Source organism: Sedimenticola selenatireducens, assembly GCF_007625115.1.
Taxonomy (GTDB): domain Bacteria; phylum Pseudomonadota; class Gammaproteobacteria; order Chromatiales; family Chromatiaceae; genus Sedimenticola; species Sedimenticola selenatireducens_A.
On the sequence record NZ_VMNH01000007.1, the window covers coordinates 173015 to 230261 of the forward strand.

Sequence of the window (57247 nt, forward strand, 5' to 3'; positions counted from 1 at the left end):
GAACAGACTGATTACAAAATGTTGCGGGAATTGTGAGTGTTATCACCACGAAAGAGACAAAAATAGTCTAAAAATCAACTATCAGCCCCTGATTACTTGCCTTTAACTTTAATTCAGTTAATACTCATACGGCTATCTAAGAATGTAATGATACCAAGCAGGCGTAAAGGGGCGGTGATCTCTGAGTCTTGTTTGCGTTTCGGTATTCCGGGTCACAAGTAATGGATCAGAGAGTTCAAGTGGCCGACATGAGGGGGCGTATGTCAACGGACTGGCAGTCACCGCGTATTAATATAAACGGGGAAAGGGTTCGATGCACAATATAATGGTGCTCAACGCAAAAGGCGGTTGTGGAAAGACCACTATTTCTACTACATTGGCGTGCTATTTTGCAGGGCAGGGCTACAAAACTGCTCTGATGGACTACGATCCTCAGAATTCCAGTCATCATTGGCTGGAAATGCGTGACCCCACTCAACCCCAAATCCGTTCCATTGATGCTGCGCGTTCGCGTACAGGTATGACCCGCACCTGGCAGCTGCATACCGGTGTAGAGACAGAAGTTGTAATTATAGATACACCTGCTGGCGTTACCGGCGGGCAACTTATCGATCTTTTCAATAAGGCCGACACCATACTGGTACCGGTCATGCCCAATGTGATTGATTTACATGCGGTAGAAGGTTTTGTCGGTGAGTTGATGCGTTTTGCCAAGAACCGGTTACATGGCAAACGAATTGCCATGGTCATTAATCGAGTGCGATTTAAGACAGCCACGTATCAAAAGATCGAAGAGCTGGCTGAAAAGATGGGTATTCCACTGATTGGATCACTGCGAGATACTCAGAACTATGCCATTGCCATGGAATCTGGTCTGGGTATCTGTGAAATGAAGCAGAGTATCTCATCCAAAGACAGAAAACAGTGGCAACCCATCATCAACTGGCTTCACGAGGCTATCCCTGGAAAGGAGACGGCCAAGTCTTCAGCTTATCCAGATATGATGGGGTGGCAGCCAGAAGCCAAGAGCGTGGCTATCTCCTGATTCACCCCACTCTGCGTCATTGAACTCAATAATTTCCCTTTTAAATCAAGGCAGTATTTTTTTACTGCCCATATAAATATAAATTTGGGATAACCCACACTTCCATGTGGTAGGGTATGCCCAGAATTTAAACTGCACGGGATATCTGTCTGTTACCGCTCAGTCTATTTAGAGTTGTGTATCTTCTGCATATCTACGGCTATTATTCTGCTAAAAAATTATAACTACTTGATTACTAAGATTAAATAGTAAGCGGGTAAAAATTTTCTGATAAATGTTCTTTTGTTCTAAGGAGATCTTGAGACATGATTAAGCCTGTCGGATCCGATACCCTTCAGCCGCTATTTGTCTATGACACTGATAAACACCATGCACTGATGCATGAGGCTGAGTCTTTACCTTCGGTCATCATCAGTTCCCAGGCTGCAGGCAATGCAGTCATGCTGGGCGCTGGTTATTTCAATCCCCTGAAAGGTTTTATGACCGTAGGGGATGCCATGGGTTGTGCCGAAAACATGAAAATGTCAGATGGCAGTTTCTTCCCCGTGCCTGTGCTCTGCCTGCTAGAGAGCGTTGATGCCATTCAAGGCGCGAAACGCATCGCGTTACGCGATCCTAATGTGGAAGGCAATCCTGTTCTTGCTGTCATGGATATTACGGCTACTGAGCAAGTGACGGATGAGCAGATGGCCGTTATGACCAGTAAGGTGTATGGCACCTCTGATCCAGAGCATCCTGGAGTGGCTGCGTTTAATAGCCAGGGTCGCATTGCTATTTCAGGACCCATTCAGGTCCTCAGCTTCAGCTATTTCCAGAGCGATTTCCCTGATACGTTCCGTACTGCGGTGGAGATTCGTAACGAGATCCAGGAGCGTGGTTGGAAAACCATCGTAGCCTTCCAGACACGTAATCCAATGCATCGTGCTCATGAAGAGTTGTGCAAAATGGCAATGGATGCAGTCGACGCTGACGGCGTGGTAATTCATATGTTGTTGGGCAAGCTTAAGCCTGGTGATATTCCTGCCCCTGTTCGTGATGCCGCGATTCGTAAGATGGCCGAGCTCTATTTCCCACCCAATACCGTCTCTATCACAGGGTACGGTTTTGACATGCTCTATGCCGGTCCCCGTGAAGCCGTTCTGCACGCCTATTTCCGTCAGAACATGGGTGCTACCCATTTCATTATCGGTCGTGATCATGCAGGTGTTGGTGATTACTATGGTGCATTTGATGCACAGACGATCTTCGATAATGAGGTGCCAGTAGACGCACTCGATATTGAGATCTTCAAGGCTGACCATACTGCCTATTCCAAGAAGCTTAACCGCGTTGTGATGATGCGTGATGCGCCTGATCACAGCAAAGAAGACTTTGTTCTGCTTTCTGGCACCAAGGTGCGTGAGATGCTGGGGCAGGGCATGGCGCCTCCCCCTGAGTTCTCCCGACCTGAAGTGGCTGAAATACTGATGGCCTACTATCAGTCATTGAACTGATCGTTGAAACCCCTCTGAGGCCTCGGCATCAGAGGGGTTCATATCCCCGCTTATACAGGTATTCTGCGTGATTCCTACCGTTTTTTCCGGGTAGATCCCACAGCATGCAGTGATGCTAAACGACCCTAATGGACGTTGACCTTTAGTACCCCCTCTGTGCATCTATCACAATAGTCTAACTTACTGAATGTTAAGTAATAGATGATCATTCAGGACTATCCTGTATTAACCTTCTAGGTATTCGACAGGGAGTCGTTCCAACAGGTAAGATGCCCTACGCTTTCGCTATATTGCTTATACCCGAAAAAATAACCGGAGGAGTTGATAAATGAAGATCGAAACAGTGGCTATACATGGCGGTTATGAGCCGGATCCGACAACCAAAGCGGTTGCCGTTCCTATCTATCAAACCACCTCGTATGCCTTTGATGACACTCAGCATGGCGCAGATCTGTTCGATCTGAAGGTCCAGGGCAATATCTATACCCGGATCATGAACCCAACGACCGATGTACTTGAGAAGCGCGTTGCGGCGATGGAGGGTGGCATTGGTGCACTGGCGTTGGCCTCTGGTATGGCTGCAATCACCAATACCGTATTTACCCTGTGTGAGTCGGGTGACAATATTGTTACTACTACCACATTGTATGGGGGGACCTATAATCTATTTGCCCATACCCTCCCTCAGTTAGGCATTGAGGCACGATTCGCAGATCCAAAAGACCCCGAAGGGATGGCTGCCTTGATTGATGAGCGGACCAAAATGGTGTTCTGCGAATCTATTGGTAATCCTGCCGGTAACGTGGTGGATATTGGTGCTTTGGCTGATATGGCACATGCTAACGGTGTGCCGCTTGTTGTCGATAATACGGTTCCGTCCCCCTATCTGTGTCGTCCATTTGAACATGGTGCTGATATTGTTGTGCATGCCTTGACTAAGTACATGGGGGGTCATGGCACTACGATTGGCGGCATAATTGTGGATTCGGGTAATTTCCCCTGGGCAGACCACGCTGAACGATTCAAGCGGTTAAATACACCGGATGTTTCTTATCACGGAGTGGTTTACACGGAAGCGCTGGGTCCTGCGGCCTTTATTGGGCGCGCTCGTGTGGTTCCATTGCGCAATATGGGCGCTGCCATTTCACCCTTTAACAGCTTCCTTGTTTTACAGGGCTTGGAAACGCTTCCAGTGCGAATGGATCGCCATTGCGAAAATGCCATCGCCGTTGCAAATTACCTGCAGTCACATCCCCAAGTAGAATGGGTGCGTTATGCGGGTCTGGAAGGAAGTCCCGATAGGCCGTTGGTGGATAAGTACATGGGTGGACGGGCATCCAGCATCTTGTCATTCGGTATTACTGGGGGCAAGGAGGCTGGTGCCCGCTTTATCGATGCATTGAAGCTGGCAGTGCGTCTGGTCAATATTGGTGACGCGAAGACGTTGGCCTGTCATCCTGCCACAACGACACATCGCCAGCTTAATCCGGAAGAGCTGGCAAGGGCTGGTGTCAGTGAAGACCTGGTTAGATTGTCCATCGGTATCGAGCATATTGACGATATTATTGACGATCTTGCACAAGCCCTTGAGGCATCTCGCTAAAACAAAATGGGCGGTCAAGTGACCGCCCATTCGTTTTATACTTTATTATTTGTCTGGATGCTGTAAAGGCGTTTATTTGCCAAGGCGCTTTTTGTATACAGCAAGCGTCTCTTCAGCCTGCTTAACTTGTTCCAAGCTCATGGCAGATGAAGCCGCCAGTTTGAATTTTTCTGCATACTTGTCTCCGCCATGTTGTGCTAGCCCAAACCAAATATAGGCATTGATGTAATCTTTTTCAGTTCCAACACCATACAGATACATTCCCGCCAATTTACCGAAGGCATCAGAATCACCCGCATCAGCGGCCAGTTGGTACTGTTTAAATGCTTCAGCATAGTTGCCTTGCGCATAGGCTGCCAATCCGGCTTCAAGGTCCGCCTGTAAAGGCGCTGAAAACAGGGCTGCGAGGGCAAGCATTAAGAGACGTTTACGATAGGTTTTCATGATAGCTACCCGCAATGAAGGAATGCGCAATTTTACTGTAATCTGCACACACATTGAAGCAATCTGAAGAATTCTGAGGCCAAAGGTTACTTTTTGGATATATGCAGCCCTGCAGGAAGATTAGGAGCTGTCCTCGCGCGTAGAATAGATTGGTTCAATAACTGTTGGTAGGCTGCCACATCATTATAGCCAACGATCGGGTCGCCAAGTACCACGCCGTGCTGGTCGAGCAGAATGACTGTTGGCGTTGCGTACACATGATAACGGGAGACAAAGATACGACTGCGTACTGAGTCGCCATCAAAGTCGACAACTTTCCCACCACGGTCGATTTTAAATTCCCGTAAAAGAACGCGGTTCGTCAAAGTACCGTTTTCCAACATGGGATTGAGTACCTGTGTATTCAGCTTGTCGCAGTAATTACAGCTCTCAGAGCTAAATACCACCATGATTGGTTTGTCTTCTTTGGTGGCAATGGCCGCTTCAGCAGACCAATCGTCTACTTTTGACACATTGAGCGAGTCAGCATGAGCGAGGAGTGGGGCTAGTATCAGGGAGAGTATCGCAATGGCACTACTGAACAGCTTCACAAAGAGGGGTGTCCTGCATAACTATAATATTAGAAGATTATAATATATAATATAATTTATGCAAGAGAAGAATGAATAAATAAATAAGGAATAATGCGTGATCGCTTACCCACTTTTTGAGCAGGTAGGCGATCTCAATCAGGCTTCCTTACTGAGGTGAACATCCATCTGCGGATAGGGGATAGAGATTCCATTGTCATCAAAGGCCAATTTAATCTTTTCAGTAAGATCAAATTTAACACTCCAGTAATCGCCGCTCAGTACCCAGGGGCGTACATTGAAGTTGACACTGCTGTCGGCCAGTTCGCCTACCGCGACAAGAGGCGCAGGGTCTTTTAACACGCGTTCATCAGTCGCCAATAGATCGATCAAAATTTGCTTTGCCTTGCGGATGTCATCGCCATAACCGATACCAAACACCATATCAATCCGGCGTGTATCCCGGGCAGAAAAATTAGTAATCGTGCCGTTATAGATTGAGCCGTTTGGCACAATGACCTCACGGTTATCGCCCGTTCGCATAATAGTGCTAAAAATACTGATGGTTTCAACAACACCAGCAGTACCACCGGCTTCGACAAAATCACCTGTCTTGAAAGGCCGGAAGACGATCAGCATGACGCCAGCCGCAAAATTCTGTAATGAGTTCTGTAAGGCGAGACCGACGGCCAAGCCTGCTGCACCCATCAAAGCGATGAGTGAGGTCGTATCCACTCCCAGTTGGTCCATTGATGCGATGACAATGAACAGTAACAAGATGGCATGAGCAATCGAGACAACAAAATCGATGAGGATCTCATCCATCTTGCTCTTTTTGAGTAGCTTTTTGACAACCTTGAGCAGTATGTTGGCAACCCATCGACCGATGATAAAAGTAGCCAGGGCCAGGACAATATTAATGCCCCAGGGAATAACAAAAGTGGAAAGGATTTTCTCTATATCCATGAATTCAGGCATGTACAACTCCAATAATTGATCAGTTCAGTGTCAGTTTACTGGGTCATAATATAACAGACATATATCAGGTGATGACAGATGTCCTCGCGCGCTTAGGATGATGGGATGATTGTCAGGGGGCTTATTGAGTAATTTCTTCGACGAGTAATTCGATAGAGCGATCATCGCGGTTGTTTGTTTGTGTCTCCCTAAGCAGTCCCTGGTTCGCTTGTCGCACCTGTTGATTGATGCCGCCTATAGCGATCCACTCCCCTAATTTACCAGAGACCATGGTCTGTGCTTGCTGAATGTCATAGTTTTCCTGTCGATTGCCGGGTCGAATCATATGGGGGCTGATTTCAAGCGTTACCTGTTCCCCATTGAGTCTTGGGATGACATAAAATCCACTGGTGACATTTTTATAGCGGGTGGTTATCTGTTGATGAATGGTGTTGTTGTTGATGGTGGTAGTCTGTTCTGGAACTGGAACGGATTGACCTGTGGTTATAAAGGCTGAATGCCCCTCCAAAACCTGCAGTCTGTGAGTGGCATCAAGGTTGCTTTTGGTTTGTGAATCCCTGATTTGGTAACGAACAGTGTTGTCATTACCAGGGTTACCCACTACCACCTTGGCATGTTTACCCACCACCAGATTGATATCCGCTTGCGTTCTGCGCTGGTTTAATTGATGGCCGGTTGCCTGCCTCACAGAAATCATCAATCGTCTGGGGGGGTGGTCCAGGCGTTGTATCACCTTACGTATTTCAACAAGATTTGCAGGGGAAGTGCGAATGATCAGCTGATCATTCATGCCCGCAATAGAACCGTCCTTATCAATGAATGGCCTGAGGATGGGAATCATCTCAGCAGTGGGACGGCTTTGCAGTTGTATGATCTCCAAAGGGTAATCGGCAATTACGCTGCTACTGCAGAAAAGGAGAAATAGGAGAAAAAAAAGCCGGGACATAACGGTACCTTTTATACTAGAGATAGAGCCGCCGAAGTGCACTTTCAGGTTCACTGCGTTCCCACACATCAGAGAAAAACTCCGATAATAATTTTGCTTCAAGTCGGTCGCAGAAGTTTGCCTCTCCTTCGTAACGGTCAGCTTGTTTTCGTCGAATGTAGCCAGTTTTATCAATGACCATGAAGTTTTCTGTATGATCCAGAAAGTCTGTATGGGGACGTCTGATCTCAATTTTGCTGGTTAATCTCCTCGCTAATTCGAGCAGTCGATGTCCCCCGCGTTGGACCTTTTCGCTGTTTTGAATCAAAACGCGAATAGCGATACTGCGTTGGTGTATGGCTAATGATTTTAAGGCTTCAATAAACTCAGTCTGATCATAGAGTGGTTTATCCAGGTCATACGTGAATATGTCAATATGATGAGAGGCCTGTTGAGCCATATGTAAACTGGCATACTGAAACTGAACTCGCCCCTGAAGCAGAAGCCGTTCACTGTGTTGACCTAGGATCGAGTCGGTGATTGCACTTTTCTTTTCGTTGTCCATGCTAATTTCCACATACTGTCTTAGTCGGTTTTTTGTTCCATGCGTTGATGGGGTATCCCGGCTTCCATGAACTCATCACCCGTACAATGAAATCCATGTTGTTGATAAAATGGGATAGCCTTTGTTTGCGCATTCAAAAAAAGGGGTGCTATCTGATGTTGGCTGGCAAGTTGTAGGAGCTTTACCAATAATGCACTACCGACTCCTAAGTTACGCCATGGGCTTAGCACCGCCATGCGGCCAATCTGCCCTTCTTGTGAGATACGCCCGGTACCGATACCCGCTCCGGTATTATCAACGGCGAGTACATGCAGTGCCTGTTCATCCTTATCATCCCACTCCAGGGCTTTGGGCACTTTTTGCTCTATGATAAATACGTTTTCTCTAATCGTCCGCAGTATGGATTTATGTTGATTCCATACAGCAAACTGAACCCTGTAATCATGGCAGGGCATGGAAGCCTCGTGTCTGTGGTGGTTGAATGCATATAAAGTATAGATGAGATGAGCGGGAATCTGAATTGTATCTATGGCCGATATTCAAGATCTGTCGTTTTTGGCCGATGCATGTAGCTGAATGAAGTAGTATCTGGGCATAGATGGATTAATGACAACGGCCCGGGTAGGAATCTTGCGGGAGGGTGGCCGTTGCCATCAACCATCAGGTTCTATAGTGGATGAGTGTGTACTCCATGATTGTGTTGATGGTCACAGAAAATAACAGCAGTAAGTTGGTGTAGGCGTTGCCGTTAAATTTTGTGCGTTCTGCACGGTAAAGTTGCTACCGGGGTATCAGCGCTACCGTTTGTTGGACCTGATGATGAGCAAGAAACAGCTCAAGTTTGTCTTGATGGAAGAAATCGGGCTATTATTCATCAGGTAGACCCACTAAAAACTGCAATAGGTTGATTTTAATAGCGTTGTTAACTGAGCGACGAAAAGGCAGTCATGTGCAAGCAATGAAGTCAAAAATGTGTCTATTGGCGGTGATGGCGGCAATGGTTGTTTCATCATCCGTCAGCGCTGAAGTCTTCAAGTATGAAGACCGGCAGGGTAGGTTGCACTTTACAGATCGGCCTATGAAAGGCCAGGGATATCGTCTGATATGGCGTTCTGGCACATCAAGTAACACCGGTTCTCGGATTGATACCTCATCCATCAATCGAAATCGTATCCGCTATACGCCCCTGATTGAAGAGATTGCCCACAAGGTTCGTTTAAAGCCGGCACTGCTACATGCCGTTATCGAAGCTGAATCGGCCTATGATCCCCGCGCGCTGTCGCGCACAGGGGCCAAGGGGCTGATGCAGTTAATGCCGGGTACGGCTCGGCGTTATGGGGTTTATGACAGCTGGGACCCTAAGTCTAATCTCGCAGGAGGGGCTACCTATTTGCGTGATCTACTGGTGATGTTTGAACATGACCTCCGGTTAGCCTTGGCGGCCTACAACGCAGGAGAGAACGCGGTAAAGAAGTTTGGCAATAAAATACCGCCTTATCCGGAAACACAGGCCTATGTGACCCGTGTACTAACCTTCTATCGGGAGAATCAGGCATCGGGAAAATATGCCTTGCTCGATTGAAGTCCTGGTAACTTTTATTTTACTCCCGCCAATCCCCAATCAGTGTGCCAATAACGGCTAAATCTGCCTCTGAAATATCGATAATGTGGAATCCCATCCAGCGTTGAGCTGAACCTTCAACCTCTTGTACCCAGAGGCTCTCAGCGCCAACCTTGATTACCTGGGTACCTACACCCTCTGATTCAAATGAGATCTTGAACTGGAACACATAGTTTTCAGGCAATGACTGGGTCGTGATCATCATGAAACCACTTAACGAAATATTGACCAGATTGCCAATGATTTGATCGGTTTCAATATCGAGTATATCAATCCGTGCATCACAAACTTTACGTGGTTGGGATCGTTTATCGGGCATTACAGTGTTCCTTATCCAGTTCTAGGTAGCAGGGTGCATACCCACTGATTTTTGTAGAATACGGTGTATGGTGTTTAGCGCCTTGGTGACGAAAGGTATGCCGTTTGATTTTATGATGCTGGCCTTACCTTCGCACAGCTGTTTTGCAAGCTCTTCCGAAGGGGTGATATAGGCCTGGATGCCAAATCGATCTACGAACATATACTTATGCGTGATTGGGCTAAACCAGGAGAGCTTCAGACGACGCAACTTATTATTGTCATCCATTAGCTCAAACCAGGTGCCAAACTTAATCTTTCTGAGCGTCTGCTGCATTTCCAGCTCCTCCTCAGATATGGGTCGTTCTTCTTCGTCCCCTTTTTTTTGCGCACGTTTTTCGTTTGCCACGGGCCTAATAATAGGCTCTGAGACTTCTACAACCGCTTCAGGCTTCTCTGTTTCTATCGGTTCGCCTTGGCGGTCTATCAACACGGCATCCAGTAGTTTGAAAAGGGCATGACTGTCTGGGTGATGATAATTACCCAACGAGGTCAGCCCAGCCTTTATATGTTGCGTAAGGTTTTTATGGTTGTTAATGAGCCACTGCTTTATTTTTGGATTTCGCTTGGCCTCAATAACCCTTGCAAGGCTGTCAATAACAGCCAGCGCTGAAGTCCACTCCTTACTTTTTTCAACCTCTGGGTCACGCAGTAGCATTAATATCATGCGGTCTTGCCAGGCATGGTAGAGGAATCGGTCCAGCACCGGATGAAGGCTGTGGCCTTTTACCCGCTCCTTAATAATGTCGCTGGCTTTTTTTCTTGCAGTTTCCAGGCGTTCACGCCCTTTGGCCGCTTCTTGATTCCGCTCTTCCAGGATTTTTGCGCGACTCTCAAGCTCATCGACCTGTTTGCTGAGTTTATAAAACATCTCATTAAAAATAGAGGTCTCATTTTTAAATTCACTCAGTATCGCCTTTACGATCTCCTGGGTTGGGTAGTAGATGCCACGTCGAAGGTCTTCTTCATCAATCCAGCGTTTAGCTGAATCAATCATCAGGTTGAGTAGTTGCCGAGCAATATGCTCCTCATCCGTCATAAACAACTTGTCCAGGATGGCTACTTTTAAAAAGGGTGTGTGCAGATGGCTGATCAAGGCCTTGGCAATATTGGCTAATCCCTCCTCATTCAACACTTGCTCAAACAACATGCCGACCAGCTCAATGGTATCAAGATCCGCTGTGGGAACCGTGTCCTTGTCCAGCTCTTTCAGGAGTTTTGCGCGTTCTGATTCCAGTGTTTGGCGAACGTTTTGGATCAGATTGGTATCCAATTCAATGGATTGAGGTATGCCTTCTTCGCTGTTTGGATCAGGCAAATAGTCAGCCTGTCTTTGGGGTTGTATAAAGTCGATAACCTGTGCAATTGCCGGAGCACTCTTCAGTTGGGCCGTGTTACCTCCAGGTACAAATTCCGGATGATTCCTGAAACTTGGATCGGCGGCTCGACGTGCAGTCAACAGGTCATGTATTGAGTGAAACAGCTCCTCACCCAGCGCCATGCCGCCTCTGTTTGAATTGGAGCTACTTTGCTGTGCTGAGGCTTGTTGGGTCGGTCGGTAACCCTGTTGCGTGGATGCTTGTTGTGGTTGCTCCTCCAGAGGGTTCTCTGGTTGAGCGGGTTTTCCTTGGGTACTATTGCTGGGGGGAATGATCGAGCTGAGCTTTAGATTCGGAAAGATGCCTTCCTCGATCAGCCGGTCATTAAGACCTTTGTAGATGCTCCCGGCATCGCCAAGTACAAATTTCCCAAAGAGAAAATAGAAAATTAACAGAATCTGTTTATCGACATCCAGTGCTTCAGCGGCCTTTTGAAAGGCCGTTGCCGTGTGGGCCGGACAGGCAGGTATATCATCTTCTGCCAACTTTTTTCCGCCGCGCAGTACTGCCATACGCTTACCGAGGGCAAACAGTTCCTGGTAGCAGTTATTCTGCACTTTAGAAATCATACTCTGGATTGCGAGATGCTCTTCAAGTGCATCGTTATCAATCATTTCCAGTTCAATTTCACCCGTTTGGTCAGCGGGAGAGTTGGGATAACTGATATGTTTGCCCTGGTTAAACTCCTTAAAGCCTTTTTCGATTGACTCCCTGAAGTCATGTTCAATGACATCCCTGAGGGAGAGAATATGATTGATCGAATCAAAGAATTTGACTTGAGAGGCGTTCGTTTCGGCCTTTTTGGCGAAGTCTAGAAAAACGGGTTCAACCTGATCGAAAAGCTCATTTAGTTGGGTGGTGAGATAGACCATCACCATGTCCTTGCATTCGCTTAAGAGCTTCTGGTGTTTTTTGGGTGTCTGAGTGGCCGCTGTGTTATTAGACAACTCTTCCATATGCTGCTTCCTTGACGCCTTATTCACTGCCCTTGGATTAACTACTGTTATCGGCCAGTAAATGGCGTGCTTTAATTATCACCTCATCAGCCCATCTTTACCTCTATTCAGTAGTGTTATCAAGGTTGTAATGACAATGAGCCCTAATTAATTATCACTATAGCGGTTTGCCAAGTAGAAAGCTGCAATAAAGAATTAAAGAACCAGGAATAATGTTCTGTATCGATAGGCCCCCTATTTTTACTCGGCTGAGGAAAGGACTGTGGTGGGTGTGAGCTTGATCAAAAATGCCAGCAAGGCCGGGACAACAAAGAGTGTAAGTAGGGTGGAGAGCGCGAGTCCACCAAGAATGACGCTGCCAAGACCCCTGTAAAGTTCTGTGCCGGATCCCTGCGCCACAACTAGCGGCAATAAGCCAAACAGGCTGGTGGTAGTGCTCATGAAAATGGGTCTAATACGTGTGCGCACGGCATTAGTGATTGCTTCAAGACCTTGAAAACCTTCGTACCGAAGATTATTAAGGGTCTGGTGAACAATCAAAATAGCGTTGTTTACAACAGTGCCTACCAGAATGATAAAGCCGAGCATTACCAGGATGTCGAACGGTTGTGGGGCAATGAAGCTATCAACCAGTTTAAGCCCGATAAAGCCTCCTGCCGCAGCGAGTGGTACGGAAAAAAGTATGATCAAGGGGTAGATATAGTGACCGAACAACGCGGACATCAACAGATAGGTAATGACCACGGCCATCAGCAGGTTCCATTGCAGTGCGATGCGTGTTTCGGTGAGCTTATCGGCATTTCCACCTACAGATACTTTTACACCGGAGAGCTTGTTTTCTTGTAGCAATTTTGGCACAAGCTGGTCAGAGATCGTCTCCATGGCAGCCTGTAGTGGCATGGCGTCAGGGGGGGTGACTTGCAAGCGGATATTTCTCTTGCGCTCCAGATGGTCGATTTGAGTCATGCCTTGGGCATACTCAATGCTTGCGATGTCGCCGACCCGGACCAACTCCCCGTATGGATTGGCGATGCTACGTTGGAGTAGGTCTTCGGGGGTGTTAGTCCCGTTCTGACCGCTTTTTATAACCAGATCCATGACCTTTTTGCCATCTGGCTTGTACTCACCGATCTTTCTGCCGTCCATTAAAATATCGATATAGATACCCAGTTCCCGCTCGGTTAGGCCGTTGGCAAGTACGCGTGAGCGATTCGGAATCAGGTTGGCCTCCGGATAGCTGATCTCCAGGGAAGGAACAGGGCGTACCTGGGCCTCAGGAATCGCCTGTTTGATCGCGCCAAACAGCGCCCGGGCCGCCGTTACAATCTCTTCGGTTTCGATCCCCGATACATTGACATCTACTGTACGGCCCTCACCAATGCCCGATTCAAAAATGCCGCGTTGTATACTGACACCAAACATCCCGGGTATGGCGTTCATCACCCGCGTAAACAGAGGCATCATGCCCCGAGCCTCGGTGACATGTACGCTGGTGCCACCGAACAGGGTGACCGCATCCGAAGCCACATAAAAAATGTTACTGATCTGCGGGATACCATCTTTTCTATCTTCGCTTAGATAGGGAGCGAGCTGCGTGTGAATGTATTCACCAATCTCCAGACGTTTCTGTTCAGAATAACCGGGTGGTGGAACCAGTATATTCAGTATCAGATTTCGATTGCCCTGTGGCAGATACTCGGCCTTAGGGAGTAGTGTAATTACTGCGACGACGGATAGCGTGGTAAACAGACCTACGGTCAGCAATCGGGAAAAGCCATTTTTTAGTGTTGCCCTCGAAAAAAACATTACAGTGCGAACAAACAAGTTGCCGTTCTCCAGTGTGGCGATCTTCTCTTCAACGGGGCGTTTAGCAAAACTGTAAAGTTTGTTGGTTACAGCTGGAATAACTGAAATAGATACGAACAGACTGATGGTAATTGATGCGGTAATCGCAATGGCGATGTCGCGGAACAGTTGTCCTGCTTCCTCTTCAATAAAGAGCACAGGTAAGAATACGGCGACCGTGGTTAATGTGGATGCCAACACGGCCCCCCAGACTTCACGAGTGCCATCATAGGAGGCCTGGAAGGGTGTTTTCCCCATCCTGCGATGCCGGTCAATATTCTCCAGAACGACAATCGAATTATCGACCAGCATACCGACAGCAAAGGTGATGCCTGCCAGACTCATTACGTTGATATTACGATCAAACAGGTACATAAAGAAGAAAGTGCCCATCACCGATATGGGAATGGCGATGGCGACAGTCAACGTCGAACTTGCTGAACGAAGAAACAGTAACAGCACCACAATGGCGAGTATTCCACCAATCATTAGATTGGTTTTAACAGTGTCAATCGAGGTATTGATGTAAGGGGCCTGATCGTACACCCAGTCGAAGAAGAGGTTGTTATCGTTTAACAGTGTGCTGTTCAAGTCTTCGACGACCAACCTCATCTGCCGGGTCAATTCAAGCACGTTGGCGCCGGCCTCTTTTCTGATGCCGACGACAATCATGGGTTGGCCATTATGTAGAACGGCAGGAGGGTTGGCCGCATAGCCAAACCCCGCTTCAGCCAATTCCTTCAGGTATACCCGGTGAAGCCCATCATCCACCAGCAGGGTTTCGCCCACTTCTTCCGCAGATTGGAATTGGCTGGTGGTACGTATCCGATAGTTACGTTTGGACAGACCGAGTACACCGGCTGAAGTGTTGTTATTGGCGCTCTGAATTCGTCCTATGATTTGCCCTAGGGTGATTTGATGCGCTGCCAGTCGCTGTGGATCAACATTGATTTCAAGACGCTTATCGCTACCCCCAAATATAAACAGGGAGCCAACGCCGGGTACACGTTCCAGTAGATGTCTTACTTCATTGTCAAAGAAGGTACGGTAGGTGGTGATAAGCTCTGGATCGCCCGATTTGGTCTTTAGCATCATCCAAATAACGGGCGAACTCTCCTCACCTGAGGTGCTGGCAACAGGTTTGAGTGCATTTTCCGGATACTCGGTAACTTCATTCAGCTTGTTTGATACCTGGACCATGGCATCATTTAGATTCATGCCTACTTTGAAGGTCAGGCTGATGGTCCCGTAATCATTAAAGCTTGAACTCTCCAGGACCGACAAATTCGGTACGCTCTTCAATACCTCTTCCTGTTTCTCAATGATCTCCTTTTCAATTTCATACGGACTTGCACCCGGCCAGGAGGTGCGGACGCTGATCTTTGGAGCTTCAACATCCGGCGTGAGCTGAACGGGCAGACGGGTTAATCCAATCAGGCCAAATAAAATGACCAGAATGACCACGGCAAAGGTGGAGACCGGTTGCTGAATTGAGTGTTTTACAATGTCCATTGTCTACCTGTTATTTCTCAATAATCTGTACGGACTGATTGGGTTGTAACCGGTCATTGCCATCTACAACTACCTGCATGCCGGCGGTGATAGGTGGTTTCAGGATTCCCAGAAGATTACCTGTACGGGTAACAATATCGATAGGTAACATATTGGCCTTGCCGTCTTTGATGGTGTAAACAAAATCTTTTCCTTTAAAGTTCACCAGAGCATCCCGGGGTAGCATACGCAGTGTCTGTGGAATGCTGGTGGGGATCTCTACACTGGCTGACATGTTCTGGACCATGCCAGTCTGGTAAGGAATGCGTATCTTTAATGTGATGCTTTTGCTCCGCAGATCGGCGATAGGCACCAATCCGAGGATTGTGCCGGATAATTTCAGATCCAACGCTGGGATAGTCACGGGTACCGCTAATCCTGCTCGCTGGTATCTGGCCAAGTTTTCAGAGATTGAGACTTTGATTACCAGGTCATCTGTTGAGGCGATCTTGCAGACCGCAACACCCGGGTCGATCCACTCGCCGAGTTCCTTCAATTTTTCCAGAACCACTCCATCAAAGGGCGCAAGCACGGTGCTCATGTTGAGCTGTAGCTGCAGGCGTGCCATCTCCTCATCAAGCACTTCTCGCTTTTTTTGCAAAGAACGATGATCAAAACGTGTGTCGTCATAGGCCTGGCGGCTGGCTGAATTGGTTGCAAGCAGGCTTTCCAGTCGTTTTAGTGTGCCGGTGAGTTTCTCGATATCCGCAGAGACCTGGGCACGTTGCTTTTGCTTGATGTCCATATCCTTCAGAATTAGATCGGTATTCAGTTTTACCAATGCCTGTCCTGATTTGACGAGAGCACCCTCCGTGGCATGTTGCTGTGTCACGCGTCCAGAGGTCTCTCCGGATACAGCCGATACCCGGTCAAAGTCAACCACGCCGGCTTGAATACTGGTGGTGGCGACTTCTTGCTCCGTTACGGTAGTTACCACGACACGGGTAGGTGGGGCATCTGCGGCAATCATTTGATTGCAGTAACTGAGTAACAATAGGGTGAGTGCAGATGTTGAGTGTCTCATTTCAAATTTTCCATCAGTCGTGTAAGCAGTTGATTTAATAGGGTCCGTTCCGATTCTGAAATCCCGTTATAGACGCGGGCTCTAAAGTTAATCGCCAATGCCTCCAGTTCTGGACGAAGTGCAACGGCTTGAGGTGACAGGAATACCTGCATCGCCCGGCGATCATTTGGGGCGTGCCTTCGTATGATGAGCGATTTGGTTTCAATCTTTTCAAGAATGCGGGTGACATTGGGTCGGTCTTTTCCGAGTCTGTCTGCGATTTCGTGTTGGGTGAGTCCGTCGTTTTCCCAGAGTAGCCCCAATACTGCAAACTGAACGGGTGTAATTTCATACGAATCTAAGGTCTTGGAAAGGCAGTGTTTAAACTGTGCGGCTGCACGTAACAGTTGAAAGCCAGGGCCGTCTCGTAAAGTGTAATGCATTAGCTGAACTCACATAATAGTTGTCATGACAACTTATGGTTTGAATGCGATAAAGTCAAATGAATTTCTGTTCAGCTTTGGTTAAGGAATGGGTGGCTAATCTGTACTCGACGGTAGGGGAATAGTCCTCTGACCAAGAGAAAAAAAGGATAAAGTCATGAAGAAGATTACTCTGCTATTAGCCGCTACACTGAGTACAGCAACCGCTGTTTCGATGGCAGATAACAGCTTTTATGATAAAGCGCGGGTGCTGAACAGCAAGCCGCTATATGAAACAGTGAGGGTTAATCATCCTGAAGAGCGTTGCTGGAATGAGCGGGTACATCACCGTGGTGGTTCACGAAGTGATTCGTACACCCCCACTATTGCGGGTGCAATTGTGGGTGGTGTTGTTGGTAATCAGTTTGGCAAGGGACGCGGTAAAGATGCCATGACGGTTGCGGGTGCCTTGTTGGGTGCCTCTGTTGGAAATGACCTTGGGAAGAAGCCCGGTCGCGGCTATGTTACGTCTGAGCGCCGTTGTGAAACGGTGGATAACTTCAGAGAGCATGAAGAGCTGGTGGGATATCATGTAAAATACAAATATAACGGACAGGTATTTCATACTCGTACCCAGAATGACCCGGGACAGTATATTAATGTGACAGTGTCGGTTGCCCCAACAGAAAGCTCTGGATATGACTTTCGAGGGTATGATTGAGCGATGGGTATTTAGTTTTTCAGTGAGGAGGGTTGTATGGTTTTGACATTTCAGCGACAGCTCATTGTGGGACTGCTACTGGGTGGGCTGTTAATCAGCCTACCGGTAGCGGCGCAAAAGTATCGTTCGCCAGAGGGTCAATCGTACAACCGGAGCAGTCAGCGTGAGGACCTGGATTCTACAGTCGAAAGGATTCGCAGGGAGACGGGTGGCCGCGTCCTGCATGCCGAAACAAGAGAAAATGCGGGCCAGCAGGAGCATCGTGTCCGAATTATTACTGATCAGGGGAAAGTGAGACGGTATCGGATAGATGCAGGATCAGGCCAAGAGCTGTCACCACGAGAGAGACGACGCTAAGGGGTTTTCATGCGAGTATTGGTAGTGGAGGATGAGGCCAGCCTGAGAAGCCAACTGCAGAAGCGGTTGGTCGATGAGGGCTATTCAGTCGATGTGGCTGCCGATGGAGAAGAGGGGCTCTATTTTGGTCAAGAGTACCCGTTTGATCTGGCTATTATTGATCTTGGATTACCCAAACTATCAGGCATCGAGTTGATTCGTCGACTCCGGCAGCAGCAGATCAGCTTCCCGATTTTGATCCTTACGGCTCGGGACAATTGGCAGGATAAGGTTGAAGGCCTGGAGGTGGGTGGCGATGATTATCTCGTCAAACCATTCAATATGGAAGAGTTGCGGGCTCGACTCAATGCCCTACTGCGACGCTCAGCAGGTTATGCATCCCCGCAGATTACCTGGGGGCCCATTACCCTGAATACCGCGAGACAACAGGCCTCACTCGACAATAAAGAAGTCGTATTGACAGCCTATGAGTATAAGGTCCTTGAGTACCTGATGCTTCATGCTGGAAAGGTCATTTCAAAAACTGAACTCACCGAACACATCTACGATCAGGATTTTGATCGGGACTCGAATGTGCTTGAGGTGTTTATTCGAAGACTGAGACGCAAATTTGATCCGGAAGGCGAACTCAAACCCATTGAAACGCTCCGTGGTCGAGGTTATCGTTTTAGTCTGCAACAACCACCTGCCTAATGCGATCCATACAGAGTCGGCTTTTACTCGCTGCGTCGGTTGTGCTGGCGCTATTCTTAGGGCTGGGTGCCATTGCCCTTGATCGTGCCTTCAGGGATAGCCTGGAAAGTGCTCTGGAAACCCAGTTGATGGGGCAGGTTTATGCCTTATTAGGTGCCGCAGAAACCGATAATCAAGGTCGGATGCGTCTGCCCAAGACCCTTCCGGATCCTCGGCTTGTAAGCCCTGACTCGGGACTCTATGTCCAGGTTAAAGGTGAGCAGGGTAATTACCAATGGCACTCTCCCTCTAGTATCGCAAGACAACTACCTCCTCAAACACCGGTTCCGTCAGGCCAACAGCAATTTGATTATCTGAGCGACGATGAATCATTTTATCAATTGAATTATTCACTGCTCTGGGAGGACGACACAGGAAGGGAAATTGCCTATCTTTTTACCGTCTCTGAGAGTGCGGAAAGCGTGCAGAAACGGATTGCTGTTTTCAGACGGACTATACTGCTTTGGCTTGGTGGTGCTGCATTTATCCTGCTGATCCTACAAGGTGTGGTGTTGCGTTGGGGTATGAAGCCGTTGCGCACGGTGGAAGATGACCTGCAAATGATTGAAACCGGTATGCAGGAACAGCTCCAAGGAGATTACCCGAAAGAATTGCGGCGTTTGACGCAGGGCATTAACTCACTGATCAAGCACAACAGTGCCAGTCGTGATCGCTATCGGCATAGTCTTGGTGACTTGGCCCACAGCTTAAAGACCCCCCTAGCGGTTCTACAAGGTACTGCAGAGGGCCAGGATGCTCAACAGTTACGTGAAGCTATTGCTGAACAGATACCCCGAATGAACGAAATTATCCAGTACCAGTTGAAAGCTGCCGCTGTTGCAGGCCGGGTGGTATTTGCCCAGGCAACACCTGTTCGACCGATTATTGATCGCCTGGTGGAAACGCTGGATAAGGTCTATCACGATAAATTGATTACCTGCCGTTGTGATGTTGATGCTGAGCAGTTATTTACCGGGGAGCCGGGTGACTTACTGGAGTGCCTTGGGAATCTCTTGGAAAATGCCTATAAATATGGCCGCTCTCAGGTGCATATCTATCTGGATGAAACAAGATCAATGAATTCAATCATTCAAGGCAGATGCCTCTGTATTGAAGATGATGGGCCGGGTATTCCACAGGCGATAAGAGTGCGTGTGCTTCGCCGGGGAGAGCGGGCTGATCAGCGAACCCCAGGTCAGGGTATTGGACTGTCTGTTGCCAGTGGCATTGTCCACTTATACGGAGGAAAACTGGAGATTGGTGATTCGCCATTGGGGGGCGCGCTTATCTCAATCCAGATGTAGCCAAGGAGGTTTATTTGAAAAGTTGATCTAAAATCGCAAAAAAAAACCTAAAGCCATTGATTTTTCAGTCGTTATATCGGATTGTACGCATACTAAAAGAAGAGTTTATCCGGTTCATAACGGAGATAGGGTTGCCGATTCGATGCTTAAATTGAAAAAGAGGGTAAAAGCCAGTCTACAAGTGGGTGTGGGCTTTCATGCGGATGGATTCTCTTTGACGGCAATTGACTGTACTGCGGGAAAGTGCCGGATTGAAGTATGCACTTTCTTCCCCCGGGATTCAGCGGATGATGCCTTCACCTCAGTGCATGATGCTGTGAAGGCGCAAGGGTTGCGTGGCGTGCCGGCGGTCGCTGTACTATCCCCCGGTGACTATTCACTGTTTCAGGTCGAAGTACCTGAAGTTGAACACGAAGAGCTGAAGAGCGCTATTCGTTGGCGTATCAAAGACTTACTCGACTTTCATATTGACGATGCCGTTCTGGATATCTTCGATCTCCCGGTTTCGCAACGCCGAACCGGCCCGCGTATGATGTATGTGGTTGTCGCGAAAAAGAGTTTGATTCAGACATACATCGATCAGATGCAGGTAATGGGTTTTGATATTGCGGCTATCGACATTACTGAGCTGACCCTACGCAATGTGCTTGCATTATCGGATAAACCGGATGCATTCCAGGCGCTGCTCTATCTGCCTCCGCGCTACGGCATGATTGAGATTGTTCAAGGAGATACGCTTTATCTGAATCGTCGAATTGAGATCAATGGCAGTGATCTGGAAGAACAGGGAGGATTTGGACTGGATGAGCAGCTCGAATCCCTGGTGTTGGAGTTACAGCGATCACTTGATTATCACGAGAGTCAGTTTGGTCTGGGCCTGATACCCGATATCTCGATTATTGCACCGGAATCAAGAAGAGAGCGTTTGCGCGAGTTTGCTAATGAAAGTCTTGCGGCTAATGTGACACTACTCGATCTTAATGGAAAACTTGACGGGGTGGAGTCTATAGACGCTTCGATACTCTATCGCTGTTTGCCTGCTATTGGCGCTGCCTTGAGGAGTGACTAAGGTATGCGTAAACAACAGATTAATCTTTATCAGCCCATCTTCCGCAAGCAGCATGTGGCCTTCTCTTTTCAGGTGATGTTGATCATCCTCAGCGTAGCACTATTTGCTATGGGCTCTCTGTATGGGCTAAGTAAGTGGCATAGCGTTCAACTGAAACAGCAATACGCCTCACTGCAAGCCCAAAATCAAAGTCTGGAAACCAATGTTGCCAGTATAGCCGAGCGCATGCCCGTGCCTCAGGTGAATAAATTGTTGGAGAGTGAGCTGAAGCAACTGGTGGATAAGCGCAAGACAGGATTTGCACTATTGAATACGTTGCAGATGAGGATTGCAGCGAATAAGGAGGGTTTTTCAGGCTATTTTGAAGGCCTCGCGCGCCAGACTATTGCTGATCTCTGGTTTACCCAGGTTGCTATTTCAGAAGCGGGTGCGCATCTATCACTAAAGGGTAAAACACTGCAGCCCGAAGGCGTGCCACAGTTATTGAAAAAACTCGAAGATGCACCTGCGTTTACCGGAAAAAATTTCCAGGTGGTAGAACTGTTACGCCCTGAAGGTTTGAGTGATCCTCTCGATTTCAGCCTTATGACTGCCGTCAGGAGTAAAGAGCAGTGAGTATAGTGTCTGCAAAATATACACTCCTGGCGAATCGATTCGATGCACTCACCTTGAGAGAGCGTTTGATGATTCTGGCATTGCTGTTGGCTGTAATGGCAGGCGCCTGGCTGAATCTGTTATGGGACAAGGAAACGCTCATTCAGAGTCAAATTAAAAGTGAAGTCGATCAGCTGAGTGAGCAGAACGATCTGCTGAATGCAAAGCTGAATGGCTTGGTACGCCAGGCCGAACAAGATCCTAATGTGGCTATCCGCAAGGAAATAGAACAGGCCAAGCAGGTTATTGAGCAGATGGAGGGGCGTATCAAAGGTACGGCAGAGGCCCTGATCGAACCTCAAGAGATGGCCAAACTCTTGGAACGCATGCTGCTCAGCAGTGACAACCTGCAGTTAGTCCGTCTCAGTACAGTCAATACTGAGGCGCTGGGTACGGCTAAAACGAAAGATGAAAAATCTATTGAAGAGGGTGATGAGAAGTCCATAAAGGCTGCGGAGCGAAATATTTTTCGCCATGGATTTGTTGTCGAGTTTGAAGGTGATTATCTCTCGGTTTTGCGTTATTTACAGGCGCTTGAAGCATTGCCCTGGCAATTTTTCTGGGATGGGATAGAACTGAGTGTAACGGAATATCCGGTTACACGGGTTAAATTGCAACTGCATACCCTGAGTCTTTCTGAGGGGTGGATCGGTGTTTAAGTTATCGCCCAGTCAAATTTTACTGCTCATGCTATTGCCTCTATGTGCAAGCAGTGCGGAATTAAGAGATCCGATGGAACCTTATGGCTATCGGTCAGCCGGGGATATTCCGCTTGAATCTATTCAAAATACGCCCTTGGATGGGATTACCTTCCGACTTTCAGGTATATTTGTCGGACCTAAAGGAAATAGTGCGGTGATTAATGATCGGCGAGTCTACGTCGGTGAGCAGATTGATGGTGCTCAGCTTGTCACAATAGATCCCCATGCAGTTGAACTCGAATTGCAAGGCGAAAAAATTAAAATTGAATTATTGCCGATTTCCGTAAAAACACCGGCAAAGGGTTTATCCGGAGGGGGAAAATGAACCTGTTTCATCATGTGATCCGATCATCTCTGCTACCATTCACGTTAGTGTTACTGACGGGTTGCCAGAGTATGGCGCCAAAGGATGGTGGCACCATGGCTACCATTCAGGATCATCTGAAGACACCCCCTGTAGCAGAAAAACCGGCCGCTTTGCCGCCGCCAGCCGTAACTGCCGCATTATTACCACCGGCGAATATGCAGTTGCCGAAACCCAGCAGGCGAACAACAGAAGCCCGTTTTGATGTGAATGTAAGCGAGGTGCCGGTGCGGGCATTTCTAATGGGTCTTGTCGAGGGCACTTCTTACAACATGGTGGTTCATCCACAAGTCGATGGGACACTCTCCCTCAGTCTGAAGCAGGTGAGTATTCCTGACGTGATGGAGGTTTTGCGGGATGTCTATGGCTATGAATATCAGCGAGTACGAAGTGGTTTTCATGTACTGCCTGCACGACTTCAATCACGGATTTTTCAGGTCAATTATCTGAACATGAAGCGCAGTGGCAGCTCACAGACTCGCGTGAGCTCAGGACAGGTATCTGGATCGAGTAGCAGTGATGATTCTGAAAGTTCAGACACCAGTTCCAGTGGCGTCACTTCGGGTAGTGAGATCAATACTACATCAGAGGCCGATTTCTGGACCGAGCTTTCAAGTGCGCTTCAATCGATAGTGGGAAGCGGTGCCGATCGTTCCGTCGTAGTTTCTCCGCAATCGGGTATTGTTGTTATTCGGGCAATGCCCAATGAGTTAAGAGAGGTTGAGGCCTTTCTTGAGTCAACCGATGAGGCCATGCATCGGCAAGTGATACTTGAAGCCAAGGTGATTGAGGTTGAGCTCAATGACGGTTTTCAGGCAGGTATCAACTGGGCCAAGATGATGACGGTTAATGGTGATCGCTTCAGTATTGGGCAGACGGGAAGCGGCGCCACGATGTTTGATAATCCGGGTCGGGCGGGTGTTGAAATGGCCAGCGGGGGTATCAGTTCACCTACTGAAGCTTCACCCGTCAGCTTTACCAGCTTCTCGGCTTTTGGTGGTCTGTTTGGTGCGGCGCTTAATACCGGCAGTTTCATGGCGTTCATTGAGTTGCTCGAATCGCAGGGCAATGTACAGGTGTTATCCAGCCCACGTATCTCAACACTGAATAATCAGAAGGCCGTGATCAAGGTAGGCAGTGATGAGTTTTTTGTCACCGATGTCTCGAGCACGACCACGACGGGTACCTCCACGACTACCACACCGGACATCACACTGACACCGTTTTTCTCAGGGATTGCATTGGATGTGACGCCGCAAATTGATCGATTTGGCCGGGTGACTTTGCATATACATCCTTCAGTCAGTCAGGTGACCGATCAACAAAAGGTGATTCAGGTTGGTAATGAAACACAGAATCTTCCTTTGGCAAAGAGCACGGTGAGAGAGTCAGATAGCCTGGTCTATGCCCAGAGTGGCCAGCTTGTTGTGATTGGCGGGTTAATGCAGGATACCCGGGGTGAAGAGGTTGCCTCTACACCTTTGTTGGGCGATCTGCCTCTGATTGGAACACTGTTTAGACATACACGCCAGGCTGCGAAAAAGAGTGAACTGGTCATTGTGTTGAGACCAACGGTGGTCGAGAGTTCCGAAACCTGGCGATCACGCGTATCTGAAACTGCCAATAGGATTCAGAAACTGGATCAAGGATTTCACTACGGAAGTCAGCCTGAAGTATTTGGCAATCAGGGTGAAAAAGCCGAGTGAATCATGTACATAAACCACTTTGGACTTAGAGAATCCCCTTTTAGTCTGACCCCGGATACAGATTACTACTACTCTTATGCGGATCACCAGGAGGCGCTGAATGTGCTTCTGGTGGCGTTGCGTATGGGGGAAGGATTTTTAAAGATAACCGGGGAAGTGGGTACAGGAAAAACACTGATTTGCCGTAAGCTGCTCAATATCCTGGCTGACGAAGGGATGGTGACCGCCTATATACCGAACCCCTATCTTACCCCTTCTGCACTTCGCTATTGCCTGGCTGAGGAGTTGGGGGTGGAGTATCCAATGAATATTGGTGGGCATCGAGCATTGCAGCTTATCAATAAGCAGCTGATCGACTTAAAGGCCTCGGGGCGGCAGGTAATACTGTTACTGGATGAAGCCCAAGCGCTGCCTGAAGAGACACTGGAAGCTATCCGTTTACTCACAAATCTGGAAACAGAAAAAAGTAAACTGCTGCAAGTAGTACTCTTTGGTCAGCCAGAGCTGGATGAACATTTGAACCGTTCCTCTGTCCGGCAATTAAAGCAACGCATCACCTTTTCCCATGCAATACATCCGCTTGATCGCGAAGGCTGTCAGGGCTATCTCTATCATCGGCTTCATGTGGCTGGTTACTCGGGTGAATCGCTCTTTGATGACAAGGCGCTGGATTGGCTATGCCGTGGTAGTCGGGGTATTCCTCGATTGATTAATATCCTAGCCCATAAGTCCATGATGGCAGCCTATGGTGAAGGTAAATCGACTATAGAAACGAGTCATGTAAAGCGGGCCATTGATGATACGGAGGATGCCTTTTTTCCACCAGGCAGAATGGCTCGATTTTGGCATGCCCTGTTTAGTTCACGCTCTGCACCCGCACTTCGAGGTGGATCATGAGTCTGATTAATCAGATGCTCCGTGATCTAGATAAACGCGAAAATGAGAGTGAGAAGGCGCGGGAGATTGTAACCCCGGTTCCGGTACCTCAGCGTTCAGGCGCCAAGCGGGGCGTTCGCTGGCCAATTTGGATCGTGTTTGCAGGTCTTGCGAGTGTTTTATCTGTTATTTTGGTGCCGCAGAGTCAGCAGTGGCTGAGTGGCATGCTGAATGCTAAACCGGCTGTTTCAGATACGCCCTTGACGTTACAGGATAAGACGGATTCAAGCGTTAGCAGAACATCAGACAGCGTCACAGTCAGTGAACAGATTCCACTTAAAGATCTGAAGGCCAATGATCTAGTCGATGATCGTGTTATGACGATTTCTGATCATTCGGTGGAGGTTGATCCTATTGTTCGGCCCGAAGATGCGGCGTCAAAGAATACGCTTTTAGCTGAAGTCGCGCATCCCAAATTACAGGTGCAGTCTGAATATCCTCAACGGACCAGTGATCAGCCAAAGACTGTAAGTGATCAATTGGATGAACCGACAAGTCAGCACGCTATCATTGCAACAGCTTCTATAGCTGAAGCTGATCAAAGTGAGAAAGGCAGGCCTCGTATTGATACCGATAAGGTTGTAGCAGAACAGGTAAGTGCACCTGCTGCACAGATAATAGCTTCCAAGAGCGCTCAGCCAAAAATGCCAGTGGAGCAACAACAGGAGATCAAATCTGTTATACAAGTGAAGAAGGTAACGCCGAGACGGGTACAAGCATCTGCCGACAGCGTTTATCAAACCGCATTGCAATTTCTGAACGAAGGGAATTTATCCGATGCAGAGGCGTCACTTAGGCATGTGTTGACCCTGGATCAGCGTAATCACGAGGCACGCCGTATTTTGGCAATGCTGTTATTGAATGCAGGGGAACGAGGTGAATTCACATCGCTCCTCAATGAGGGAATTCAGATGGCGCCTGGCCATGCGCCCTTTGTCACCTTACTCAGTAGGGCGCTGCTCGATTTTGGGGAAAACGCCAAAGCGATTCATCTACTTGAGCGGCATCTGCCAACGATGGGTGATGATGCAGAGTTACTTGAATTATTGGGGTCACTGTATCAACAGTCTGGCCAATATGCGGCTGCCATTCTGCGGTATCGTCAGCTGTTGGAGAGACAACCTGATAATGCGCGCGCTGTAGCCGGCTTGGCTATATCGTTGGATGCATCTGGCAAGCAAGGTGAAGCGTTGAGTTTATACAAACAGGCGCTGAATTACAGGTCCTTACCTGATGAAGTGAATGAGTATGCCCGACAGCGGGTGTTGGCATTATCGGTGGAGCGATAAGGTATGGTTGAAGAGGAAGAGATGGGCCGCACCGAGGGTGTCCGTAGTCGAAAACGGATTCGTATTGGTGATCTGCTGGTTGAGAATAAGGTTATCTCCGAAGGCCAGTTGCAAGCTGCACTGACTGAGCAGAAACGCTCTGGGCACAAACTGGGGCATACGCTGATCGAGCTGGGCTTTATTGACGAACAGCGCCTGTTGGATTTTCTGTCTCAGCAGCTGCAGATCCCGTTTATCGACCTGACCAGTTTTGCGTTAAAACCAGATGTGATTAAACAGTTATCTGAAACTATTGCACGTCGCTATCGCGTGATCTTGTTGGAAGTCCGGGATAAAGATGTGCTGGTTGGGATGGCCGATCCGACAGATCTGTTTGCCTACGATGAATTGGGTCATGCACTCAAAAAACGTATTCGTCAGGCTGTTGTCCGTGAAAGTGATCTACTGGATGCGCTGGATCGTATGTATCGGCGGTCCGATGAACTTACCTCTCTGGCAGGTGAACTGCATGAAGACCTGACACAAGGTGACTTTGACCTTGGAAAGTTGATGCAGACGGTAGAGGCGGGCGATGCGCCTGTTATTCGCTTGCTTCAGACCTTGTTCGAAGATGCGATACAGGCCAAGGCGTCAGATATCCATATTGAACCCGATGAAGAGGTGTTGCGGATACGCCAACGTATAGACGGCGTTTTACATGAGCACGTGATGAATGAACGACGTATTGCACCGGCACTGGTGCAGCGACTGAAGTTGCTGGCCAGTCTGGATATTTCTGAAAAACGTTTACCACAGGATGGACGTTTCCAGATTACAGTTAAAAAGCACTCGATCGACGTCCGCCTTTCTACCATGCCGGTTCAACACGGAGAGGCGGTGGTCATGCGCTTGTTGGATCAGAGTTCTGGCATACTCAGTCTGAGCGATCTGGGCATCCAGGATGAGATGCTGAAAAGATTGCGCATGCTGATCATGAAACCCCATGGCATGGTATTGGTAACGGGACCAACGGGTAGCGGTAAAACCACCACACTCTATTCTGCACTGAGTGAACTGAATGTGGCTGAAAAGAAGATTATTACCGTGGAAGACCCGGTTGAGTATCGACTTCCGAGGATTAATCAGGTCCAGGTACATGAGCAGATTGGCTTGACGTTTGCCCGGGTGCTGCGAACCGCCATGCGACAGGATCCAGATATCCTGCTGGTAGGTGAGATGCGTGACCTGGAAACGGCCCAGATAGGCCTGCGAGCCGCTATCACGGGCCATTTTGTACTTTCCACTCTGCACACGAACAGTGCTATTGGTACAGTGAGTCGCTTGCTCGATATGGGCGCACCAGGTTATCTGATGGCCTCTTCATTGTCCGCTATCGTCGCACAACGCCTGGTACGCCGTATCTGCACCCACTGTGCTGTGCCCTATGAGCCTGATGAACTAGAGCAAGTCTGGCTAGACGGTGTTGGACATGATTTTGACTTGAGTGGTTTGCGTATTGGTAAAGGGTGTAACCGTTGCGGCAATACGGGTTATCGTGGTCGAGTGGGTATCTATGAGATGCTGGAACTGAATGGCGAGATGGCGGCCGCACTACGTCGGGATGATCACGAATCCTTTGCACAGATTGCGAATGCCAGTAGCCATTTTGTCCCCTTGTGGAGATCGGGGTTGCAGTATGCCTCGGAAGGAATAACCTCACTCAGTGAAGCGATTCGGATTGCAGGTGATGTGGAGGTTTCCTGATGACAAATCAGCGACGGCTCACGGGTCTGAGGGGTACTGATGCGGGCTTTTGAGTATAAAGCACGAAACCGCCGCGGTGAGGCACTGACGGGGACCCTTGAAGGGGAGAGCCCTGAGGCTGTTGCCGAGCAACTGTTTCGTTCCAACCTGACGCCCATAAATATTGTACCGGTTGAAAGACGCAGTTCGAGTACCGAAATTAAACTGGGTTGGTTTAAGCCGAGAGTAACACTGGATGAATTGGTATTGCTCTGCCGCCAGCTTTACACCTTGCAGAAGGCAGGCGTACCGATTCTGCGTAGTCTGGGCAGTCTGATTGATACGACCCGGAATCCAACCCTGGCAGCGGCCCTCAAAGGTGTCTCCGATGATATTCAATCCGGCCGAGAGCTGCATATGGCGCTGGCTCGCTATCCTGACATCTTTTCGCCACTCTTTATCAGCCTGATTAAAGTCGGGGAAAGTACCGGTAGATTGGATGAGACATTTCTCCAGTTGGCAGGTTATCTGGAGCTGGAGAAAGAGACCCGCAATCGCATTAAAAGTGCGACTCGTTATCCTATGACCGTCATCCTGGCGATCGTTGTGGCCATGGTTATTATCAACATCTGGGTAATTCCTGCCTTCGCGGATGCCTTTGCGCGATTTGATGCTGAATTGCCCTTTGCTACCCAGATTTTGTTGGGGGTTTCAAGTTTCACACTGAACTGGTGGCCCTATCTGCTGGCGGGTACCTTGGCAGGCGTGCTTGGACTTCGGTTCTGGATTATGAGTGAAGAGGGTGGGTACATTTGGTCGCGGATGATTCTGCATACACCGCTGATCGGGCATATTCTTAAAAAGGCGATATTGGGTCGATTTTCACGCTCATTGGCTTTAGCGATGCGTTCAGGCGTACCACTGGTCCAGGCATTGACCGTTATCTCTGGTGTGGTCAATAACGCCTTTGTCGCTGAGCGTATTTTGAGTATGCGGGATGGTATTGAAAGCGGCGATTCAATCGCCAGAACCGCTGCCGCCACCGGGATGTTTACCTCGATGGTCTTGCAGATGATCGCAATAGGTGAAGAGACGGGTGCCGTTGATGACCTGTTGCTGGAGACGGCGGAGCATTATGAGCGAGAGGTCAAATATGATCTGGCGAGACTCTCTGATGCCATCGAACCCGTGATTATTGTAATCATAGGAGGCATGGTGCTGATTTTGGCCCTGGGTGTATTCCTACCGATGTGGGACCTCTCATCGGCAGTGCATAAAAACTGATCTTTGTTTAATGAAAATATAACCACCGAGCATCCAAGTTTAAGCCTGGATGTTCGGTTAATTCACTTCCTTTGTTCTAAATGAACCAGCTCCGATTTCCTGCGTTTTAAAAATCCATAGGCATGAAGGCCTCTCAAACTGAGGGGAATGCCCCAGAAAAAGAGTGGATAGTAGAACCAAAGAGAATCGCTGCTGGTAGTGATGTCGACAATAAACAGCCCGAGATTGACGAGCAGGTAGATAATTAGGTGGCGATGGAACTGTTCGATCCGCTCCTCGCGTTTGTGTAAGGATGACATGGGTTGTTGCTCCACTGGTGCGGTTGAAGTCACCTCTACAGTGGGTGTGGTATTAGTCACACTGTTCTGCAGTAGTGAAACGTCAGTATCAAATGCGCAGGCAATGGCCTTGAGTGTATCCAGGGAAGCGGTACCACCCTGTTCTATGCGCTGAACGGTGCGAACACTCAAACCGCTGATTTCGGCCAGCTGTTCCTGTGACCATGCACGTCTTAATCGCTTACTCTTTAACCAGTTTTCTTGATCTGACATTGAGGCTACCTTCGCTACAGCTTTCAGTATTTTCTGATGGCGCTGTGCTGGCCACGACAGTAGGGTGACAGCAACCTGACAGATGCTCCAATATATTGAATATTAAATAATTATCAGGCTATTCCATGTCTTAGTGGATTACCCTTCACTCAGCAGGTTTCGTAAGTCGATAACTGCTGCATTGGCGCGGGATATGTACGATGCCATCACCAGTGAGTAGTTGGTTACGATGCCAAACCCGCCGCCGTTGAGCACCATGGGGCTCATGACAGACTGTTGTGTGGCCTCCAGTTCACGAACAATCTGGCGCAGACTGACCAAGGCATTTTTCTTCATCAGTATGTCGCGAAAATCCACCTCAACGGCCTTCAGGAAATGAATCAGTGCCCAGGTGGAGCCCCTTGCTTCGTAGAACACATCATCAATTTCCAGCCAAGGGGTGTGTACCTCAACCTGTGCGGGTGCATTGGTTGACTGGGTGGCTTCTGGGTCTCCTGCCAAATCTGTATTAAGTCGCTCCTGTCCAACACTGGCACTCAGGCGTTGCGAAAGACTTCCCAATCTTTTTTCAACCGTAGCGAGCCAGTCTTTAAGATTATCTGCACGGGCATAGAATTGGGTATTTTGAGCGTCACTCTGAGCCAAGTCATGCAGATAAGTCCGCAAAGCCTTGAGGCCTTCGCGATATTCCCCTTCGGTTGAGGGCAAGATCCAGGAATCGTTACTGAAATTAAACTGAGGCTCTGCGATCGCCAGGTATTTGTTTTCTGTGGACTGTGATTGCGAACGGCTGATGTCGTTCCTCAATGCGCGGGCAAGATCACGAGACTGAACCAGGGCGCCAAACTCCCAGTTGGGAATGTTATCGAGAAAAACGCTGGGTGGCATGATGTCATTGCTCAGATAGCCACCGGGCTTTTCAAGCAGATTTTCCATCACGCTTATTAACGATGCAGTGGTATGAGTGCCCACTACGGCTTTTGATCCAGCCAGTTGCCGTTCAGTGTTTTGCCGAATATCGAATAGTTCCGGTTCCTGGCTCCAGTAAACACTGAATCCGTACATCACTATCAAGAGTGTGAATATCAGTAGGCCGCTTGCCCAGACCCAGCCTTTCTCACGGATTGTCTGCGGGTGATAGAGCCGAATAAATTCTCGGACTAAGCGGTGCAGTTTTGATCCCAGGGCAGTCAGATAATTGTTCACTTGATATATTTCCATGAAAAAGTTGTCCCACAGCTATCCATATTGGGACAATAGGCCTAAATCCAAGCAGAGTATCCCACATTTGAAGGAGCGGTGTTATGACCAAAGTGTATGATTTGATAGCCATTGGCGGCGGTAGTGGGGGGCTTTCGGCCGCTGAACGCGCGGCAAAATATGGGGCTAAGTGCGCCGTTATTGAGGCGGGAAAACTGGGTGGTACCTGTGTCAATCTAGGATGTGTACCAAAAAAGATCATGTGGTATGGCGCCTCTATTGCACACATGCTTGAAGATGCACCGGCTTATGGCTTTGCAGTAAAGCGCGAGGGATTCGACTGGGGCACACTGATCACTGAACGTAATCGCTATGTCACCAATATCAACAATTGGTACCACACTTATCTGGCGGATTCTAATATTGATGAGATCACTGGGTATGCGCACTTTGTCGATGATCATACCCTGGAAGTGGATGGCGAACGTTATCAGGCTAACCATATCGTCATTGCACCCGGCTCCTATGCTGTAGTGCCGGAGATAGAAGGGGCGGATCTGGGTATTACTTCCGATGGTTTTTTTGGTCTTTCAGAACAACCCCGGCGTGTGGCTGTAGTGGGTAGCGGATACATTGCGGTTGAGCTTGCCGGTATGCTCAACGCCGTAGGCACTGAGGTAACCATGTTCCTGCGGGGCGAGCATCTGCTGAGAAAGTTTGACCCGATGTTACGTGAGAGCCTGATGGATGAGATGCTAGAAGATGGGGTGAATATCATCTCATCATCCCAGATTGATCGTATTGAACGCGCTGATGATGGCACTTTGAATTTACATTGCAGGGCCAATGGTCAGGTTCAAGCTGGATTCGACCAACTGATCTGGGCAATAGGCCGCAATCCCTCGTCCACTCAGCTGGGTCTTGAAAACACGGGTATCACTAAAGATGCTCAGGGCTATATTAAGGTCGATGAGTTTCAGAACACGCAGGTGTCGGGTGTCTACGCCTTGGGTGATGTGACCGATGCGCCACAGTTGACGCCTGTTGCCATTGCTGCGGCACGCAGGCTCTCAGATCGACTTTTTGGTGGAATGTTGGATAGAAGGCTCGACTACAGTCTGGTCCCCAGTGTGGTCTTTTCTCATCCACCGATTGCGACGGTGGGGCTCACTGAAGACGAAGCCCGTGCTACGCATGGTGAGGCCGTCAAAGTCTATCAAACCCGCTTTACGCCCATGTATCACGCCTTTACAAAGCGCCAGAGCAAGGTGGCGATGAAGCTGGTATGCGTCGGTGCGCAGGAGAAGATTGTTGGTTGTCATGTTATAGGATTTGGCGCAGACGAGATGCTTCAGGGGTTTGCCGTAGCCATCCGTATGGGTGCCACTAAAAAGGACTTCGACGACACGATTGCCATTCATCCAACCGGGTCCGAGGAGTTGGTGACAATGCGCTGATGGGGCATTTGCGGCAATCAGTGAGACGGGTTAAGTCCCTGGAGCATATGCAGATAGTTGCTCAGTCGTTGGGGGTGGATCTTCCCTTGTTCCACAGCTTCTTTCAAGGCGCAACTTGGCTCTTGTTGGTGGCTGCAGTTGCTAAATTTGCAGTGCCCGAGGAAATCTCTGAACTCGATAAAGCCCTGTGCTAAAGCCTCTGGGGCCAATTCACCCAGCCGGAAACTGCGTACACCGGGTGAGTCGATGAGGTGACCACCCGAGGGGAGGTCGTACAGGGTAGTGGCGGATGTGGTGTGACAACCCATCCCTGAAGCTTCAGAGAGGCGGCCAATCTGTATATCGATGTCTGGCAGTAAGGCCATAATCAGGGAAGATTTCCCTACTCCAGATTGGCCCACCAGGATACTGGTCTGATTATTCAGCCTCTCAATCAGAGGATCCAGGCCATGTTCAAATTTGGCGCTGATCTCAATCACCGGATAACCGATTTTTTCATAGTGGCCAAACTGCTGTTCAAAGGAATCGATAGCCGTTTGATCCATTAAATCCCGCTTGTTTAAGGCTATTAGGGTCGTTACACCGATCTGCTCTGCGGCGACCAGATACTGGTCGACCAGGTATTGACTGGGAGGAGGCTCGGGGGCCAGCACAATGACAATCTGAGAGATATTGGCGGCCAGCGCGCGCGCTTCACCGCTAAAGTTGGGACGTATCAGGGCTGTGTCACGGGGTAAAACAGCCGTTACCACACCCTGACCATCGTCTGTTGACTGCCATACCACCCGGTCACCACAGACCACTTGTCCAATGTTCTGTCTTGAAAGGCAATGTGTGTAGTGTTCAGTCCCGTCAGAGACGATCAGGTTCTGACCATGCCGGGTGATTACCTTTCCTTCACGTGGCGCTGTCTCGCTGACTTCGGAGAGTGCTTGATCAGCATGCTGTTCCAGTTTTTTTCTTCGCCTCTCCTGAATGGCACCTATGCGCTCTCGCTGTCTTTCAGTCAGTCTGCGTTTAGCCATGCGATGTTAGCTGCTCTTTACTTCTTGAAATGGTAGTACTCAATGTTCAGATATTCAGCCGTGTTTTCGACATCCTCATCAAACCAGTTCAGATTGAGCGCCAATTGACAGCGTTGTACTTGGGTGGATACCCCTTTTCGACTGGACACTCTTCGATCGCTTCGTGTGTAGAGTTCGCTACCATGGCAGGAGGTGCAATTCTCACTCACTTGCTTTTTACCGGCCTCGATATCAAAGGCGTTGGCCTGACTGAAGAGAGTAAGAAGAAGGCTGGATAAGGCAAGCTTCATAATGTGTGTGTTCATGCGGTGACCTCTCCCTGAGTGGAAACGGGTTCAATTTTAGCTGCGAGATGGGCAACACGTACTGGTGCGGGCGGGTGGCTGTCATGAAAGGCCGAGTAGAGTGGGTCCGGCGTCAGGGTGTTGGCATTTTCTCTGTAGAGTTTGACCAGCGCCTTTATCATCGGTTCAGCCCCTGCCTGTTTCACAGCAAAGTCATCTGCTTCAAACTCATGTCGCCGAGACATAATCGCCATAAGTGGTTGGAGGAACTGGGTAAATACCGGGAGGGCCAGCATAAACAACAGGAGAGCCAGTGCATTATCCTGTGCATTAACCCCGAGCGCCTGATAAAACCAGCCTTGTCCAGCCAGCCACCCGAGTAGGGCAAATCCGATGAGTGTCATAATCGTTGAGAGCAGTATGTGCTTAAGGATATGGCGCCGCTTAAAATGCCCCAGTTCATGGGCCAGAACCGCTTCCATCTCATCACCACTCAGGCTTTCAGCCAGGGTATCATAGAAGACGATGCGTTTATTTTTTCCGAACCCGGTAAAGTAGGCGTTGCCATGCCCTGACCGTTTGGAGCCGTCCATAATGAAGATGCCCTTGCTGGCAAACCCACAACGCTCAAGCAGTCCTTGAATCCGCTCTTTTAGTGGGCCTTCTTCCAGTGGTGTGAATTTGTTGAACAAGGGGGCAATCAGGGTTGGATAGACCCACATCATTAACAGCATGAAGCCCATCCAAACCGCCCAGGCAGCAAACCACCAGTTATCACCGGCTTGTTCCATGAGCCAAAGGATAACCCAGAGCAGGGGCGTGCCTATAAGGAGTGCCAGAAGCAGTTGCAGCAGCATATCTTTCAAATACTGTCCGGGTGTTGTGCGATTGAAGCCAAATCGTTCCTCCAGCACAAAGGTACTCCAGATCCCAAGAGGTAGAGCGATTAACCCGGAAATGAACGACAGGGTGAAAATAAGTCCGATGCCCTGCCATATTGGAGGAAGATCAATGTGTTGCCACTGCTGATGCAGCCAGTCGATGCCGCCGCCAAGTGTCCAGGCGATTAATAATGCGGTGCCGATGAACAGATCAATCCGCCCGATCTTTAATTTGGCGAGCGTGTAATCAGCGGCTTTTTTGTGCTCATTAATGGTCACTTTGTCACCAAATGCTGGTGGTACCGCATGACGATTCTTTGCCACATGCCGCTGTTGTCGCCACATCAACCAGATCTGTGTGATGACACCCAAGGTTACGGCGATCAGAAATAATTGGGTAAATAGATGCATCCATACAGGATACAGACATCGCTACGCTTCTGCTAGAATGCCGCATGTTTTGCCAGTAATCAGATCGGGAGTTGGGATGGCGCAGGATTCAAACAATTTGATATGGATCGATCTGGAGATGACCGGGTTGGAGCCGCAAAGTGACCGTATCATCGAGATTGCAACGATCGTTACGGATGTCCATCTTAACATCCTGGCCGAAGGGCCGGTTATCGCCATACATCAGTCTGAAGATGTGATGATGGCGATGGATGACTGGAATACCAATCAGCATGCAAAATCAGGGCTTACGGAGCGGGTTCGCACCAGTACATACAGTGAGTCAGATGCTGAGCAGCAGACATTAGCGTTTTTGTCCCAGTATGTACCGAAAGGGGCATCACCCATTTGTGGTAACAGTATTTGCCAGGATCGCCGTTTCCTAGCGCGCTTGATGCCGGAGTTGGAGGCGTACTTCCACTACCGTAATCTGGATGTGAGTACCCTGAAAGAGCTGGTCAATCGATGGGCGCCCTCTGCAGCCAAGGGGTTGGTAAAGAGTGGCAAGCATCTGGCGATGGATGACATCAAGGACTCGATTATTGAGCTGCAGCACTACAGAACACATTTTTTGAGAATACCTACTGCATCTGATGAAACCAATTAATCAGGGTCTTCAGATATAGGTATCTATCCGTTCCTGTGGCGCTTGGGTCGGTGTTGCGCCACTGCGAGCTAACCGCTCATTCAGTTGATTGCTGCGCTCGTTGTTTGAGTCGGGGGTGCGGTTTTCATTAAGCTGTTCACTTTTTAGCGCCATGCTCTGCTCGAATAGCTCAGCGCGGGCCTCTGCAGCCATGCTGCTGGCTTGCGATGCGACCTTTCTGTCCTGAGCGGAAGGATTGGCGGGCGCGAGGGCCGCACGTCTTATGGTTTCTGCTTTCAGTTCAGTGGCTTTTGGATCGCCTGGGATCACGCTGGTATCGATTTTTACATCGCCCCCAACAGCATAAAGTTGGCCATCCGGCCCCCGTTGATAATCCAGGTTGGTGCCGCTGGTGGCATAACGGCCAGCCACTGAGAGATGGGCCTGTTCATGTGCACGCACTTCCCTATCCCTGGCCTGTAATGACCTGAGTTCTCGTGACTCTTTGCTATTACTCTCTTTCAGTGCAGCCTTTTTGTCTGCGGCAGTTACCGCGGGCCTGCTGTTATCTTCCTGTTTTTTATCAGGTTTGATTGGCTCGACTGATTGTGTAGCAGGAAAAAGGGATGTAGTCGGAATGCTGATTTCCATTGGGCTCTACGATCACCTCCTGGTATGGACTTGCCTACATATACCCCAAATGATAGACCAAATTCCTTATTTCACCTGAAAGTTAGTATGGTTATGTGAAACCTTGCTCATCACTCACCGTGCTGTTGCAGGGCCCATGAGATATGCTCACGCACAAGTGCTGAGTGGTCTTCTCGGCGGCTTTTTAGTGCGTCTATCACGGCAGGAGTGGTGTGTGCATTTCCCAGGGCAACAGCGATATTCCGGAGCCACCGTTCGTATCCTATGCGTCGAATGGGTGAACCTTCAAAGCGTTTCAAAAATGTCTCTTCATCCCAGGCAAACAGGGAGCAGAGGGTAGCGTTGTCCAGTCCATGTCGAGGTAGAAATTCATCAGCTTGGGCGGGTGTTGCAAAGCGGTTCCAGGGGCAGGCCATGAGACAGTCGTCACAACCAAAAATACGGTTTCCCATTAATGGCCGGAGTGACTCAGGAATGGGCCCATCAAGCTCAATGGTCAAATAAGAGATACAGCGCCGCGCATCCACCTGATAGGGGGCGACTATGGCTTGAGTGGGGCAGATATCAATACAGTCGGTGCAGCGGCCGCAATGGTCTGATTCTGCTTGATCAATTGGCAGTGGTAGCGTGGTATAAAGCTCCCCCAAAAAAAACCAGGAACCAGCCTTCCTATTGACAATGTTGCTATGTTTGCCAGTCCAGCCGAGTCCGGCCTTTTCAGCCAAGGCGCGTTCCAGTACCGGGGCAGAATCCACAAAGGCCCGATATCCAAAAGGGCCTACTGAATCTTCAATTTTTTTTGCCAATTTCTGTAAACGGTTACGCATCAATTTATGATAATCCCGCCCGAGTGCGTAGCGAGATATAAACGCGCGCTGAGTATCTGCGAGTACACGCTCAGGCTGATCGTTGGGGGGTAGATAGTCCATCCTTACCGAAATAATACGTAATGTGCCAGGTACCAACGCTTCGGGACGGGATCTTTTCAACCCATGCTGGGACATGTAGGTCATGTTGCCGTGCATGCCTTGATCAAGCCAGTGATGTAGATGCTGTTCTGCCAGGGTTAGATCAGTATCCGCGATGCCCACTTGCTGGAAACCGAGTTCAACTCCCCACTGCCTGATCTGTTCAGCAAGCGTTTGATAATTTGTGATGGTTGTATCGCTCATGATGGGTTGCGATCATAGCATTATATTGCAAGTAGAATAGCAGCGTTCAAACGGGACAAATCCAGCCAAATCACCCTACAATAGTACGAGCATAAATCACAAAGTTGAGCGTAAATGATTATTACTGAACAAGCCTCACTTCCTGATGCATTGTACTTGGCGGAGCAGGTGCGCGCATTGGATCAGACGGCCATCAAGGTATTTGGTATCCCGGGTGCTACGCTGATGGAGCGTGCCGGTAACGCGGCATTCAGGCTGATGCATGAGCGCTGGCCTCAAGCCAGAAATATCACGCTGCTTTGTGGTACAGGTAATAATGGCGGGGATGGCTATGTGGTTGCCCGGTTGGCTCGCCAGGCAGATTATCATGTGCAGGTCTTGCAGGTGGGTGATGCCAAAAAAATAACGGGCGATGCGAAGACGCAGGTCGAACTCTATGTTCAAGAAGGAGGAGTGGTTGAGCCTTTCCAGTCAATTGATGACGATACGGATCTGATTGTAGATGCCCTGTTAGGGACGGGACTTGAACGTGCAGTGACAGGTCTCTGGGCCAATGCCATTCGTGCGGTAAATCAGTATAAGGTGCCGGTGTTTTCACTGGATATTCCGTCAGGACTCCATTCTGATAGCGGTCGGATTATGGGATGTGCCATTCAGGCGGATGCAACGATCTCTTTTATTGTCCTCAAGCGTGGCATGTTTACCGGTGATGGACCGGCCTGTTGTGGGGGGATTGCCTTTGATGATCTTGACGTGCCCCCAGAAGTGTATGGCGCAGGGACCAGTAATACTTGCATGTTGCGGTGGGATGCTGCTTCCAGCGCTTTGAAGCCCCGATCGCGAACCCAGCATAAAGGCCAGTCGGGTCATCTTCTCCTGGTAGGTGGTGATAAGGGCATGCTGGGTGCAATCAGTCTGGCAGCTCAGGCCGCTGCACGTACGGGTGCGGGGCTGATATCCATTGCTACCCGGTTAGAACATGCCGCTTTGATCGCCAGTCAACGGCCCGAGTTGATGTGTCATGGTGTAGAAAAAGCAGATGATCTCTCCACATTACTTGCGCGGGCTGATGCGGTAGTGATTGGCCCGGGATTGGGTCAGGGTGATTGGGGTCTTGCAATGCTAAGGCGGGTACTGGAGACGAACTTACCCTTAGTCATGGATGCGGATGCGCTAAATCTTTTGGCAATTGAACCTGAGAAACGCGAAAACTGGGTGTTAACCCCCCATCCTGGCGAGGCGGCCCGGCTTCTTGGCTGTAGCACATCAACGATACAGGCTGATCGATTTGCTGCTATAGCGGCTTTACAGCGGCGCTATGGTGGCGCGGTGTTACTGAAAGGGGCCGGTACCTTGATCTGTAGTGGGGATGACTCATCTATCGGGATTTGCATAGAAGGGAATCCGGGTATGGCGGTGGGTGGTATGGGTGACCTGTTGGCGGGTGTGATTGGATCACTCATGGCTCAAGGTGAGCCTTTAGGAAATGCAACACGTATGGGTGCATGTCTACACGGTGAGGCCGGTGATCTTGCCGCGCGTCTGGGTGAGAAGGGCATGCTGGCGTCAGATCTTTTGCCCTTTCTGCGTCAACTGATGAACCCGGAGTGTGCGGAGTGATTGTTTTACATCCGCAAACGGAGCAGGCACAAGAACAGATAGGGCGTGCGCTGGCGCAGGTGTGCGCGGGGAATGGTCTGATCTTTCTAAAAGGCGACCTGGGCGCTGGAAAAACCACGTTCGCGAGGGGGTTCCTGCGTGGAATGGGTCATACAGGATCTGTCAAAAGTCCTACCTATACCCTGATTGAGCCCTATGAGATTAACGGTAACCACTGCTATCACTTGGATCTCTACAGGCTGGCTGACCCGGATGAGCTGGAGTTTCTAGGAATCAGGGATCTGCTTGAAGGGAATGCGGTTTTGCTGGTGGAGTGGCCGGAGCAGGGTGGTGACGCACTTCCCGCCCCGGATCTTTTGGTCACTATCCAATATCAGGATGAAGGTCGCGAACTGTCTATTGAGGCGAAATCGACAAGGGGCGTCCGCTTGCTTGATGAATTGAGAATTCAGTTAGCGGCGTAACTTCAGAGTTAAATATAGAATAGATTGCTATCTTTCAGATATTACTGGAATTATTTAAAATCACATGCTATCTTTTAGTTGTGTGAAATGGCCCCGATCCAGTATAGACGGCATTGAATATGAGGAAGATTACGACAATCCTGCTGCTGTTGATGAGCTGCCAGCTGTTTGCTGGGCAGGTGGTTGTCGATAATCTGCGTATTTGGGCCGCCCCCGACCATACCCGATTGGTTTTTGATACCAGTGATCCCGTTAATCACAATATATTTACCCTGAAGCAGCCTGACCGTCTGGTTATCGATATTCAGAATGCCAAACTGACCGGTAAAATTCCTGAAGCTGAAAACAACTCGTTGATCAAACAGCTACGCAGTGCTCAGCGTAAGGATGGCAGTCTGCGTGTAGTACTGGATCTCAGTGCGCATACCAGTCCAAAAAGTTTTGTCCTCAAACCCAATAGTCAATATGGTCATCGACTGGTTGTGGATCTTTACGGCGATGCTGATACTCCCTCCAATTCGAGAGCGCAAAAAACTGTAAAACAGACCGTTCAGAGTGGTTTGAGGGACGTAGTAATTGCCATTGATGCCGGACACGGTGGAGAAGATCCTGGCGCAAAGGGGAGACGTGGCACTTACGAAAAGCATGTCGTACTGTCGATTGCGCGTAAGCTGGCGACGATGATTGAAAATGAGCGGGGTATGAAAGCAGTCATGGTCCGAGATGGCGATTATTATCTCGGGTTACGTAAGCGCATGGATTTGGCGCGGTCGCATCGTGCTGATTTGTTTGTTTCAATTCATGCTGATTCATTCAGGGATCCACGTGCACGAGGCTCATCGGTCTACACGCTTTCTAATCGTGGCGCATCAAGTGAGGCGGCGCGTTGGTTGGCTGAAAGTGAGAACAGTGCGGATTTGATCGGTGGTGTCAAGCTTGAGGATAAGGATGATGTACTGGCCTCTGTCCTTCTTGATCTTTCTCAGACGGGTACCCGACAGGCAAGCCATGATGTGGCTAACAAGGTATTAGGGCAGTTGAAAACGGTCGGGCGTACACATAAAAGTGCAGTGCAGCAAGCGGGTTTTGCGGTGCTGAAATCGCCAGATGTACCCTCAATTTTAGTTGAGACGGCCTTTATCTCCAATCCAGAAGAAGAACGGAAGCTTCTGAATCCACGGCATCAGGAGAAGGTGGCGCGCGCTATCTTGACTGGATTGCGCGGCTATTTCCGTAATAGCCCGCCGCCCGGAACATTAATGGCAAGCCTTAAATCCCGCAAACATACCATCAGTAGGGGTGATACGCTTGGCAGGATCGCCGATCAGTATGATATCAGTCTGGCGAGTCTCAAGTCGGCCAATGGAATATCAAGCGATATTATTCGTATTGGACAAGTACTGGTGATTCCCGGTACCTGATTGTCTGCTCGTTTGTAAAATCAACGGTCTATTCACCCCTAATCTCAAATCCTGGTTATAATTCAACACTTGTTCAAGATGATCCGAGCGGACTATTGAATCAATTTTCCGCTTAATTCCATGGGTCCTGATATACAGGTGTTTTTCATTATGCGCATACAGGCCCTTCCTCCACAGTTGATCAATCAAATCGCCGCAGGTGAGGTTGTCGAGCGCCCGGCATCGGTTATCAAAGAGCTGGTGGAGAATAGCCTGGATGCGGGGTCCAGCCGGATTGAGGTGGATATTGAGCAGGGTGGTGCGAAGTTGATTCGCGTACGTGATAACGGTGCAGGTATCCACTCGGATGATTTGGCCCTGGCCCTTTCCCGTCACGCCACGAGCAAGATCGCCAGTCTGGCTGAGTTGGAGCGTGTCAGTAGTATGGGATTCCGGGGAGAGGCCCTCCCAAGTATCGCATCGGTCTCTAGACTGACCATTGCTACCCGTACTGAAGGGCAGAGCACGGGCTGGAGCATTACGGGTGACGGGGGTGATCAAGTAACGGCACCCGAACCCAGTGCTCACCCCCAGGGCACAACCATTGAAGTACGTGATCTATTTTATAACACACCCGCCCGCCGTAAATTTATGCGCGCTGAAAAGACTGAATTCAGTCATATTGAGACACAACTGAAACGATTGGCGCTGAGTCGGTTTGATGTCTCCTTCACGCTTACGCATAACCGTAAAGAGGTGTTTACACTCCCTTTGGCTGAGCAGCCCTTGGAGCAGGAGCGGCGGTTGTCCGGGTTGCTTGGTTCGTCTTTTGTCGAACAGGTGCTGCATCTGGATCGTGAGCAGGCAGGACTCTCATTGCGTGGTTGGATAGCCAAACCCGTGTTCTCTCGCAGTCAGGCTGACATGCAGTATTTCTATGTCAACGGCCGAATGATTAGAGATAAGCTTGTTTCACACGCCGTGCGTCAGGCTTTTCAAGATGTGCTTTTTCACGGCAGACATCCCGCCTTTGTCCTCTATCTTGATCTGGATCCGATGCAGGTGGATGTCAACGTGCATCCGGCCAAGCATGAAGTGCGTTTTCGCGACAGCAGGATGGTGCACGGCTTTATTTACCGTACTCTGCATCATGTGTTGGCGGAAACGCGCCCTGGACAAGAGGTGGATCGTAACACGGGTGAGATTCGACTGGTTGAAAGTGAAAAGGCCATTATTGACTCTGCACCTGCCGTGGCAGCTTATCAGAGACCTCTCGGATTTCATGTGCAAGAACGCCAGGCCAACTATCAGTCCAGTTTTGATATACAGCGTCCAGAATTTCCTGAAAAATCAACCGATCAAACAGAACCGGATGCCCAAGTTCCCCCACTCGGGTATGCCCTTGCCCAGTTAAAAGGGATCTACATCCTGGCTGAAAATGAGACCGGACTGATTCTGGTGGACATGCATGCTGCGCATGAGCGTATCACCTATGAGCGGTTCAAGCAGGCCATGGAGCAGGGACGCATCAGTTCACAGCCGCTGTTGGTACCCGTGTCGGTTCCGGTGAGTGCGCGGGAAGCAGAGTTGGCCATTGAGCATCAGGCACTGTTTGGTGAGTTAGGTATGGAGGTGGATCGACTTGGCGCAGAGACCCTTGTCGTTCGTGCCATACCGGTTCTACTCCATGGTGCTGACGCTGAGAAATTGTTGCGGGATATTCTGTCTGACATCGTTATTCACGGAACCAGCGACCGTATTCGTAACGACATTAATGAAGTGCTCGCCACTATGGCGTGTCACGGCTCCGTGCGGGCCAATAGACGTCTGACTCATGAAGAGATGAATGCGTTGTTGCGGGACATGGAGCGTACTCAGCGAAGTGATCAATGCAATCATGGTCGGCCAACCTGGGTGCAGCTTGATTTGAATACGCTAGATAAACTGTTCCTTCGGGGGCAGTGATGTCGGTTCAGGTGAATACTCCAGAACGTCCTCCTGCCATTTTTTTAATGGGTCCCACTGCATCGGGTAAGACCGCACTCGCCATTGAACTTATTCAATATCTTCCCTGCGACATTATCAGTGTAGATTCTGCCTTGGTCTATCGGGGTATGGATATTGGCACAGCCAAACCTGATGCGGAAGAGTTGGCCCTTGCACCCCATCGATTAATTGATATTTGTGATCCTTCAGAGGCTTATTCGGCGGCGCGCTTCTGTGAAGATGCATTGAAAGAGATGGCTGCGATTACAGCAGCCGGTCGTATCCCATTGCTGGTTGGCGGAACTATGCTCTATTTCAGGGCATTAGAGTTTGGGTTGTCGGCACTGCCAGAGGCTGATCCCGTGGTGCGCAATCAACTTGAATGCGAAGCACGTGAACTGGGTTGGGAGCAGATGCATGCCCAACTGTCAGAGGTGGACCCCGAGGCAGGTAGCCGAATCCACCCGAACGATCCCCAGCGTATCCAGCGTGCACTGGAAGTATATCGGCTAACAGGTAAGTCCATGTCACAGCTACAAAAAGAAGCTGAACAGTACTGTTTTCCCTATCAGCCAATTAAGCTGGTTCGTGCACCGCAAGATAGAGCGGTCTTACATCGACGTATTGCTGATAGGTTTGATGTGATGATCCAGCAGGGATTTGAGGAGGAGGTTAAGGGGTTGCTGAGCAGAGGTGACCTCACTGCCGAGACACCCTCCCTGCGCTCTGTAGGCTACAGACAGATGATTCGCTATATACAAGGAGAGTATAGTCGGGAGGAGATGATCGAACGAGGGATTATAGCCACACGCCAGCTCGCGAAAAGGCAGTATACTTGGTTGCGCTCATATCCGGGCTTACATTGGCTTGATGAAAGCGCAGGAGATATCTTGTCACAAGCCTTGAAAATTATCAGGGATGACCTCACATTCAATTGACAGTGTGAGCTATATGCTACAATTGAGTTGAATTTGAAGGATTTTTTTCTGGTACAAATTTGTATCATAAGCTATTAATTTAATACCGACGCGATACTACAATAAGGAGAACTCCGATGTCTAAGGGGCAAAGTTTACAAGACCCTTTCCTCAATACGCTTAGAAAAGAGCGTATACCCGTTTCGATCTTCCTCGTGAATGGAATCAAGTTGCAGGGGCAGATTGAATCTTTCGACCAGTTCGTGGTTTTGTTGAAGAATACGGTCAGCCAGATGGTCTATAAGCATGCGATCTCAACAGTGGTGCCAGCGAGAAATGTTCGCCTGCAGATTCCTACTGGTGATGAGGTGGTTGAGCCTGGAAATATGTAAAAGGGTTATATAAGCGCTTTTCGTGCTGGGGTGAGATGCTGTAATCTCGATTCTTAAGAGGATGGGATTTCACTCTAGACCGGAAAGCGTTTAATAGACACACTTAATCTATATTATTGGAATATTACGTAACTATATAATACTTAATGAAAATTAACTTATTTTATCGATTGCCACAGAGTGGTGTATGCGACTGTTGAATCAACCAGCGATTTCATGGCATCTACTGACAACCTACTTGATTATCCGTCTATCTCATATCCCTCCAGCTTTAGAGAACCTTGATGTTTGAACGCCCAAAAATTGGTGAGAAGGCCATACTGGTTCATATAGACATGGACAGTAAGGCTGATTCTGATGAACTTGCTGAATTTCAAGAGTTATCCATCTCAGCCGGGGCTATGCCTGTAGGGTTTGTGACCGGCACGCGGCGATCGCCTGATTCACGGCTGTTTGTAGGCAGTGGTAAGGCGGAAGAGATCGGGGACTTGATTCAGGCAGAAGAGGCTGAGTTGGTCATTTTTAATCACTCACTTTCTCCAAGCCAGGAACGTAATCTGGAGCGTGAGTTCAAATGCCGCGTTGTAGACCGAACAGGTTTGATTTTAGATATCTTTGCCCAGCGGGCTCGCTCATTCGAAGGTAAGCTTCAGGTGGAATTGGCTCAACTGCGACACTTATCTACCCGGCTGGTTAGGGGGTGGACGCACCTTGAGCGACAGAAAGGTGGTATTGGTTTGCGTGGACCCGGTGAGACTCAGCTCGAGACAGACCGGCGACTGTTGAATCATCGTATAGCCCAGATCAGACGGCGCCTTGAGAAGGTTGCCAGCCAACGCAATCAGGGACGTAAGGCCCGTAGCAAGGCTGAAATTCCAACCGTGTCTTTGGTCGGTTATACCAATGCCGGAAAATCGACCTTGTTCAACAGTCTGACGGATGCAGAGGTTTACGCAAAGGATCAGCTTTTTGCTACCTTGGACCCCACGCTGCGTCGTTTGGATCTGCCAGGGGAAGGTGCCTGTATTCTGGCTGATACGGTAGGCTTTATATCCCATTTGCCCCATGAATTGGTTGCGGCATTCAAATCAACGCTGCAGGAGACAACAGAGGCCTCATTGCTGCTTCATGTGATTGATACTGCCAGTCCCCAGCGTGCAGTCTGTATTGCGGAAGTCAATGATGTATTGAAGCAGATTGGTGCCGATAAAATCCCTCAGATTGAGGTCTATAACAAAATTGACCTGACAGAAGATGAGGCGGCAAGGATTGAACGTGGAGAGGATGGCCTGGTCAAACGTATATGGCTCTCTGCACAGACGGGCGAGGGATTGGATTTACTCAGGGAAGCCTTAGCGGAGTTTTATCATCAGGAACATGTGCATAAATTGCTGCAGTTGCAACCCGCAGATGGGCGATTACGGGCCAGGCTTTTCGAGTTAGGTGGTGTGATCTCTGAAAAAACCACGGAGACTGGGGGCTGGGATATTGAGATAGACCTACCCAAAGTTGCCTATGAGCGTCTGCTGCAACAGGAAACAGCCCTGGAAAGCCGGCTCGTGATTGTCTAGTAATGCCAGACGACACACTTAATTGTAAGTATAAGCGTTAAAGAAAAATTCGCTGCCTGGATGTTTGTAAAGTATCCTCCGGGTATATATTTCTAACAACTGGATAGAACGGAGTTATCGATGGCCTGGAATGAACCCGGGGGAGACAATAAAGATCCCTGGAGTGGCAAGGGTGGTGATCAAGGACCCCCTGATCTCGATGAAGTGGTAAAGAAGATGCAGGACAAGCTTGGTGGTTTGTTTGGCGGAAAGGGCAATGGCGGTGGTGGTAATTCAGGCGGTAGCCCTGTATCGACCCCCGGCGGCGCGAAAGGGATAGTTGCAGTGGTCGTTATAGGGCTGGTTGTCTTGATGGGTTTCAAAAGCTTCTATACCGTAGCACCTGCTGAGCGTGGTGTTGTATTACGCTTTGGTGCCTATCATGAAGTGACTCAGCCAGGCCTGAATTTTCTGATCCCAGTGGTGGATGATGTGATAAAGGTCAATGTTGACCAGATTTCATCATTCCCATCTAAAGAAACCATGCTGACCAAGGATGAGAACATTGTCGATATCGAATTAACGGTGCAGTTCCGGGTGCAGAATCCTGTGGATTATCTGTTTCAGGATCGTGATCCTAACAAGACTATTCGTGATGTGACGGAAACAGCACTACGTGAAACCATCGGTACAAGTAAACTTGATTTCATCCTGACAGAAGGCCGTGGCTCAATTGCCAGCGATATCAAACGGCGTATTCAGGAATTGATCTCTTTCTACAAAACCGGGCTTGAAGTCACCAGTGTCAACACTCAGCCGGCAAAGCCACCTGAGCAGGTTAAGAGCGCATTCGATGATGCCATCAAGGCACGGGAAGACAAGGCTAGGCAAGAGAACCAAGCTGAAGCGTACGCCAATGACGTGGTGCCAAAAGCGCGTGGTGCGGCAGCTCGTATAACAGCAGCTGCCAGTGCTTATAAGCAGAAGGTAATTGCGGAGGCGGAAGGTGAAACCTCACGTTTCCTCGCGGTTCTGGCTGAGTATGAAAAGGCACCTGAAGTGACGCGGCAGCGCCTCTACCTGGAGACTGTCGAGCAGGTGATGGAGAATACCAATAAGGTTATTATGGATGTCAAATCTGGCAATAGCCTGATGTATCTTCCGATAGACAAGTTGATACAAGAAAGAGCTGAAACTGGTAATAGCGGTCTTACCCGGCAGTCCATACCAACGAACAGCAATATTGAGACTATTCGTCGCGAAGATAGCCGTGATCGGAGGATTCGTTAATGAATAATGGAAAGATGGGTTTCTTCTTCATTGGTGCAATTCTGCTGATTGGCGTACTGGCATCATCACTGTTTGTCGTAAATCAGTGGGAGATGGCGATCAAGTTGCAGTTTGGCAAGATTGTCGACTCCGAATACACGCCTGGCCTTCATTTTAAGATTCCACTGATTCAGAACGTTAAGAAGTTCGATGGTAGAATCCAGACGATGAATTCAAATCCGGAGCGCTTCCTGACGATCGAGAAAAAGGACGTGATTGTTGATGCATACGCTAAATGGCGCATCACTAATGCGGCACAATATTTCAGGTCAACGGGTGATAATGTGGCTACTGCCACCCGGTTGTTGACAGAGCGGATCACTACCAGTCTTCGTGATGAATTTGGTAAGCGCACCATCCAGGAGGTCATCTCGGGTGAACGTGCTGAAATCATGGCATTGCTGACCAAAGATGCAGATGAAAAGGCATCTGAGCTTGGCATTGAAGTCTTGGACGTTCGTGTCAAGCAGATTGATCTCCCCACGGAGGTAAGCCAATCCGTATACGATCGTATGCGTGCTGAGCGTGAGCGTGTTGCTGCGGATCTCAGAGCACAGGGTGCCGAGGCGGGTGAAAAGATCCGGGCAGATGCGGATGCACAGCGAGTGGTAATTCTGGCTAACGCCTACAAAGGGTCTGAGGAGATCCGGGGTGAAGGAGATGGCCTCTCAGCTGAGATCTATGCCAACGCCTTCCGGAAAAATGCTGAATTCTATGCCTTCTACCGCAGTCTGAATGCCTACGGAAAGACGTTTAATAATGACGGCAATATGATGGTGCTGGATCCGGATTCCGAATTTTTCCGGTATTTTAAAAGCGCCGAAGGAAAAAAATAACCCACTAATTGGCTGCCTGCTTACCGCATGATGGGTGGGCAGGCAGCAGATAAATGGACAATTTGGGCGTGTTTTGGCAGAATCAGCCCCCTTGTCCATACAATCCAGAATGTACTGGCCGGGCTTTGACCCCGGCTTTTTTGTGGACGGTAAGATATTGCACGACTTATGGGTAGCCTTAGCACTGATGTTGGTGATTGAAGGGGTTTTTCCCTTCCTCAGTCCTGGTGCTATGAAGAAAATGATGAAGTCTATCGCAGAGATGGATGAAAAATCTCTCAGAATCAGCGGCTTGGTTAGCATGGTTCTGGGGGTTGTGACACTCTATCTTGTGAACTGAATGAGAAAACCATGAACAATGTACACTGGTTGCTGCCGGAGGGTATTGATGAACTACTACCTCCCAAGGCTCTCCTGCTGGAAAAAAAGCGTCGGGATCTGCTCGATTTGTTCAACAGCTGGGGATATGACCTCATACAACCCCCATTTATCGAGTACCTAGAGTCGTTGCTGACAGGCACGGGTGGGGATCTCGATCTTCGCACATTCAAGATAACTGACCAGGTAACTGGGAGGACGCTGGGTATTCGCGCTGATATCACGCCACAGGCTGCACGTATCGACGCACACCAACTCCGCCGCGATGCTCCGACCCGACTCTGTTATGTCGGCACGGTCCTGAATACCCGCACGGATGGTTTTGCAGGGTCCCGCTCCCCAGTACAGATTGGTGCTGAACTCTATGGCCATGCGGGAGAGGAGAGTGATCAGGAGATTCTCTGCCTCATGCTTGAAACCCTGGAAAAGGCGGGTGTTGAGAATGTCTATATCGATCTCGGACACGTGGGAATATTTCGGGCCCTAGCCGAAGAGAGCGGTTTGAATAAACAGCAGGAGTTGGAACTGTTCGATGCGTTGCAACGTAAGGCGGTTCCTGAGATTACGGTATTGTTGGCTAGCTATAATCTAACACCTGAACATCATCTGCGGCTCTCATCACTGGCTAGCCTTAGTGGAGATGATGCCTTAGTTAGGGCGCAGGAATTATTATCTGGTGCTGGAGAGTCAGTTCAGTCTGCCCTTAAACAGATGGAAAGGCTTTCTAACCTTTTGGCTGAACAACGCCCTGATGTACCGGTTCATTTTGATCTGGCCGAACTGCGTGGTTACCACTATCATACCGGGGTTGTATTTGCCGCCTTTGTTCCTGAACTTGGACAGGAAATAGCGCGGGGTGGGCGATATGATGATATTGGCCAGCTATTTGGCCGTGCTCGCCCGGCATGCGGTTTCAGTGCTGATTTGAAGATGCTGATGCGTTTGGCAAATAGTGAAAATTTAGTAGAACAGGTTGGGATATTTGCCCCATCTGATGATGATCCTGTCCTGCGACAACGGATCAGAGAATTGCGTGCTGAAGGACGCCGAGTGATTGTAGCGCTTCCCGGTCAAAAGGGTGATGCTAGCTCAATGAGTTGTGGGGAGGCCCTGGAAAAGCAGGGTGTGGAGTGGGTAGTCAAGCCTCTATAAAGAGACTGGTTATCTTTAAATTACGTATTGAAGAGTACGAACATGGGCAAGAATGTAGTAGTAATTGGTACCCAATGGGGTGACGAAGGTAAGGGCAAGATTGTTGATCTGCTGACCGATCGTGCAGAGGCTGTTGTCCGCTTTCAGGGCGGGCATAATGCCGGACACACCCTGGTAATCGATGGCAAGAAGACTGTATTACATCTGATACCATCCGGTATTTTACGGGACAACGTCCGGTGTCTGATCGGTAACGGTGTGGTGTTATCACCCAGTGCACTGCTGGAAGAGATGGCGGTCCTGGAAAAGAATGGCGTGCCCGTTCTTGCACGACTGGGTATCAGTGAGTCATGTCCGCTGATTCTGCCCTATCACATTGCCCTGGATCAGGCGCGGGAAACGGCGCGTGGTAAAAAGGCAATTGGTACAACGGGTCGTGGAATTGGTCCTGCCTATGAGGATAAGGTCTCCCGTCGGGGGATTCGTTTTGGCGAACTCTGCGATGTGGCGGTTTACACCGAACGCCTGCGTGAAGTGATGGAGTATCACAACTTCACACTGGTTAATTACTTCAAGGCAGATGCCGTCGATTATCAACAAGTACTGGATGAATCACTGGCGCAGGCGGAAATCCTTACCCCGCTGATTGAAGATGTGACAGGTACGCTTCATCAGATGCGTGCCAAGGGTCAGAACGTCATGTTTGAGGGTGCTCAAGGCGCTTTGTTAGACATTGATCATGGTACCTATCCCTATGTGACATCATCCAATACAACGGCCGGTGGTGCTGCCAGTGGTAGTGGCGTGGGACCTTGCCATATTGATTATGTGTTGGGAATCGTCAAGGCATATACCACCCGCGTCGGTGCAGGCCCATTCCCTACCGAACTGTTTGATGATGTGGGTGATTATCTGGGTGAGAAAGGGCATGAGTTTGGCGCAACGACCGGACGTAAGCGTCGCTGTGGCTGGTTGGATGTTGTCGCGCTAAAACGTTCCCTTGAAATCAACAGTGTTACCGGTATGTGTATCACCAAGCTGGATGTTCTCGATGGCCTGGAGACACTGAAAATTTGTGTAGCTTACAAGCTGAATGGTGCCGAAGTGACCGTTCCTCCTGTTGGTGCTGATGGGTTTGAGAAGTGCGAGCCTGTCTATATGGAGCTACCTGGCTGGAGTGAATCAACCATCGGGGTCGCCAGCGTAGATGGCCTGCCTGAAAATGCACGTAGCTATCTGAGGAAAATTGAAGAGCTGACAGGTGTACCCGTTGATGTTATTTCTACAGGCCCTGATCGTAAAGAGACGATCGTGGTGCGTCATCCCTTTGATGCCTAAGGCAGCTAAACTGATTATGTGACGGAAAAACGGGGCATTTATGCCCCGTTTCAGCTCCTTTGTACTGTAAAATCCTAAAAACAGGCGATGTGAAGTTTATGCACGATAAGGGTACACATATTCTATAATTTTCTGTACAATCCCGCGCCTTCTCCATCTCCACTCTCCATTGAGCTTCTTCGGTGGATACAACACCCTCCAGAGGTATCACTATGGACACCGCTCCGGCAATTGCAGGTTTTGACTCATTTGGCTTGTCTCCTGCTGTACTTAAAGCCATCCAAGATCAGGGCTATGAAACCCCGACACCGATTCAAGCCGCATGCATTCCGGAACTGTTAACTGGCCGCGATATTCTTGGTCAAGCCCAGACGGGTACGGGGAAAACGGCTGCTTTCGCATTGCCACTATTAAGTAATATCAGTCTTGGATCACGCGATCCGCAGATTCTGATTCTTACCCCGACCCGAGAGTTGGCGCTACAGGTTGCCGAGGCCTGCCAGAGTTATGCTAAGCATATGGGTGGATTCAATATTTTACCTATCTATGGTGGACAGGGGATGAGCTTGCAGCTACGCCAATTGCAACGCGGTTCTCACGTTATTGTTGGTACACCTGGGCGGGTTATTGATCATATTCGTCGTGGAACATTGAAACTGGGTAGTCTTAAAAGCCTGGTGCTTGATGAGGCCGACGAGATGCTCAAAATGGGGTTTATCGAGGAGATCGAGTTTATATTTGAGCAGACACCTGAAAACCGCCAGGTTGCACTGTTCTCTGCGACCATGCCGGACGCTATTCGCAAAGTGACCAAGAAGTATCTCAAAGACCCGGTTGAGATCAAGATCAAGTCTAAGAGTGAGACTGTTACAGCGATTGATCAGGTGCATTATGTGGTCAATCGGGACCATAAGATGGATGCCATGACGCGTATTCTCGAGGTGGAAGAGTTTGACGGTATGATCGTGTTTGTACGTACCAAACTTGCCACGGTAGAAGTTGCCGACAAGTTGGCGGCGCATGGGTTTGCTGCTGAGGCGCTGAATGGTGACATGAACCAGGCCATGCGAGAGCGCACTGTTGAGCGTCTGAAGCAGGGGAAGCTGGATATCGTCGTGGCCACGGATGTGGCTGCGCGTGGACTGGATGTTCAACGCATCAGTCATGTGGTCAATTTTGATATCCCGAATGATCCGGAATCATATGTCCATCGTATTGGTCGCACAGGGCGGGCAGGCCGCAAGGGTAAAGCGATACTGTTTGTCCAGCCACGAGAAAATCGACTGCTTAAATCGATAGAGCGGTCTATTCGCCAAGCGATTCCCGCCATGGCGTTGCCGACAGCAGGCGACCTTAGCGAACACCGTATAGATCGTTTTGTCGCTGTTTTGCGCGATACCATGGCTGAACAAGACCTGGATTACTATTATCGTCTAGTGAGTCGCATGACCCAGGAACAGGAGATGAGTGAGCTTGATATTGCAGCGGCACTCACCTATCTGGGGCAAAAAGATCGGCCCTTTATTGTCAAAGAGGTCGCTGCTCCAGCGTCCAAAAAAGCACGCTCAGGTGATAAGCGAGAACGAGACAGCAGTCAATCAGATAGAGGATCGCGTAAGGAGCGTTCTGCAGGTAAAAACAAAGAACGCGGTTCCAGGAAGGGAAGTGATATACCGAAAGATACCTATCGGCTCCAGGTTGGTTCAAAACACGGTGTAACACCGCGTGAAGTGGTGGGGGCTATTGCTAACGAAGCTGGCCTGGATGGCGCACATATTGGTCGGATAGAAATCGCCGAAGATCATACCTTAGTCGATTTACCTGAAGGTATGCCGGGTGATGTGCTCAAGCATCTACAGCGTGTCTATGTTTGTAACCAGCCGTTGCGCATCCAGTGCGTATCAGAGCATGCTGGATCGAGTAAGCCTATGACTGATAAAGCTAAAAAGCCTAAAAAAAAGCGGGATAAAAAACCCAAACAGAAACCTGCGGCGTCATAAACGAATAGCTGAGCACATTCCATTCCAGTATCTGATGCACAAAGAGGATCAGCTATACTGGAATGGGATGGATAAATAATTCAATGCACTCGATGTCACCGGGTGACATTGAGGCGGTAGTGATCGGGAGGATTGTTTGATGAGGATCATGCCTTTGATATTGGCACTAACCCTATTCAATACAGCTAACGTGACTGCACTTGAAGTCAATATCACTCGGGATATTGAACAGTTCCAAGTAACCCACGGAAAGCAGCAGATAACGATCAAGCGTCGGCAGGATAGAAGTTCCACAATCAGTCCGGATTTCGCCCTTACCTCCAGGCCTTGTCCCCCTTTTTGTGCGCAGCCAATGCTGATCGCACCGGGAGTGATGACGATTGGTGAGGTTGAACTGGTTGAATTCATGGCCACGCGTCTTACCGACGGGACTGGCATCCTGATTGATGCCAGGACACCGGATTGGCATGCACGTGGCACTATTCCTGGGTCAATGAATATTCCCTTTACACACCTTAATCCAGGGCAGGGTGCTGACCCCATTACGCTCGGTGATGCACTGAGTTATCTTGGTGTTACAGAGAATGATACGGGCTGGGACTTTTCTCAGGCGAAGCAGGCGGTCCTCTGGTGCAATGGGCCTTGGTGTGGCCAATCACCTACCGCGATAAAGGGACTGATCAGCATCGGCTATCCGGCTGAGAAGCTGTTTTACTATCGGGGAGGGATGCAGGTATGGCAAGTATTTGGCCTGCCCACCGTGACACCCGATGGGCAGTTAATTGAAGAGTGAACTACTCTGCGCTCAGGCGCGGGAGATGAATTTTCCTGTGCCTGTGTTGACCTTAACTGTTTCGCCAGGTTCCAGGTATTCAGGTACCTGAATCTCAAGGCCGGTTGTCAATGTGGCCGTTTTGGTTCTTCCGGTAGCCGTCGCACCTTTAATGCCTGGCGCTGTGTCGGTAATGGTCAGGCTGACTGACTGGGGCAATTCAATGCCTAGCAGATTCCCGTCTACAATTAGGGCCGTGATACCCTCCAAACCCTCTGTCAGATAGCCTACCTGATCTTCAATGTCTTCTCGGTTGATGGCGTATTGGCTATAGTCTTCCATGTCCATGAAGGTGAATAAGTCACCATCCAGATAGGAGTACTGGACCTGTGGACGCAGACAATCAATGCTTTTCAGCATGTCATCACCCTTATAGGATTCATCCAGCTTTTGCTGTGTCTGTAGATTGGTGAACCTAATTTTATAGAGGGTGGCGGCACCACGGGAAGAAGGACTTTTTGCCTCGACCTGTTTTACAGCATGAGGTGCTCCATTAATCTCAACAATAACACCTCGTTTCAACTCACACGCCTTTGGCACAATAGTATTCCTTGGTTGATTTGATTTGCTGATTATATCAGCCTAGGCCTTCTGCAAATCAAGCTTCTTAACGTTTATGTTGGGAAAAGTGATGATATGTCTTGCGCTGTTTTTACTCAGTAATCAAGAAGCTATTGTGCTTTAATAGGTGACTGGTTTGTCTAGGCATGATGGCGTTAAAATTGGCTAACTTTTAATCGTCAGTAATGCTTCAAGTTTAGTTCTATCCTGAATCAAGTCATTCAAGGTGTATCGATCAAGAACTTGGAAAAAGGCTTGTTGTGCTTCTAGAAGAATGCCTGTCAACCGACAGGCTGGTACAATCTTACAATGACATTGCTCCATGCTGAAGCACTCCACTAAGAGGCTGTTCTTCTCAGTATCTCGCACCAGAACACCAATTTGAATTACCTCTGGCTTGAGAGCCAGTTTGATGCCTCCGCCTTTTCCACGCAGTGTTTCAATATAGCCATTCTGACCAAGATAGTGCACGACTTTGGTAAGATGGTTGCGTGAAATATCATAGCAATCAGCGAGTTCCCCAACAGTTGCAAGTGTATCCGGATGTAGACCAAGATAGATCAATACACGGAAGGTATAGTCGGTGAAGGTGGTGAGTCTCATGATGTCCGCCTTAATATGCATCTAATATATTGATTATCTCAGAAGTGCATGCTAGATTAAACATGCATATAATATGCATCAATAGGAATTATCCGATATGAGTGGAAACCTCAAACAAGAGGAGATAGCTGAGAAGGTAGTTTATGAAGCCCTTCGTGAAGTTATTGATCCTGAAGTGGGGATCAACATCGTAGATTTGGGTTTGGTGTATGGCGTATCAGCCAATGCCGAAAGAGTCGATGTAACGATGACGCTTACCTCGCCGGCCTGTCCCTTAGGCAGTCAGGTCACAGAGGCGAGTCGGGCTGCTATACGGGCCAAAGTGCCCACGTCAGTACAGGTTGAAATCAAGCTGGTGTGGGAGCCGATGTGGAGCCCGGATCAAATGTCGGATGAAGCCAAACAGCTTTTGGGTTGGAGTTAGAACCCATTGTATCAATTTTGGAGATAAATCAAATGAGTACAAATTCTGTAAAGAGTACGGTTGATGTCCGTACTATAGAGCCGCGTTTTCGCCATCCATTGATTTTTGATACCTTTGAAGAGTTGCAAGATGGTGAGGTGCTGTTATTGGTCAACGACCATGACCCGGCACCTTTGCGTTACCAATTTGAAGCTGAAAAGAGTAATCAGTTTGCCTGGGAATACATTGAGCAGGGCCCCGAGGTTTGGCAGGTGCATATTACTAAGCGAGTCGTCTAACGGTGTTTATCAAGACAGGGTGCTGATATGTGGCAGGATCTGAAACCGCTCTACCGTTTTCCCATCTTGATTATGGGAATGCTATCGCTGGTAGTGGGCATACTTGCAGGTCTGGGGCGTCTCGGGATATCCGTCCCGCAGGTTGCACTTGAGCAAGTGTCCCAGCATGGCGTGTTGATGATTCCTGCCTTTTTCGGGACCGTTATTGGTTTGGAACGTGCTGTCGCTTTAGGGCAGCGATGGGCATATATAAGTCCCTTATTGACTGGGCTTGCGGGTATTGCGTTGTTAATCGGGATACCACACTTGATACCCTTTGCCCTGTTAGCTGTGGGCAGTCTGCTGTTTGCAATAGCCTCTTTGAAGGTGGTCAGAATACAGAATGCGATTCAGAACTGGATACTCCTGGGCGGCGCTGTCGCCCTGTTGCTCGGTAATATCCAGCTCTTTGCTGGAATGCTGGTGAGTGACATTCTCTACTGGTGGATCGCCTTTCTACTCTTGACCATCGCAGGTGAGCGTTTGGAATTGAGTAGGCTGGTGATCAGAGATGATAAAAAAAGAGTGTGGCTTGCAATCCTCTGTCTGGTTCCACTGGGCGGGGCAGTGATAAACATCATCAATCCGATGCTTGGCACAACACTGTTTGCTATCGGCATGTTGGGCATTGGTTTGTGGCTGATACTTTTTGATATTGCCAGGCGTACGGTACGTATGCAGGGGCTGACCCGCTTTACCGCAGTCTGTATGCTTACGGGCTATGCATGGCTATTTCTCTCTGCCGTTTTGTTTCTGGGAATGCTGTATGGATGGGGAGGCATAGGACGCGATTCAGCGTTGCACACCTTCCTTATCGGCTTTGTGTTTTCCATGGTAATAGGCCATGCGTTGATAATTTTCCCAGCTGTGACACAGCTTAATATTCCCTATTCACCCGTTTTTTATCTACCACTCATCTTCTTACAGAGTTCATTGATCATGCGGGTGGTTGGTGGGTTGAGCAACAATGCGTTGCTTTTAACTCAGGGTGGTCTGCTCAATAGTATTGCGCTAGCCGTTTTTATCGTTACGCTGGTCGGAAGTATTGTGCGAGGTCAAATAGTCACGAGGCAAACACGCACTGGAACGGGTTAATGCTTCGAAGGATAAGCCCTTCGAATGTTGATAATTCAGGGGTGATTGTAGATATCTTTATACAAATGTTAATGTGAGTGACACTGAATAGGTTTGATAATGCAACGAAATCAATATTTGCGAAATCTCTCTTCGGAACATCATCAAGCGCTGGCATTGGCCAGAGATATCAAGAAGGCTTGTAGCACGAATGAACAACAG

57 protein-coding genes (1 of these 57 only partly in view) are annotated in these 57247 nt (G+C 49.1%); 37 read left to right on the forward strand and 20 right to left on the reverse strand.

The features are described from left to right. Positions 1 to 313 precede the first annotated feature (313 nt). From FHP88_RS07965 to FHP88_RS07975, 3 genes are all read left to right on the forward strand, one after another. Entirely contained in the window at positions 314 to 1045 is a 732-nt protein-coding gene (locus FHP88_RS07965; protein ID WP_144358506.1) for an AAA family ATPase, read from the forward strand. 305 nt (positions 1046 to 1350) lie between these two features. Further along, the gene (sat, locus tag FHP88_RS07970; RefSeq protein ID WP_144358507.1) at positions 1351 to 2538 is read left to right on the forward strand and encodes a sulfate adenylyltransferase; all 1188 of its coding nucleotides are present in this window, start codon (positions 1351 to 1353) and stop codon (positions 2536 to 2538) included. Between the two features lie 328 nt (positions 2539 to 2866). After that, on the forward strand, positions 2867 to 4141 hold the full coding sequence (locus tag FHP88_RS07975; protein WP_144358508.1) for a bifunctional O-acetylhomoserine aminocarboxypropyltransferase/cysteine synthase: 1275 nt from the start codon (positions 2867 to 2869) through the stop codon (positions 4139 to 4141). A 72-nt stretch (positions 4142 to 4213) separates the two neighbouring features. On the opposite strand, the gene FHP88_RS07980 is transcribed toward FHP88_RS07975, so the two are convergent. The 6 genes from FHP88_RS07980 to FHP88_RS08005 form a co-directional block, all read right to left on the reverse strand. Beyond that, positions 4214 to 4585: a hypothetical protein gene (locus tag FHP88_RS07980; RefSeq protein WP_144358509.1), complete on the reverse strand. Its 372-nt coding sequence runs from the start codon at positions 4583 to 4585 to the stop codon at positions 4214 to 4216. Positions 4586 to 4671: 86 nt separating this feature from the next. Continuing rightward, positions 4672 to 5175: a thioredoxin family protein gene (locus FHP88_RS07985; protein ID WP_144358510.1), complete on the reverse strand. Its 504-nt coding sequence runs from the start codon at positions 5173 to 5175 to the stop codon at positions 4672 to 4674. Between the two features lie 138 nt (positions 5176 to 5313). Continuing rightward, the gene (locus tag FHP88_RS07990; protein ID WP_144358511.1) at positions 5314 to 6132 is read right to left on the reverse strand and encodes a mechanosensitive ion channel family protein; all 819 of its coding nucleotides are present in this window, start codon (positions 6130 to 6132) and stop codon (positions 5314 to 5316) included. A 121-nt stretch (positions 6133 to 6253) separates the two neighbouring features. Then, the gene (locus tag FHP88_RS07995) at positions 6254 to 7078 is read right to left on the reverse strand and encodes a hypothetical protein (RefSeq protein ID WP_186297654.1); all 825 of its coding nucleotides are present in this window, start codon (positions 7076 to 7078) and stop codon (positions 6254 to 6256) included. A 16-nt stretch (positions 7079 to 7094) separates the two neighbouring features. Then, the gene (locus tag FHP88_RS08000) at positions 7095 to 7622 is read right to left on the reverse strand and encodes an acyltransferase (protein WP_144358513.1); all 528 of its coding nucleotides are present in this window, start codon (positions 7620 to 7622) and stop codon (positions 7095 to 7097) included. Between the two features lie 20 nt (positions 7623 to 7642). Further along, a complete protein-coding gene (locus tag FHP88_RS08005; RefSeq protein ID WP_260843199.1) occupies positions 7643 to 7978 on the reverse strand; it encodes a GNAT family N-acetyltransferase in 336 nt (111 codons plus the stop codon). Positions 7979 to 8580: 602 nt separating this feature from the next. On the opposite strand from FHP88_RS08005, the gene FHP88_RS08010 reads away from it, so the two are divergent. Next, entirely contained in the window at positions 8581 to 9204 is a 624-nt protein-coding gene (locus FHP88_RS08010) for a lytic transglycosylase domain-containing protein (protein WP_144358515.1), read from the forward strand. A gap of 19 nt (positions 9205 to 9223) precedes the next feature. Here FHP88_RS08010 and FHP88_RS08015 read toward each other — a convergent pair whose 3' ends face one another. The 5 genes from FHP88_RS08015 to FHP88_RS08035 form a co-directional block, all read right to left on the reverse strand. Continuing rightward, positions 9224 to 9562 (reverse strand): PilZ domain-containing protein, encoded by a 339-nt coding sequence (locus FHP88_RS08015; protein WP_144358516.1) that lies wholly within the window; start codon positions 9560 to 9562, stop codon positions 9224 to 9226. Positions 9563 to 9583: 21 nt separating this feature from the next. Then, positions 9584 to 11935 (reverse strand): DUF1631 domain-containing protein, encoded by a 2352-nt coding sequence (locus FHP88_RS08020; protein ID WP_144358517.1) that lies wholly within the window; start codon positions 11933 to 11935, stop codon positions 9584 to 9586. Between the two features lie 240 nt (positions 11936 to 12175). Beyond that, positions 12176 to 15292 carry an efflux RND transporter permease subunit gene (locus tag FHP88_RS08025; RefSeq protein ID WP_144358518.1) on the reverse strand — a complete coding sequence of 1039 codons (3117 nt, stop codon included), beginning with the start codon at positions 15290 to 15292 and terminating at the stop codon, positions 12176 to 12178. Between the two features lie 10 nt (positions 15293 to 15302). Then, positions 15303 to 16355 (reverse strand): efflux RND transporter periplasmic adaptor subunit, encoded by a 1053-nt coding sequence (locus tag FHP88_RS08030; protein ID WP_144358519.1) that lies wholly within the window; start codon positions 16353 to 16355, stop codon positions 15303 to 15305. Further along, positions 16352 to 16777: a MarR family winged helix-turn-helix transcriptional regulator gene (locus tag FHP88_RS08035; RefSeq protein WP_144358520.1), complete on the reverse strand. Its 426-nt coding sequence runs from the start codon at positions 16775 to 16777 to the stop codon at positions 16352 to 16354. The genes FHP88_RS08030 and FHP88_RS08035 overlap by 4 nt, the downstream gene beginning before the upstream one ends. Positions 16778 to 16934: 157 nt before the next feature. Between FHP88_RS08035 and FHP88_RS08040 the strand changes: the two genes are divergently transcribed. The 13 genes from FHP88_RS08040 (at position 16935) to FHP88_RS08100 (ending at position 29595) form a co-directional block, all read left to right on the forward strand. Then, on the forward strand, positions 16935 to 17477 hold the full coding sequence (locus FHP88_RS08040; RefSeq protein WP_144358521.1) for a glycine zipper 2TM domain-containing protein: 543 nt from the start codon (positions 16935 to 16937) through the stop codon (positions 17475 to 17477). A gap of 36 nt (positions 17478 to 17513) precedes the next feature. After that, complete coding sequence (locus tag FHP88_RS08045; protein WP_144358522.1) at positions 17514 to 17834, forward strand: PepSY domain-containing protein; 321 nt, start codon at positions 17514 to 17516, stop codon at positions 17832 to 17834. 9 nt (positions 17835 to 17843) lie between these two features. Further along, positions 17844 to 18527: a response regulator transcription factor gene (locus tag FHP88_RS08050; RefSeq protein WP_144358523.1), complete on the forward strand. Its 684-nt coding sequence runs from the start codon at positions 17844 to 17846 to the stop codon at positions 18525 to 18527. Then, positions 18527 to 19870, forward strand: a complete 1344-nt coding sequence (locus FHP88_RS08055) for an ATP-binding protein (protein ID WP_144358524.1) — start codon at positions 18527 to 18529, stop codon at positions 19868 to 19870. The genes FHP88_RS08050 and FHP88_RS08055 overlap by 1 nt, the downstream gene beginning before the upstream one ends. A 142-nt stretch (positions 19871 to 20012) precedes the next feature. Further along, positions 20013 to 20939 carry a hypothetical protein gene (locus FHP88_RS08060; RefSeq protein ID WP_144358525.1) on the forward strand — a complete coding sequence of 309 codons (927 nt, stop codon included), beginning with the start codon at positions 20013 to 20015 and terminating at the stop codon, positions 20937 to 20939. Positions 20940 to 20942: 3 nt separating this feature from the next. After that, positions 20943 to 21554: a PilN domain-containing protein gene (locus FHP88_RS08065; RefSeq protein ID WP_144358526.1), complete on the forward strand. Its 612-nt coding sequence runs from the start codon at positions 20943 to 20945 to the stop codon at positions 21552 to 21554. Further along, positions 21551 to 22252 carry a hypothetical protein gene (locus FHP88_RS08070; protein ID WP_144358527.1) on the forward strand — a complete coding sequence of 234 codons (702 nt, stop codon included), beginning with the start codon at positions 21551 to 21553 and terminating at the stop codon, positions 22250 to 22252. Before FHP88_RS08065 ends, FHP88_RS08070 begins: the two co-directional genes overlap by 4 nt. Further along, positions 22245 to 22619, forward strand: coding sequence for a hypothetical protein (locus FHP88_RS08075; RefSeq protein ID WP_144358528.1), 375 nt, complete (start codon positions 22245 to 22247; stop codon positions 22617 to 22619). Before FHP88_RS08070 ends, FHP88_RS08075 begins: the two co-directional genes overlap by 8 nt. After that, the gene (gene mshL, locus FHP88_RS08080; RefSeq protein ID WP_144358529.1) at positions 22616 to 24364 is read left to right on the forward strand and encodes a pilus (MSHA type) biogenesis protein MshL; all 1749 of its coding nucleotides are present in this window, start codon (positions 22616 to 22618) and stop codon (positions 24362 to 24364) included. Before FHP88_RS08075 ends, mshL begins: the two co-directional genes overlap by 4 nt. A gap of 3 nt (positions 24365 to 24367) precedes the next feature. Continuing rightward, positions 24368 to 25261, forward strand: a complete 894-nt coding sequence (locus tag FHP88_RS08085) for an ExeA family protein (RefSeq protein WP_144358530.1) — start codon at positions 24368 to 24370, stop codon at positions 25259 to 25261. After that, on the forward strand, positions 25258 to 26589 hold the full coding sequence (locus FHP88_RS08090) for a tetratricopeptide repeat protein (RefSeq protein ID WP_144358531.1): 1332 nt from the start codon (positions 25258 to 25260) through the stop codon (positions 26587 to 26589). The genes FHP88_RS08085 and FHP88_RS08090 overlap by 4 nt, the downstream gene beginning before the upstream one ends. 3 nt (positions 26590 to 26592) lie before the next feature. Continuing rightward, positions 26593 to 28332, forward strand: a complete 1740-nt coding sequence (locus tag FHP88_RS08095) for a GspE/PulE family protein (protein ID WP_260843200.1) — start codon at positions 26593 to 26595, stop codon at positions 28330 to 28332. Between the two features lie 39 nt (positions 28333 to 28371). Further along, the gene (locus FHP88_RS08100) at positions 28372 to 29595 is read left to right on the forward strand and encodes a type II secretion system F family protein (protein WP_144358532.1); all 1224 of its coding nucleotides are present in this window, start codon (positions 28372 to 28374) and stop codon (positions 29593 to 29595) included. A 62-nt stretch (positions 29596 to 29657) separates the two neighbouring features. Here the strand turns inward: FHP88_RS08100 and FHP88_RS08105 are convergent, their stop codons facing one another. Together FHP88_RS08105 and FHP88_RS08110 are read right to left on the reverse strand one after the other, a co-directional pair. Next, a complete protein-coding gene (locus tag FHP88_RS08105; protein WP_144358533.1) occupies positions 29658 to 30146 on the reverse strand; it encodes a 2TM domain-containing protein in 489 nt (162 codons plus the stop codon). Between the two features lie 138 nt (positions 30147 to 30284). Then, the gene (locus FHP88_RS08110) at positions 30285 to 31367 is read right to left on the reverse strand and encodes a DUF2333 family protein (RefSeq protein WP_144358534.1); all 1083 of its coding nucleotides are present in this window, start codon (positions 31365 to 31367) and stop codon (positions 30285 to 30287) included. An 83-nt stretch (positions 31368 to 31450) separates the two neighbouring features. On the opposite strand from FHP88_RS08110, the gene gorA reads away from it, so the two are divergent. Beyond that, entirely contained in the window at positions 31451 to 32803 is a 1353-nt protein-coding gene (gene gorA, locus FHP88_RS08115; protein WP_144358535.1) for a glutathione-disulfide reductase, read from the forward strand. Positions 32804 to 32820: 17 nt separating this feature from the next. On the opposite strand, the gene rsgA is transcribed toward gorA, so the two are convergent. Genes rsgA through FHP88_RS08130 form a run of 3 tightly spaced genes read right to left on the reverse strand, consistent with a single transcriptional unit; the run spans position 32821 to position 35404 of the window. Continuing rightward, complete coding sequence (gene rsgA / locus FHP88_RS08120) at positions 32821 to 33828, reverse strand: small ribosomal subunit biogenesis GTPase RsgA (RefSeq protein ID WP_144358536.1); 1008 nt, start codon at positions 33826 to 33828, stop codon at positions 32821 to 32823. 17 nt (positions 33829 to 33845) lie between these two features. Then, positions 33846 to 34133 (reverse strand): cytochrome c, encoded by a 288-nt coding sequence (locus tag FHP88_RS08125; protein WP_144358537.1) that lies wholly within the window; start codon positions 34131 to 34133, stop codon positions 33846 to 33848. Further along, positions 34130 to 35404 carry a M48 family metallopeptidase gene (locus FHP88_RS08130; RefSeq protein ID WP_144358538.1) on the reverse strand — a complete coding sequence of 425 codons (1275 nt, stop codon included), beginning with the start codon at positions 35402 to 35404 and terminating at the stop codon, positions 34130 to 34132. The genes FHP88_RS08125 and FHP88_RS08130 overlap by 4 nt, the downstream gene beginning before the upstream one ends. A gap of 76 nt (positions 35405 to 35480) precedes the next feature. On the opposite strand from FHP88_RS08130, the gene orn reads away from it, so the two are divergent. After that, positions 35481 to 36050: an oligoribonuclease gene (gene orn / locus FHP88_RS08135; protein ID WP_144358539.1), complete on the forward strand. Its 570-nt coding sequence runs from the start codon at positions 35481 to 35483 to the stop codon at positions 36048 to 36050. Positions 36051 to 36059: 9 nt separating this feature from the next. On the opposite strand, the gene FHP88_RS08140 is transcribed toward orn, so the two are convergent. After that, the gene (locus tag FHP88_RS08140) at positions 36060 to 36680 is read right to left on the reverse strand and encodes a putative metalloprotease CJM1_0395 family protein (RefSeq protein WP_144358540.1); all 621 of its coding nucleotides are present in this window, start codon (positions 36678 to 36680) and stop codon (positions 36060 to 36062) included. Between the two features lie 110 nt (positions 36681 to 36790). Continuing rightward, entirely contained in the window at positions 36791 to 37852 is a 1062-nt protein-coding gene (queG, locus tag FHP88_RS08145; RefSeq protein ID WP_144358541.1) for a tRNA epoxyqueuosine(34) reductase QueG, read from the reverse strand. A gap of 114 nt (positions 37853 to 37966) precedes the next feature. On the opposite strand from queG, the gene FHP88_RS08150 reads away from it, so the two are divergent. From FHP88_RS08150 to FHP88_RS08215, 14 genes are all read left to right on the forward strand, one after another. Continuing rightward, entirely contained in the window at positions 37967 to 39472 is a 1506-nt protein-coding gene (locus FHP88_RS08150) for an NAD(P)H-hydrate dehydratase (RefSeq protein WP_144358542.1), read from the forward strand. Continuing rightward, positions 39469 to 39936 (forward strand): tRNA (adenosine(37)-N6)-threonylcarbamoyltransferase complex ATPase subunit type 1 TsaE, encoded by a 468-nt coding sequence (gene tsaE, locus FHP88_RS08155; RefSeq protein ID WP_260843201.1) that lies wholly within the window; start codon positions 39469 to 39471, stop codon positions 39934 to 39936. The genes FHP88_RS08150 and tsaE overlap by 4 nt, the downstream gene beginning before the upstream one ends. A 119-nt stretch (positions 39937 to 40055) precedes the next feature. Continuing rightward, complete coding sequence (locus tag FHP88_RS08160) at positions 40056 to 41357, forward strand: N-acetylmuramoyl-L-alanine amidase (RefSeq protein ID WP_144358544.1); 1302 nt, start codon at positions 40056 to 40058, stop codon at positions 41355 to 41357. A 150-nt stretch (positions 41358 to 41507) separates the two neighbouring features. Next, positions 41508 to 43301: a DNA mismatch repair endonuclease MutL gene (mutL, locus tag FHP88_RS08165; protein WP_144358545.1), complete on the forward strand. Its 1794-nt coding sequence runs from the start codon at positions 41508 to 41510 to the stop codon at positions 43299 to 43301. After that, a complete protein-coding gene (gene miaA, locus FHP88_RS08170; RefSeq protein ID WP_144358546.1) occupies positions 43301 to 44260 on the forward strand; it encodes a tRNA (adenosine(37)-N6)-dimethylallyltransferase MiaA in 960 nt (319 codons plus the stop codon). Before mutL ends, miaA begins: the two co-directional genes overlap by 1 nt. A 116-nt stretch (positions 44261 to 44376) precedes the next feature. Beyond that, positions 44377 to 44631: an RNA chaperone Hfq gene (hfq, locus tag FHP88_RS08175; RefSeq protein WP_144358547.1), complete on the forward strand. Its 255-nt coding sequence runs from the start codon at positions 44377 to 44379 to the stop codon at positions 44629 to 44631. Positions 44632 to 44915: 284 nt separating this feature from the next. Further along, the gene (gene hflX / locus FHP88_RS08180; protein ID WP_144358548.1) at positions 44916 to 46202 is read left to right on the forward strand and encodes a ribosome rescue GTPase HflX; all 1287 of its coding nucleotides are present in this window, start codon (positions 44916 to 44918) and stop codon (positions 46200 to 46202) included. A 120-nt stretch (positions 46203 to 46322) separates the two neighbouring features. Further along, positions 46323 to 47471: an FtsH protease activity modulator HflK gene (gene hflK, locus FHP88_RS08185; protein WP_144358549.1), complete on the forward strand. Its 1149-nt coding sequence runs from the start codon at positions 46323 to 46325 to the stop codon at positions 47469 to 47471. Further along, entirely contained in the window at positions 47471 to 48346 is an 876-nt protein-coding gene (hflC, locus tag FHP88_RS08190) for a protease modulator HflC (protein WP_260843202.1), read from the forward strand. Before hflK ends, hflC begins: the two co-directional genes overlap by 1 nt. Positions 48347 to 48437: 91 nt before the next feature. Beyond that, positions 48438 to 48686, forward strand: coding sequence for a DUF2065 domain-containing protein (locus FHP88_RS08195; RefSeq protein WP_313957287.1), 249 nt, complete (start codon positions 48438 to 48440; stop codon positions 48684 to 48686). Between the two features lie 11 nt (positions 48687 to 48697). Beyond that, on the forward strand, positions 48698 to 49876 hold the full coding sequence (locus FHP88_RS08200) for an ATP phosphoribosyltransferase regulatory subunit (RefSeq protein WP_144358551.1): 1179 nt from the start codon (positions 48698 to 48700) through the stop codon (positions 49874 to 49876). Between the two features lie 42 nt (positions 49877 to 49918). Then, positions 49919 to 51214 carry an adenylosuccinate synthase gene (locus FHP88_RS08205; RefSeq protein WP_144358552.1) on the forward strand — a complete coding sequence of 432 codons (1296 nt, stop codon included), beginning with the start codon at positions 49919 to 49921 and terminating at the stop codon, positions 51212 to 51214. 212 nt (positions 51215 to 51426) lie between these two features. Beyond that, the gene (locus tag FHP88_RS08210) at positions 51427 to 53214 is read left to right on the forward strand and encodes a DEAD/DEAH box helicase (protein WP_144358553.1); all 1788 of its coding nucleotides are present in this window, start codon (positions 51427 to 51429) and stop codon (positions 53212 to 53214) included. A gap of 139 nt (positions 53215 to 53353) precedes the next feature. Next, positions 53354 to 54007, forward strand: coding sequence for a rhodanese-like domain-containing protein (locus tag FHP88_RS08215; protein WP_144358554.1), 654 nt, complete (start codon positions 53354 to 53356; stop codon positions 54005 to 54007). Positions 54008 to 54019: 12 nt separating this feature from the next. Here FHP88_RS08215 and yeiP read toward each other — a convergent pair whose 3' ends face one another. After that, positions 54020 to 54586 carry an elongation factor P-like protein YeiP gene (yeiP, locus tag FHP88_RS08220; RefSeq protein WP_144358555.1) on the reverse strand — a complete coding sequence of 189 codons (567 nt, stop codon included), beginning with the start codon at positions 54584 to 54586 and terminating at the stop codon, positions 54020 to 54022. A 186-nt stretch (positions 54587 to 54772) separates the two neighbouring features. Further along, the gene (locus FHP88_RS08225) at positions 54773 to 55210 is read right to left on the reverse strand and encodes an Rrf2 family transcriptional regulator (RefSeq protein ID WP_144358556.1); all 438 of its coding nucleotides are present in this window, start codon (positions 55208 to 55210) and stop codon (positions 54773 to 54775) included. A 97-nt stretch (positions 55211 to 55307) separates the two neighbouring features. On the opposite strand from FHP88_RS08225, the gene FHP88_RS08230 reads away from it, so the two are divergent. The 4 genes from FHP88_RS08230 to FHP88_RS08245 all read left to right on the forward strand — a co-directional run. Continuing rightward, the gene (locus FHP88_RS08230) at positions 55308 to 55634 is read left to right on the forward strand and encodes a metal-sulfur cluster assembly factor (RefSeq protein ID WP_144358557.1); all 327 of its coding nucleotides are present in this window, start codon (positions 55308 to 55310) and stop codon (positions 55632 to 55634) included. Positions 55635 to 55666: 32 nt separating this feature from the next. Then, on the forward strand, positions 55667 to 55912 hold the full coding sequence (locus tag FHP88_RS08235) for a DUF2249 domain-containing protein (RefSeq protein ID WP_144358558.1): 246 nt from the start codon (positions 55667 to 55669) through the stop codon (positions 55910 to 55912). Between the two features lie 27 nt (positions 55913 to 55939). Further along, entirely contained in the window at positions 55940 to 57046 is a 1107-nt protein-coding gene (locus tag FHP88_RS08240) for a hypothetical protein (RefSeq protein WP_144358559.1), read from the forward strand. Between the two features lie 99 nt (positions 57047 to 57145). Then, positions 57146 to 57247, forward strand: the beginning of a protein-coding gene (locus FHP88_RS08245; protein ID WP_144358560.1) for a hemerythrin domain-containing protein. It continues 318 nt past the right edge of the window; the window shows 102 of its 420 coding nt (coding positions 1-102); it begins with the start codon at positions 57146 to 57148; the stop codon falls past the right edge of the window.

What these genes read in the sequence shown, in the direction of transcription:
- FHP88_RS08105 (WP_144358533.1), bottom strand. Translation starts at nt 30,146, where the DNA reads ATGTCAGATCAAGAAAACTGGTTAAAGAGTAAGCGATTAAGACGTGCA.
- mshL (WP_144358529.1), top strand. Translation starts at nt 22,616, where the DNA reads ATGAACCTGTTTCATCATGTGATCCGATCATCTCTGCTACCATTCACG.
- FHP88_RS08045 (WP_144358522.1), top strand. Translation starts at nt 17,514, where the DNA reads ATGGTTTTGACATTTCAGCGACAGCTCATTGTGGGACTGCTACTGGGT.
- FHP88_RS08015 (WP_144358516.1), bottom strand. Translation starts at nt 9,562, where the DNA reads ATGCCCGATAAACGATCCCAACCACGTAAAGTTTGTGATGCACGGATT.
- rsgA (WP_144358536.1), bottom strand. Translation starts at nt 33,828, where the DNA reads ATGGCTAAACGCAGACTGACTGAAAGACAGCGAGAGCGCATAGGTGCC.
- gorA (WP_144358535.1), top strand. Translation starts at nt 31,451, where the DNA reads ATGACCAAAGTGTATGATTTGATAGCCATTGGCGGCGGTAGTGGGGGG.
- FHP88_RS08035 (WP_144358520.1), bottom strand. Translation starts at nt 16,777, where the DNA reads ATGCATTACACTTTACGAGACGGCCCTGGCTTTCAACTGTTACGTGCA.
- FHP88_RS08205 (WP_144358552.1), top strand. Translation starts at nt 49,919, where the DNA reads ATGGGCAAGAATGTAGTAGTAATTGGTACCCAATGGGGTGACGAAGGT.
- FHP88_RS07975 (WP_144358508.1), top strand. Translation starts at nt 2,867, where the DNA reads ATGAAGATCGAAACAGTGGCTATACATGGCGGTTATGAGCCGGATCCG.
- FHP88_RS08110 (WP_144358534.1), bottom strand. Translation starts at nt 31,367, where the DNA reads ATGGAAATATATCAAGTGAACAATTATCTGACTGCCCTGGGATCAAAA.
- FHP88_RS08010 (WP_144358515.1), top strand. Translation starts at nt 8,581, where the DNA reads ATGAAGTCAAAAATGTGTCTATTGGCGGTGATGGCGGCAATGGTTGTT.
- FHP88_RS08125 (WP_144358537.1), bottom strand. Translation starts at nt 34,133, where the DNA reads ATGAACACACACATTATGAAGCTTGCCTTATCCAGCCTTCTTCTTACT.
- FHP88_RS08150 (WP_144358542.1), top strand. Translation starts at nt 37,967, where the DNA reads ATGATTATTACTGAACAAGCCTCACTTCCTGATGCATTGTACTTGGCG.
- FHP88_RS08215 (WP_144358554.1), top strand. Translation starts at nt 53,354, where the DNA reads ATGAGGATCATGCCTTTGATATTGGCACTAACCCTATTCAATACAGCT.
- FHP88_RS08030 (WP_144358519.1), bottom strand. Translation starts at nt 16,355, where the DNA reads ATGAGACACTCAACATCTGCACTCACCCTATTGTTACTCAGTTACTGC.
- FHP88_RS08140 (WP_144358540.1), bottom strand. Translation starts at nt 36,680, where the DNA reads ATGGAAATCAGCATTCCGACTACATCCCTTTTTCCTGCTACACAATCA.
- FHP88_RS08020 (WP_144358517.1), bottom strand. Translation starts at nt 11,935, where the DNA reads ATGGAAGAGTTGTCTAATAACACAGCGGCCACTCAGACACCCAAAAAA.
- hfq (WP_144358547.1), top strand. Translation starts at nt 44,377, where the DNA reads ATGTCTAAGGGGCAAAGTTTACAAGACCCTTTCCTCAATACGCTTAGA.
- orn (WP_144358539.1), top strand. Translation starts at nt 35,481, where the DNA reads ATGGCGCAGGATTCAAACAATTTGATATGGATCGATCTGGAGATGACC.
- FHP88_RS08230 (WP_144358557.1), top strand. Translation starts at nt 55,308, where the DNA reads ATGAGTGGAAACCTCAAACAAGAGGAGATAGCTGAGAAGGTAGTTTAT.
- FHP88_RS08060 (WP_144358525.1), top strand. Translation starts at nt 20,013, where the DNA reads ATGCTTAAATTGAAAAAGAGGGTAAAAGCCAGTCTACAAGTGGGTGTG.
- miaA (WP_144358546.1), top strand. Translation starts at nt 43,301, where the DNA reads ATGTCGGTTCAGGTGAATACTCCAGAACGTCCTCCTGCCATTTTTTTA.
- FHP88_RS08040 (WP_144358521.1), top strand. Translation starts at nt 16,935, where the DNA reads ATGAAGAAGATTACTCTGCTATTAGCCGCTACACTGAGTACAGCAACC.
- FHP88_RS08210 (WP_144358553.1), top strand. Translation starts at nt 51,427, where the DNA reads ATGGACACCGCTCCGGCAATTGCAGGTTTTGACTCATTTGGCTTGTCT.
- FHP88_RS08130 (WP_144358538.1), bottom strand. Translation starts at nt 35,404, where the DNA reads ATGCATCTATTTACCCAATTATTTCTGATCGCCGTAACCTTGGGTGTC.
- FHP88_RS08025 (WP_144358518.1), bottom strand. Translation starts at nt 15,292, where the DNA reads ATGGACATTGTAAAACACTCAATTCAGCAACCGGTCTCCACCTTTGCC.
- FHP88_RS08225 (WP_144358556.1), bottom strand. Translation starts at nt 55,210, where the DNA reads ATGAGACTCACCACCTTCACCGACTATACCTTCCGTGTATTGATCTAT.
- hflX (WP_144358548.1), top strand. Translation starts at nt 44,916, where the DNA reads ATGTTTGAACGCCCAAAAATTGGTGAGAAGGCCATACTGGTTCATATA.
- FHP88_RS08065 (WP_144358526.1), top strand. Translation starts at nt 20,943, where the DNA reads ATGCGTAAACAACAGATTAATCTTTATCAGCCCATCTTCCGCAAGCAG.
- mutL (WP_144358545.1), top strand. Translation starts at nt 41,508, where the DNA reads ATGCGCATACAGGCCCTTCCTCCACAGTTGATCAATCAAATCGCCGCA.
- FHP88_RS08055 (WP_144358524.1), top strand. Translation starts at nt 18,527, where the DNA reads ATGCGATCCATACAGAGTCGGCTTTTACTCGCTGCGTCGGTTGTGCTG.
- FHP88_RS08100 (WP_144358532.1), top strand. Translation starts at nt 28,372, where the DNA reads ATGCGGGCTTTTGAGTATAAAGCACGAAACCGCCGCGGTGAGGCACTG.
- FHP88_RS08050 (WP_144358523.1), top strand. Translation starts at nt 17,844, where the DNA reads ATGCGAGTATTGGTAGTGGAGGATGAGGCCAGCCTGAGAAGCCAACTG.
- FHP88_RS08240 (WP_144358559.1), top strand. Translation starts at nt 55,940, where the DNA reads ATGTGGCAGGATCTGAAACCGCTCTACCGTTTTCCCATCTTGATTATG.
- FHP88_RS08090 (WP_144358531.1), top strand. Translation starts at nt 25,258, where the DNA reads ATGAGTCTGATTAATCAGATGCTCCGTGATCTAGATAAACGCGAAAAT.
- FHP88_RS07980 (WP_144358509.1), bottom strand. Translation starts at nt 4,585, where the DNA reads ATGAAAACCTATCGTAAACGTCTCTTAATGCTTGCCCTCGCAGCCCTG.
- FHP88_RS08095 (WP_260843200.1), top strand. Translation starts at nt 26,593, where the DNA reads ATGGTTGAAGAGGAAGAGATGGGCCGCACCGAGGGTGTCCGTAGTCGA.
- hflK (WP_144358549.1), top strand. Translation starts at nt 46,323, where the DNA reads ATGGCCTGGAATGAACCCGGGGGAGACAATAAAGATCCCTGGAGTGGC.
- FHP88_RS08235 (WP_144358558.1), top strand. Translation starts at nt 55,667, where the DNA reads ATGAGTACAAATTCTGTAAAGAGTACGGTTGATGTCCGTACTATAGAG.
- FHP88_RS08160 (WP_144358544.1), top strand. Translation starts at nt 40,056, where the DNA reads ATGAGGAAGATTACGACAATCCTGCTGCTGTTGATGAGCTGCCAGCTG.
- FHP88_RS08085 (WP_144358530.1), top strand. Translation starts at nt 24,368, where the DNA reads ATGTACATAAACCACTTTGGACTTAGAGAATCCCCTTTTAGTCTGACC.
- FHP88_RS07990 (WP_144358511.1), bottom strand. Translation starts at nt 6,132, where the DNA reads ATGCCTGAATTCATGGATATAGAGAAAATCCTTTCCACTTTTGTTATT.
- FHP88_RS07965 (WP_144358506.1), top strand. Translation starts at nt 314, where the DNA reads ATGCACAATATAATGGTGCTCAACGCAAAAGGCGGTTGTGGAAAGACC.
- sat (WP_144358507.1), top strand. Translation starts at nt 1,351, where the DNA reads ATGATTAAGCCTGTCGGATCCGATACCCTTCAGCCGCTATTTGTCTAT.
- FHP88_RS08200 (WP_144358551.1), top strand. Translation starts at nt 48,698, where the DNA reads ATGAACAATGTACACTGGTTGCTGCCGGAGGGTATTGATGAACTACTA.
- FHP88_RS07995 (WP_186297654.1), bottom strand. Translation starts at nt 7,078, where the DNA reads ATGTCCCGGCTTTTTTTTCTCCTATTTCTCCTTTTCTGCAGTAGCAGC.
- queG (WP_144358541.1), bottom strand. Translation starts at nt 37,852, where the DNA reads ATGAGCGATACAACCATCACAAATTATCAAACGCTTGCTGAACAGATC.
- FHP88_RS08000 (WP_144358513.1), bottom strand. Translation starts at nt 7,622, where the DNA reads ATGGACAACGAAAAGAAAAGTGCAATCACCGACTCGATCCTAGGTCAA.
- hflC (WP_260843202.1), top strand. Translation starts at nt 47,471, where the DNA reads ATGAATAATGGAAAGATGGGTTTCTTCTTCATTGGTGCAATTCTGCTG.